Source organism: Acidipropionibacterium jensenii DSM 20535 (assembly GCF_000425285.1).
In the GTDB taxonomy this organism is placed as follows: domain Bacteria; phylum Actinomycetota; class Actinomycetes; order Propionibacteriales; family Propionibacteriaceae; genus Acidipropionibacterium; species Acidipropionibacterium jensenii.
On sequence record NZ_AUDD01000013.1, the window covers coordinates 1 to 57153 of the forward strand.

At 68.4% G+C, this 57153-nt stretch carries 47 protein-coding genes, 2 tRNA genes, 1 other RNA gene, 1 pseudogene and 2 riboswitches; of the genes and pseudogenes, 23 read left to right on the forward strand and 28 right to left on the reverse strand.

All coding sequences use genetic code 11. From position 1 onward, the window contains the following. Positions 1 to 131 precede the first annotated feature (131 nt). A complete protein-coding gene (locus H590_RS0109210) occupies positions 132 to 938 on the forward strand; it encodes a hypothetical protein (RefSeq protein ID WP_028703325.1) in 807 nt (268 codons plus the stop codon). Between the two features lie 678 nt (positions 939 to 1616). Here the strand turns inward: H590_RS0109210 and H590_RS0109215 are convergent. Further along, complete coding sequence (locus H590_RS0109215) at positions 1617 to 3077, reverse strand: APC family permease (RefSeq protein WP_232020999.1); 1461 nt, start codon at positions 3075 to 3077, stop codon at positions 1617 to 1619. Continuing rightward, positions 3077 to 3778 carry an endonuclease III domain-containing protein gene (locus H590_RS0109220; protein WP_051238399.1) on the reverse strand — a complete coding sequence of 234 codons (702 nt, stop codon included), beginning with the start codon at positions 3776 to 3778 and terminating at the stop codon, positions 3077 to 3079. The genes H590_RS0109215 and H590_RS0109220 overlap by 1 nt, the downstream gene beginning before the upstream one ends. 314 nt (positions 3779 to 4092) lie before the next feature. Here H590_RS0109220 and H590_RS15890 point away from each other — a divergent pair, with 314 nt between their 5' ends. Beyond that, positions 4093 to 4995 (forward strand): hypothetical protein, encoded by a 903-nt coding sequence (locus H590_RS15890; RefSeq protein ID WP_051238401.1) that lies wholly within the window; start codon positions 4093 to 4095, stop codon positions 4993 to 4995. 106 nt (positions 4996 to 5101) lie between these two features. On the opposite strand, the gene H590_RS0109230 is transcribed toward H590_RS15890, so the two are convergent. Together H590_RS0109230 and H590_RS0109235 are read right to left on the reverse strand one after the other, a co-directional pair. Then, a tRNA-Ser gene (locus tag H590_RS0109230) sits at positions 5102 to 5189 on the reverse strand. A gap of 37 nt (positions 5190 to 5226) precedes the next feature. Further along, positions 5227 to 5589 carry an RNA-binding S4 domain-containing protein gene (locus H590_RS0109235; protein WP_028703328.1) on the reverse strand — a complete coding sequence of 121 codons (363 nt, stop codon included), beginning with the start codon at positions 5587 to 5589 and terminating at the stop codon, positions 5227 to 5229. A gap of 124 nt (positions 5590 to 5713) precedes the next feature. Between H590_RS0109235 and ffs the strand changes: the two genes are divergently transcribed. The 6 genes from ffs (at position 5714) to H590_RS0109260 (ending at position 10973) form a co-directional block, all read left to right on the forward strand. After that, positions 5714 to 5810: signal recognition particle sRNA small type (gene ffs, locus H590_RS17640), an RNA gene on the forward strand. Between the two features lie 100 nt (positions 5811 to 5910). Beyond that, positions 5911 to 6264, forward strand: a complete 354-nt coding sequence (locus H590_RS0109240; RefSeq protein WP_028703329.1) for a hypothetical protein — start codon at positions 5911 to 5913, stop codon at positions 6262 to 6264. Positions 6265 to 6340: 76 nt separating this feature from the next. Further along, positions 6341 to 9391, forward strand: a complete 3051-nt coding sequence (locus H590_RS0109245) for a DNA polymerase III subunit gamma and tau (protein WP_084149419.1) — start codon at positions 6341 to 6343, stop codon at positions 9389 to 9391. Between the two features lie 89 nt (positions 9392 to 9480). After that, positions 9481 to 9810 (forward strand): YbaB/EbfC family nucleoid-associated protein, encoded by a 330-nt coding sequence (locus tag H590_RS0109250; RefSeq protein ID WP_028703331.1) that lies wholly within the window; start codon positions 9481 to 9483, stop codon positions 9808 to 9810. 93 nt (positions 9811 to 9903) lie between these two features. Beyond that, a complete protein-coding gene (recR, locus tag H590_RS0109255) occupies positions 9904 to 10527 on the forward strand; it encodes a recombination mediator RecR (protein WP_028703332.1) in 624 nt (207 codons plus the stop codon). Positions 10528 to 10655: 128 nt separating this feature from the next. After that, on the forward strand, positions 10656 to 10973 hold the full coding sequence (locus H590_RS0109260; RefSeq protein WP_028703333.1) for a thiamine-binding protein: 318 nt from the start codon (positions 10656 to 10658) through the stop codon (positions 10971 to 10973). A gap of 99 nt (positions 10974 to 11072) precedes the next feature. On the opposite strand, the gene H590_RS15895 is transcribed toward H590_RS0109260, so the two are convergent. After that, positions 11073 to 12389: an MFS transporter gene (locus H590_RS15895; protein WP_051238405.1), complete on the reverse strand. Its 1317-nt coding sequence runs from the start codon at positions 12387 to 12389 to the stop codon at positions 11073 to 11075. 250 nt (positions 12390 to 12639) lie between these two features. Between H590_RS15895 and H590_RS0109270 the strand changes: the two genes are divergently transcribed. Further along, positions 12640 to 14091, forward strand: a complete 1452-nt coding sequence (locus H590_RS0109270; RefSeq protein WP_028703334.1) for an alpha-L-fucosidase — start codon at positions 12640 to 12642, stop codon at positions 14089 to 14091. 81 nt (positions 14092 to 14172) lie between these two features. On the opposite strand, the gene H590_RS15900 is transcribed toward H590_RS0109270, so the two are convergent. Then, the gene (locus H590_RS15900; RefSeq protein WP_414973653.1) at positions 14173 to 15612 is read right to left on the reverse strand and encodes a threonine/serine exporter family protein; all 1440 of its coding nucleotides are present in this window, start codon (positions 15610 to 15612) and stop codon (positions 14173 to 14175) included. Between the two features lie 300 nt (positions 15613 to 15912). On the opposite strand from H590_RS15900, the gene H590_RS0109280 reads away from it, so the two are divergent. The 3 genes from H590_RS0109280 (at position 15913) to ileS (ending at position 21221) form a co-directional block, all read left to right on the forward strand. Then, the gene (locus H590_RS0109280) at positions 15913 to 16719 is read left to right on the forward strand and encodes an HAD-IIB family hydrolase (protein ID WP_028703335.1); all 807 of its coding nucleotides are present in this window, start codon (positions 15913 to 15915) and stop codon (positions 16717 to 16719) included. Then, on the forward strand, positions 16719 to 17549 hold the full coding sequence (locus tag H590_RS0109285; RefSeq protein ID WP_028703336.1) for an HAD family hydrolase: 831 nt from the start codon (positions 16719 to 16721) through the stop codon (positions 17547 to 17549). Before H590_RS0109280 ends, H590_RS0109285 begins: the two co-directional genes overlap by 1 nt. Positions 17550 to 18014: 465 nt before the next feature. After that, positions 18015 to 21221, forward strand: coding sequence for an isoleucine--tRNA ligase (gene ileS / locus H590_RS15905; protein WP_414973652.1), 3207 nt, complete (start codon positions 18015 to 18017; stop codon positions 21219 to 21221). A gap of 196 nt (positions 21222 to 21417) precedes the next feature. Here ileS and H590_RS0109295 read toward each other — a convergent pair whose 3' ends face one another. Both H590_RS0109295 and H590_RS18370 read right to left on the reverse strand, forming a co-directional pair. After that, positions 21418 to 21702 carry a hypothetical protein gene (locus H590_RS0109295; protein WP_028703337.1) on the reverse strand — a complete coding sequence of 95 codons (285 nt, stop codon included), beginning with the start codon at positions 21700 to 21702 and terminating at the stop codon, positions 21418 to 21420. Positions 21703 to 22080: 378 nt separating this feature from the next. Continuing rightward, entirely contained in the window at positions 22081 to 22434 is a 354-nt protein-coding gene (locus H590_RS18370) for a hypothetical protein (RefSeq protein WP_126412657.1), read from the reverse strand. A 944-nt stretch (positions 22435 to 23378) separates the two neighbouring features. Here H590_RS18370 and H590_RS17950 point away from each other — a divergent pair. Continuing rightward, positions 23379 to 23717: a transcriptional regulator gene (locus H590_RS17950; protein WP_084149411.1), complete on the forward strand. Its 339-nt coding sequence runs from the start codon at positions 23379 to 23381 to the stop codon at positions 23715 to 23717. A 328-nt stretch (positions 23718 to 24045) separates the two neighbouring features. Here the strand turns inward: H590_RS17950 and H590_RS18660 are convergent, their stop codons facing one another. Then, positions 24046 to 24480: a DUF1707 SHOCT-like domain-containing protein gene (locus tag H590_RS18660; RefSeq protein ID WP_051232740.1), complete on the reverse strand. Its 435-nt coding sequence runs from the start codon at positions 24478 to 24480 to the stop codon at positions 24046 to 24048. Between the two features lie 124 nt (positions 24481 to 24604). Here H590_RS18660 and H590_RS0109305 point away from each other — a divergent pair, with 124 nt between their 5' ends. Together H590_RS0109305 and murJ are read left to right on the forward strand one after the other, a co-directional pair. Then, a complete protein-coding gene (locus H590_RS0109305; RefSeq protein ID WP_028703338.1) occupies positions 24605 to 25879 on the forward strand; it encodes an aspartate kinase in 1275 nt (424 codons plus the stop codon). Between the two features lie 98 nt (positions 25880 to 25977). Further along, positions 25978 to 28239 carry a murein biosynthesis integral membrane protein MurJ gene (murJ, locus tag H590_RS15915; protein WP_331855828.1) on the forward strand — a complete coding sequence of 754 codons (2262 nt, stop codon included), beginning with the start codon at positions 25978 to 25980 and terminating at the stop codon, positions 28237 to 28239. A gap of 343 nt (positions 28240 to 28582) precedes the next feature. Here murJ and H590_RS0109315 read toward each other — a convergent pair whose 3' ends face one another. The 3 genes from H590_RS0109315 to H590_RS0109325 all read right to left on the reverse strand — a co-directional run bounded on the left by H590_RS0109315 (position 28583) and on the right by H590_RS0109325 (position 32668). Further along, positions 28583 to 30205 carry a polysaccharide deacetylase family protein gene (locus tag H590_RS0109315; protein WP_051238409.1) on the reverse strand — a complete coding sequence of 541 codons (1623 nt, stop codon included), beginning with the start codon at positions 30203 to 30205 and terminating at the stop codon, positions 28583 to 28585. A gap of 30 nt (positions 30206 to 30235) precedes the next feature. Next, on the reverse strand, positions 30236 to 31258 hold the full coding sequence (locus tag H590_RS15920; protein ID WP_036981835.1) for a TerC family protein: 1023 nt from the start codon (positions 31256 to 31258) through the stop codon (positions 30236 to 30238). Between the two features lie 132 nt (positions 31259 to 31390). After that, a complete protein-coding gene (locus H590_RS0109325) occupies positions 31391 to 32668 on the reverse strand; it encodes an MFS transporter (RefSeq protein ID WP_232020998.1) in 1278 nt (425 codons plus the stop codon). 83 nt (positions 32669 to 32751) lie between these two features. Between H590_RS0109325 and H590_RS15925 the strand changes: the two genes are divergently transcribed. Continuing rightward, positions 32752 to 33630: a LysR family transcriptional regulator gene (locus H590_RS15925; RefSeq protein WP_051238411.1), complete on the forward strand. Its 879-nt coding sequence runs from the start codon at positions 32752 to 32754 to the stop codon at positions 33628 to 33630. 171 nt (positions 33631 to 33801) lie between these two features. Here H590_RS15925 and H590_RS0109335 read toward each other — a convergent pair whose 3' ends face one another. From H590_RS0109335 to eno, 4 genes and pseudogenes are all read right to left on the reverse strand, one after another. Continuing rightward, complete coding sequence (locus tag H590_RS0109335; protein WP_028703341.1) at positions 33802 to 34293, reverse strand: universal stress protein; 492 nt, start codon at positions 34291 to 34293, stop codon at positions 33802 to 33804. A 107-nt stretch (positions 34294 to 34400) separates the two neighbouring features. Beyond that, positions 34401 to 35642 (reverse strand): annotated as a pseudogene (locus H590_RS0109340) (SLC13 family permease); the annotation flags it as partial. 29 nt (positions 35643 to 35671) lie between these two features. Then, a complete protein-coding gene (locus tag H590_RS0109345; RefSeq protein WP_028703343.1) occupies positions 35672 to 36505 on the reverse strand; it encodes an IS5 family transposase in 834 nt (277 codons plus the stop codon). Between the two features lie 234 nt (positions 36506 to 36739). Beyond that, a complete protein-coding gene (eno, locus tag H590_RS0109350; RefSeq protein ID WP_028703344.1) occupies positions 36740 to 38008 on the reverse strand; it encodes a phosphopyruvate hydratase in 1269 nt (422 codons plus the stop codon). A gap of 44 nt (positions 38009 to 38052) precedes the next feature. Further along, positions 38053 to 38124: riboswitch (Fluoride riboswitch) on the reverse strand. A gap of 654 nt (positions 38125 to 38778) precedes the next feature. Between eno and H590_RS0109355 the strand changes: the two genes are divergently transcribed. The 3 genes from H590_RS0109355 to H590_RS0109365 are packed head-to-tail and all read left to right on the forward strand — an operon-like array spanning position 38779 to position 40264. Continuing rightward, positions 38779 to 39339, forward strand: coding sequence for a universal stress protein (locus H590_RS0109355; protein ID WP_028703345.1), 561 nt, complete (start codon positions 38779 to 38781; stop codon positions 39337 to 39339). Continuing rightward, positions 39336 to 39908: a fluoride efflux transporter FluC gene (locus H590_RS15930; RefSeq protein WP_084149423.1), complete on the forward strand. Its 573-nt coding sequence runs from the start codon at positions 39336 to 39338 to the stop codon at positions 39906 to 39908. Before H590_RS0109355 ends, H590_RS15930 begins: the two co-directional genes overlap by 4 nt. Further along, positions 39905 to 40264, forward strand: a complete 360-nt coding sequence (locus tag H590_RS0109365) for a fluoride efflux transporter FluC (RefSeq protein ID WP_028703346.1) — start codon at positions 39905 to 39907, stop codon at positions 40262 to 40264. The genes H590_RS15930 and H590_RS0109365 overlap by 4 nt, the downstream gene beginning before the upstream one ends. A 52-nt stretch (positions 40265 to 40316) precedes the next feature. Here the strand turns inward: H590_RS0109365 and H590_RS0109370 are convergent, their stop codons facing one another. Both H590_RS0109370 and H590_RS0109375 read right to left on the reverse strand, forming a co-directional pair. Continuing rightward, the gene (locus tag H590_RS0109370) at positions 40317 to 41177 is read right to left on the reverse strand and encodes an aldo/keto reductase (RefSeq protein WP_028703347.1); all 861 of its coding nucleotides are present in this window, start codon (positions 41175 to 41177) and stop codon (positions 40317 to 40319) included. 160 nt (positions 41178 to 41337) lie between these two features. Beyond that, positions 41338 to 41420 (reverse strand) — tRNA-Leu (locus H590_RS0109375). A 209-nt stretch (positions 41421 to 41629) separates the two neighbouring features. Here H590_RS0109375 and H590_RS0109380 point away from each other — a divergent pair. Continuing rightward, positions 41630 to 42382, forward strand: coding sequence for a hypothetical protein (locus H590_RS0109380; protein ID WP_028703348.1), 753 nt, complete (start codon positions 41630 to 41632; stop codon positions 42380 to 42382). Here the strand turns inward: H590_RS0109380 and H590_RS0109385 are convergent. The 3 genes from H590_RS0109385 to H590_RS0109395 form a co-directional block, all read right to left on the reverse strand. Continuing rightward, entirely contained in the window at positions 42372 to 43727 is a 1356-nt protein-coding gene (locus H590_RS0109385; RefSeq protein ID WP_084149413.1) for a cutinase family protein, read from the reverse strand. The genes H590_RS0109380 and H590_RS0109385 overlap by 11 nt on opposite strands. 64 nt (positions 43728 to 43791) lie before the next feature. After that, a complete protein-coding gene (locus H590_RS0109390) occupies positions 43792 to 44253 on the reverse strand; it encodes a YbhB/YbcL family Raf kinase inhibitor-like protein (RefSeq protein ID WP_028703350.1) in 462 nt (153 codons plus the stop codon). A 162-nt stretch (positions 44254 to 44415) separates the two neighbouring features. After that, complete coding sequence (locus H590_RS0109395) at positions 44416 to 47010, reverse strand: DEAD/DEAH box helicase (RefSeq protein ID WP_028703351.1); 2595 nt, start codon at positions 47008 to 47010, stop codon at positions 44416 to 44418. Positions 47011 to 47202: 192 nt separating this feature from the next. On the opposite strand from H590_RS0109395, the gene H590_RS0109400 reads away from it, so the two are divergent. Beyond that, positions 47203 to 47868, forward strand: coding sequence for a beta/alpha barrel domain-containing protein (locus tag H590_RS0109400; protein ID WP_028703352.1), 666 nt, complete (start codon positions 47203 to 47205; stop codon positions 47866 to 47868). 25 nt (positions 47869 to 47893) lie between these two features. On the opposite strand, the gene H590_RS0109405 is transcribed toward H590_RS0109400, so the two are convergent. Beyond that, positions 47894 to 48817 carry a carboxypeptidase-like regulatory domain-containing protein gene (locus H590_RS0109405; protein ID WP_126412654.1) on the reverse strand — a complete coding sequence of 308 codons (924 nt, stop codon included), beginning with the start codon at positions 48815 to 48817 and terminating at the stop codon, positions 47894 to 47896. 114 nt (positions 48818 to 48931) lie between these two features. On the opposite strand from H590_RS0109405, the gene pgi reads away from it, so the two are divergent. Beyond that, positions 48932 to 50614 (forward strand): glucose-6-phosphate isomerase, encoded by a 1683-nt coding sequence (pgi, locus tag H590_RS0109410; RefSeq protein ID WP_028703354.1) that lies wholly within the window; start codon positions 48932 to 48934, stop codon positions 50612 to 50614. 93 nt (positions 50615 to 50707) lie between these two features. Here pgi and H590_RS0109415 read toward each other — a convergent pair whose 3' ends face one another. The 6 genes from H590_RS0109415 to H590_RS17355 form a co-directional block, all read right to left on the reverse strand. Continuing rightward, positions 50708 to 51535: an ABC transporter ATP-binding protein gene (locus H590_RS0109415; RefSeq protein WP_071161736.1), complete on the reverse strand. Its 828-nt coding sequence runs from the start codon at positions 51533 to 51535 to the stop codon at positions 50708 to 50710. Next, positions 51532 to 52356 (reverse strand): ABC transporter ATP-binding protein, encoded by an 825-nt coding sequence (locus H590_RS15935; RefSeq protein ID WP_051238412.1) that lies wholly within the window; start codon positions 52354 to 52356, stop codon positions 51532 to 51534. Before H590_RS15935 ends, H590_RS0109415 begins: the two co-directional genes overlap by 4 nt. Further along, positions 52349 to 53215 (reverse strand): nickel transporter permease, encoded by an 867-nt coding sequence (gene nikC / locus H590_RS0109425; RefSeq protein WP_051238414.1) that lies wholly within the window; start codon positions 53213 to 53215, stop codon positions 52349 to 52351. The genes H590_RS15935 and nikC overlap by 8 nt, the downstream gene beginning before the upstream one ends. After that, a complete protein-coding gene (locus H590_RS15940) occupies positions 53212 to 54114 on the reverse strand; it encodes an ABC transporter permease (RefSeq protein ID WP_051238415.1) in 903 nt (300 codons plus the stop codon). The genes nikC and H590_RS15940 overlap by 4 nt, the downstream gene beginning before the upstream one ends. A 68-nt stretch (positions 54115 to 54182) precedes the next feature. Then, positions 54183 to 54935: an ABC transporter substrate-binding protein gene (locus tag H590_RS17350; RefSeq protein ID WP_051238418.1), complete on the reverse strand. Its 753-nt coding sequence runs from the start codon at positions 54933 to 54935 to the stop codon at positions 54183 to 54185. A gap of 29 nt (positions 54936 to 54964) precedes the next feature. Continuing rightward, a complete protein-coding gene (locus H590_RS17355) occupies positions 54965 to 55666 on the reverse strand; it encodes an ABC transporter substrate-binding protein (protein WP_051238421.1) in 702 nt (233 codons plus the stop codon). Between the two features lie 174 nt (positions 55667 to 55840). Continuing rightward, positions 55841 to 56038: riboswitch (cobalamin riboswitch) on the reverse strand. A gap of 154 nt (positions 56039 to 56192) precedes the next feature. On the opposite strand from H590_RS17355, the gene H590_RS0109440 reads away from it, so the two are divergent. Next, positions 56193 to 56858, forward strand: coding sequence for a SanA/YdcF family protein (locus tag H590_RS0109440; protein WP_051238422.1), 666 nt, complete (start codon positions 56193 to 56195; stop codon positions 56856 to 56858). Positions 56859 to 57153 lie beyond the last annotated feature (295 nt).

A 57153-nucleotide genomic window follows, 5' to 3' on the forward strand; every position in this document is an offset into this window, starting at 1 on the left:
GACTCTATACAAGCCCTATCCTGCCAAGTCAGGAGCACTTTCGCCTACCCGGCGACCACACCTCCGGCACTCACCGATGAAACGCCGAGGTTAACAGGGGCGAGGCGATCCGGCCTCTGCCCGGGATTCTCATGTCCACCCGGGTTCAGTCCGACCCGGATGCCTGGATCTACGCGAACTCGTTGTGGCGGCCCTCCTCGGTGATCACCGGTCGCGCAGCCCTGCGCCTCCATGGGTTGCCCGGCTTGGCGGTGCCCGCCGTGGACGTGCTGCTGCCCTACAGCTTCCCGGACCGGGGCCTTCTTCGCTTCCACTGCTCCCCGCCGCCGGGCTCACTGATCCATCACGTTCAGGGTGGACTTGTCAGTACTCCTGCGGCGGCCGCGCTGTTTCTCGGCATCCGCGAGGACTGGGACCCGATCTGCGCTGCCCTGTTCAAGGGCATCACTCGCCCCGAGGACATCCAGGCCGCGCGCGACTTCCTGATCCGGCACCGCGGAGGTCCGGAGATGGATCGGACTCTCCGCTACATCAGTCAGATGCCCTGGTCGGTGCCTGAGCTCGAGCTGCACGAGCTTCTGCGCCAAGTCGGAATCACCGGCTGGCGGGGAAACATGCCTGTACTCCTGCACCCGACCGAGAATGGTCAGGCGCGCGCCCGGCGGTGTCATCCCGATGCCGGCTTCGAGGCCGAGAAGCTGGCGGTGGAGGTCAACAGCGAGCAGTACCACAGCGACTCGGAGTCATTCACCGCGAACACCCTGCGCGCCCGATGGTTCGCGGCTGAGGGCTGGACCCAGATGCCGGTGACTCCGAACCAGCTGAGGAGCCGGCCCAATGACTTCCTCGCCGATCTGTGTTCCCGCCTGCACAGAAGACACCGGCCGCCGGGCATTCCGCGGGTCCGGTACCGGCCGAGGCCGCCTTTCTGGTTCTGATGGCCGCCGACCGGTGAACATTTCACTCGCGGAACTGGTGGAATCCGCGCCCGGGGCCGCGGTCACCGGGCTAGGCGAGTGATGTGTTCGCCGAGCTCCAGTTTCGGGTTCCGACGAGGGAAGAGAGCCAGGTGAAGAGTCATGGGGAACCTGATGAGCCCCGACCAGCGCTTGCTTCGGGTATCGCTGAAGTGTCGACATGGGGGAGCAGGGGGCCGCCGCGGGGCTGATGGGTGCTGTCGGGTGCATCTTTCACTCGCGGAACTGGTGAGATCCGCTCCCGGGGTCGCGTTCTCCGGGTTCGGCGAGTGATGTGTTCACCGACAAGGAGAGTTCGGCGCTTGCTTCGGGTATCGGTGAAGTGTCGACATGGGGGAGCAGGGGGCCGCCGCGGGGCTGATGGGTGCCATCGGGTGAACATTTCACTCGCGGAACTGGAGGAATCCGCTTCAGGGGTCACTATCACCGGGTTTGGCGAGTGATGTGTTCACCGGGTTTCCGTCTCGGGTTCGAGGGGAACCCCAGGTACTGAGTCGTGGGGAACCTGGTGGGGCCGCTGTGCGGTCGATGTGCGGCGGTGGAGAGTCGGCAGGGTGCCCGGGGAGAGCGCGCTGTCACTCAGCGGCGAGTAGGTGGAGTCGCGCCCTCACTCAGCGGCGAGTAGGTGGAGTCGCGCCCTCACTCAGCGGGGGAGTGCTTCGCCCGGCGCTCCCGGCTCACCAGCACGATGGCTCCGGCGATCAACCAGAGCCCACCGACGACAAGGGCCGGGTGTGCGGCCTGGCTCAGCACGATGAGGATCACCGCACCACCCACCACGGGAATCACGGTGTGGCGGACTCGCTGCTCGGTGCGCCGACCCCGGACGTAGTAGCCGATCACCGTGGCGTGGAGGAAGAGGAAGCCGACCATCGCCCCCACCGTGACCATCGAGGAGAGCAGTCCCAGACCATCGGCCCGCACGGCCGAGGCGACCGCGATCACCAGGGTCGCCGCCCCCGAGACGAGCACCGCATTGCGCGGGGTGCCGGTGCGGGGGTCGACCCTGGAGAGCCCCTTCGGGAGGCTTCCCGCCCGCGCCATCCCGTACATCAGGCGGCTCACCGCAGCCTGGGCCACCATCGCCGAGAACACCGGCCCGATGGTCTTGACAAGGGTCACGGCGGTTCCCATCCAGGTGCCGATCTGGGAGTCCAGCATCTGGTAGAAGGCGGTGCCCTGGTCGTCGGGATGGGCGGCCAGATACTCCGGGGTCCGAGGCGACAGCAGGGCGCCCAGATAGGTCTGGATGACGAACAGCGCCCCCGCCAGGGTCAGGCAGAACATCAGCGCACGGGCCACCCCGCGGCTGGAACCGGTGGTCTCCTCGGCGAAGCCGGCGATGGCATCGAATCCCAGGAAGGACAGCACCGCCACCGACACGGCGCCCAGTACCCCGGCCAGGTGGAATCCACCCGATCCGACCAGCGGGGAGAGCCAACCGCGCTGGGGCCCGTGCGTGACCAGCACCACCACGGCGGCCACCACGAAGACCGCCAGCAGGGCGATCTCCACCGCCAGGATGACGAAACTCACGGTGGCCGTCGTCCTCACCCCGGCCAGATTCAGCAGGGTCATCAGGAGGATCCCGCAGCCGGTGAACACCCACACCGGCACCGCGCCGAAGAGCTGGTGGGCGGCGATCCCCAGGATCAAAGACATCAGCGCCGGCATGAACAGGTAGTCCAGGCCGAGCATCCAGCCGGCGATGAACCCCGGTCGGCGCCCGAGTCCGGCACTGGCATAGGCGAAGACCGATCCCGCCTGGGGAACCGCCTGCGACATCCGCGCATAGGACCACGCGGTGAACGCCACCGCCACCGTCGCGAGCAGATAGGCCAGCGCGATGGCGCCATGGCTCCGGGCGTCCAGGACGCCGAAGGTGCCCATCGTGGAGGTCGGTCCGATGAACAGCAGACCGTAGACGACGAGGTCGCGCAGGCTTAGGCTCCGGTGCAGACCGGGGGCCGCACCCTCCACCCGGCCCGAACGAGCCTCCGCGGAGCGCTCACCATCGACAGGGCGGGACGCCGGGTCCATCCGACCCGCGGACCGACCCTCGGCTCCCCGGTCGTGGCTCGAGTTGTTGTCTGGCAGCATCAGGACCGTTCCTCCAGTGCCACCCGACACCCGGCCAGCGGGCCCTCGGCCCACGCGGCATCACTGGTGCAGTGGCGTTTTCCGTAGTCGTCGATGAGTCCGTGGAACTCCTGCCAGCCGGCAAGATCCAGGCTCATCCGAGTGGTGACCAGCCGGGCGACGGCGTCATAGCTGCGCGGCAGCGCGACGCCGAGTCGCCCCAGCAGGCGTCGTGCGTAGGCATCGGCGACGAAGACGCCGCGACCCAGCAGGTAGAGCATGAGGACGTCGGCGGTCTCGGGGCCGATCCCGCGAAGGGACCGCAGCTCGGCGCGCAGCCTCTCGGTCGGCACCTCCGGACGCACCGGGGCGGTGGTCAGCAGCTCGCTGGTCGGGACCGGGGAGCCGTCCCGCAGGAGGTCGACGTCGACGGCGTCGACCCACCACCGGCACAGCTCGCGCAGTGCCCTCTCCTTGCCGGTCTGGAATCCGCTGGAGCGGATCAGCGCGGTGAGTTCGGGGGTCGTGGTGGCCAGCAGCGCGGCGGGGGAGCGGACTCCGGCGCCGCGGATCGCCTCCAGTGATCCCTCGACATTGCGCCAGTTGGTGTTCTGCACCAGGACGCAGCCGAGAAGAATCTCGAAAGGGGACTGGACCGTCCACCATGTGGTGCGGGGCCCGAGGTGGTCACGAAGGGCCGCGGGCAGGTCGGCAAGCCTCATGGTCTCCCGTCCTGCCTCCGCTGCGGGCTGCAGCGACGCTGAAATCAAGGTGTTCCCGTCCAAGCCTCGGGCCTATCGCCGAATCGCGCGGTCTTGGAGAGCTCCCCGGAGCATTGCCCTGTAATGTGCCCGGGAGGCGACCACGTGCAGCGCAAGGGTAGTGCACGGCCGCGTGGCGAGGTCGATGCTGGTCGCGCAGTGCATGGACGTGGGGACGTGGAGAGCGGGTGCCAGCCCACGCCGTGAGAGGTAATCGGAACTCTCGGTTCACCGCTGATTCAGAACATGTCTCTGGCGGTCGGTAGTATTCGGCCATGTCTCACAGCCATGAAATCGAAGATTCTGCGCTGACCTTCTCTCGGATCCTGAACACCGCCGCGAGATTGCCCGGGGTAAGGATCGATCGTGCCAGGTATCTGCGGTCATCCCTGAGAAGGTACTGCACCGAGGACCAGATTGAGCAGGCGATTTCCGAGAGTTCGGCAGTTGCCGGTGTTCCTCCCAAAGTTGTCAAGGCGATGGCGAAGACGTCGATCACCTATGAGACCACCAAGGTCACGGGGCTCTCTGCCGCCGCGGGTATCCCAGGCGGCTTTGCGCTGCTCGGTACCGTCCCCGCTGACCTGGCACAGTACACGAGTCACATGCTTCGCATCGCCCAGAAGCTTGCCTACATCTACAGTTGGCCCGATCTCTTCGCGGTTGGCGATGGCGATATGGACGAAGCCACCGAGGGGATTCTCACTCTGTTCATCGGGGTGATGGTCGGCGTGCAGATGGCGCAGGGTGGTGTGAACAAAGTTGCCTCCATGATGGCCGCGCAGGTGCTGAAGAAGCTTCCGGAGAAGGCCCTCACCAAAGGGGCGGTCTATCCGATAGTGAAAAGTGTCGCCAAGGTCCTCGGGGTCCAGATGACTAAGAAAGTGTTTGCCAGTGGCGTTGCGAAGGCCATCCCCGTCGCGGGAGCCGTGCTCTCGGGAGGTTTGACGCTTGGTACCTTCCTGCCGATGTCCAAGAGGCTGCAGAAGCATCTCGCCGGTCCGGGCCCGACCAAGCCAGGATCTCACCATGAGACGGTCGCGGAGGACGAGGACTTGGACGTCGTCGACGCGGAGCTGGTTTATGTGAGCGACGCGGACGAGCTCGCCGAACATGAGGCCAGCGCGTCGTCCCCGGTTGAGACCGGCCACACGGCAGGTCAAGTGGACGCATCCTAGGCCGACGAGCGGCCAAGCAATGCCTTCCGCGCGCTTCGTCGCCGCATCTGGCAGAAGGGTACAAACCGTGGTGGTGACTCCCGCCTGACGAGGGCAAGAACAACAGTGGCGGAGGATACGAGATTCGAACTCGTGAGGGCGTGAACCCAACCCGCTTTCCAAGCGAGCGCCATAGGCCTCTAGGCGAATCCTCCGCGGAAGACGGTACCGGCTATCCGGTCTGGCGCCAAATCACCTGTTCTCGCGGCCCCGCAGCGCCTCGATGTCCCGGCGGTCCTTCTTGGTCGGTCGCCCGGCCCCGCGGTCGCGTCGGGCCACCGGTGCCGACAGGTACTCCGGGCGGGGCAGTGAGAGGTCCCGGTAGGCCTTCACCGCCAGTGGTGCGCCGACCCGCCGGGAGATCGGGTCGACCACCTCGAGGACCCGGTCCCAACCCGGGGTGTGGATGGTCACCCGGTCCCCGGGCTTGACGGTCTTGGCCGGCTTGACCGGGTCGTCATTGAGCCGGATGTGGCCGCCCTTGACCGCCGTGGTGGCCATCGACCGCGTCTTGAAGGCCCGCACCGACCACAGCCACACGTCAATCCTGGTCATGGCGCCTCCTCACGCTGGGATGCCGCCGATTCTGCCACTCGGTGCCCTCGCCACGAGGGGTCGGGACGACGCAGCCGGTGCGCTCCCGGAGTTGGCCGGCCGGACGGCGTCCCCTACACTGGCTTCAGGTTCCCCGTGCGGCGGCACCTGACCGAACTCCCCCAGGACCGAGAGGTAGCAAGGGTAGGTTGGCTCTACCGGGTGCGCGGGGAGCCCCTTTTTGTTGTCCGGGCTCAGCCGGCCGGGTCAGGTGACCCGGGTCGGCCTGCCGCGAGGGATCGTCGCCCGCGGGTCCGGGCAGGCCAGATTTCAGGAGGTCTGATGCCGGAAGCCCGCATCATCACCACGAACCGTGCCGGAATCATCTGGAGTGGCATCACCTGGTGCAGTCTGCTGCTGGTGATCCCCGCGGGGATTGCCGGAATGATGATGCAGACCCTGCTGCCGGCCAACCTCGGATACCCCCAGATCGACGCCACAGGGGTGCCGCGTTGGCTCTCGCTGACCGTTCTGGCCACCGAGATCGCCGTCTTCGCGGTCCCCGCGATCGTGTGCACCCTGTGCAACCGCAAGGCCACCCGAATGGGTCATCCCGTCAACGGCGCCGTCGCCGCAGGCTGGGGGGTCTTCGGCCTGGTCGCGGTGATCGGCGTCCTGCTCTGGTTCTTCGGCTGAGCGCATCGGCGACGCCGTCACGAAGTTGTCGGTGCCGTCAACTAGGGTTCGGTGCGTGGATGAGGACTACGACCCGATGGCCGGCGACCCGGAATCGGACGAAGGTGACGACGCCTTCGTCCAGGACGGTCCTGACCTCTTCGGGGAGCAGCCCGCGCCGAGCGCCGAGGACGCCGGGGACGATCCGAGAGATGAGGACGCCCTCGAGGAGCCCACGCCGGCCGATGACGTCGATGAGGCCGACGACGGCGGGGAGCGGTCCGACGACGACCAGGAGGGCGGTCTGCTGACCGGCCCGGAGACCCCCGAGGAGCCCGACGGGCTGGAGTCCGAGGAGGACCAGGAGGTTCCCTCAGCCCCGGTGGCGGTCGAGCAGATCGAGGCGGCGGTCGATCTCACCCAGAAGGATCCGGGCGAGCCCCCGCTGGCCCTCTACCGGCGGTACCGTCCCGAGACCTTCGACGAGGTGATCGGCCAGGAGCACGTCACCGAGCCGCTCAAGCGGGCGATCATCAACAACCGGGTCAACCACGCCTACCTGTTCTCCGGCCCCCGCGGTTGCGGCAAGACCACCAGTGCGCGGATCCTCGCCCGGGCCCTCAACTGCGAGAAGGGCCCGACCCCGAACCCCTGCGGCGTCTGCCAGTCCTGCCGCGATCTGGCCCGGGGCGGCCCCGGCTCGATCGACGTCATCGAGATCGACGCGGCCTCCCACGGCGGCGTCGACGACGCCCGCGACCTGCGCGAACGGGCCTTCTTCGCCCCGGTCGCCTCGCGGTACAAGATCTACATCATCGACGAGGCCCACATGGTCACCACGCAGGGCTTCAACGCCCTGCTGAAGCTTGTCGAGGAGCCCCCGCCGCACGTCAAGTTCATCTTCGCGACAACCGAGCCCGAGAAGGTCATCGGCACCATCCGGTCGCGGACCCACCACTACCCCTTCCGGCTCGTGCCCCCGAAGATCCTCATCGGATACCTCGAGACGATCTGCGCCAAGGAGGGCATCCACGTCGACCGCGCCGTGCTGCCGCTGGTGGTGCGGGCCGGAGGCGGATCGGTGCGCGACTCGCTGTCGGTGCTCGATCAGCTGCTGGGTGGCGCCGAGCCCGAGGGGGTCACCTATCAGCGGGCGGCGGCCCTGCTCGGATACACCCCCGACGCCCTGCTCGACGAGATCGTCGACGCCTTCGCCGCCGGGGACTCCCACGAGGTCTTCGCCACCATCGACAAGGTGATCGAGATCGGCCAGGACCCGCGGCGGTTCACCGAGGATCTGCTGCGCCGGATCCGGGACCTGGTGATCCTCTCGGCGGTGCCCGACGCGTGCAGCACCGGGCTCATCGACGCCTCCCCGGAGCAGGCCACCCGGCTGAGTCATCAGGCCGCCGGAATGGGTGCCGGGGAGCTCACCCGGGCCGCCGAGGTGCTGGCCACCGGACTCACCCAGATGAGGGGGACGACGGCCCCGCGGCTGCACCTGGAGTTGATGTGCGCGCGGGTGCTGCTGCCGGCCTCCGACGCCGGGGAACGCGGCTACAACGCTCGCCTCGAGCGCCTGGAGCGTCGTGTCGGGATCGCCGAACTGGTGGCCCCCGACCCCTCCGGTGAGGTGCCGGAGTCTGTCCCGTCCCGGCCAGAGGTCTCCGGGTCTGTTCCCGAGTACTCCCAGTCTGGTTCCGGACAGTCCGGGTCCGGACGCTCCGAGGTGGCCCCCGACCACACCCGACAGGGCGCTCCGGTCGCCCCGGCGCAGACTGCTCCCCAGGACGCGCCCTCCGGGCCGCCGGCTCAGGAGATGGCGCCGCACATGCCACCCCAGGGCCCAGATGCGGTGCAGGCCGGACAACAGCCCGCGCAGACCCCACAGCCGCGCACCCAGCAGCGCCCGGGTGCCGCGGGTCGGCGTCGTCCCCGGCCCAGCGAGCGCAACTACTCCTCGGCCGGCGGGTCGCAGCCGCCGTCGCAGCGACCCTCGAGCGCGGCGCCCGGCGGTCCACAGGTTCCGGCCGGTGGCGCCGAGCCGCCCGTGGAGCCCGGTGCGTCGTCGACGGGTGCCGGCCGGTTCGGATCGGCTCAGGGCTCCCCGGCGCAGGGGGGTCAGCAGGGACCGTCAGGACAGCAGGGGACTTCGAGGCAGCAGGGGCCTTCAGGGCCGCAGGGAGCGGGCGATTCTGGTCCCGGACGGTCAGGGTCCGGTCAGTCGGATCCGGCCCGGGTCGACATATCGATGGTGCGACGCGAGTGGCCCAGGGTGCTCGAGGTTGTGAAGTCGCGCGGCCGGATGATCTGGATGGTGCTGTCCCAGTACGCCCAGGTGCTCGAGGTGCACGGCCGCGAGGTGACCATCGGGTTCGCCAACCCGGGGGCGCGCGACATGTTCGTCTCGGGTCCGCACGCTCAGGTCATCCACGACGCCGTGATGGAGGTGCTGGGTGCCGATCTGAGTGTCGTCCCGGTGCTCACCGACGCCCCCTCGGGCCCGGTCGGCTCGCAGCAGCCGAACCAGGATCCTGGATACTCACCGGGCCGCGAACCCTCCCAGGATCGGCCACCGGACCCTACTGAGCCCGGTCGGGACGGGGCGGTCCGGCCGGGCGGGGATGAGCCCGACGGTCGACGCCGGCCCGATGGACCTGCCGGGTTCGATGGACCTGGCCAGGTCGATGAGGTTACCCAGTCCGGGTACGCCGCCGGGTCCGGCGACGTCCCGCCGGCCGCTGGACAGCCGGACCGATCGGTCCGCTCCGACGGTGGTGCCCCGGTCGAGGGTGCCGACGGTCCCGGGGTCACCGCGCGAGGCGGTGACGTGCGGTCCGGCGGCGTCCAGAACGATGCCGAGTCCGGCAGTGTCCAGAACGATGCCGAGTCCGGCAGTGTCCAGAACGATGCCCGGCCCGACGGCGTCTCAGAGGCGGCGGTGGCGATGACCCACCGCTGGTCGGAACGCGCCAAGGAGAGCATTCGCGCCACCTCGCGACCGGCCGCCGAGCCCGAGCCCGAGGACGAGGAGGTTCCTCCCGAGGACTGGGACTCCGAGGTGGTCGACACCCCGCAGGTCTCCGCCGCCGACCTGATCCGCTCCGAGCTGGGCGGTGTCGTCATCACCACCGGACTCCCGCAGTGACCGCGTTGCCCCGGTGAGTGGATCGGGTAGGTTCGAAGCACATCAGTGACTATCTCCCGGGTGACTCCTGGGCATGACAGGGGATCAACATGACCAGTCCCGCCGGCGGATTCGACATGAGCAACATCGACATGAATGGCCTCCTCGCACAGGCCCAGGCGATGCAGGCCCAGCTCGCCCAGGCCCAGCAGGAGCTGGCCGAGTCGACCTTCTCCGGTGCTGCCGGGGGCGGCCTGGTCAACGCCGTGGTGACCGGCTCCGGTGAGCTGACCTCCCTGGAGATCAAGCCCGAGGCGGTCGACCCCGAGGACACCGAGACCCTGGCCGACCTCATCGTCGCCGCGGTGCGCGACGCCACCGCCAAGGCGACCGCCAAGCAGGCCTCGATGATGCCGCAGATCCCCGGCCTGGGAATGTGACGCCGGGCCGCGATTCGACGAATCCAGGACTGTCGGAGGGCCGCCGTAGCATAGGAGGGTGGTCGTGATTGTTCGGCCGCGGAAGGAGACCCGATGTACGACGGTCCGCTGCAAGACCTCATCGACGCCCTGTCCCGGCTCCCCGGGATCGGACCGAAGGGGGCACAGCGCATCGCCTTCCACATCCTCGACGCCCCCACCGAGGAGGTCGACGCCCTCGCCGACACCTTGAAGGAGGTCAAGGAGAAGGCGAAGTTCTGCCAGGTGTGCTTCAACGTCTCCGCCGACGACACCTGCCGGTACTGCCGCGACCCGCGCCGCGACCAGTCGGTGATCTGCATCGTCGAGGAGTCCAAGGACGTCATCGCCGTCGAACGGACCCGCGAGTTCCGCGGCCTCTACCACGTGTTGGGCGGTGCGATCTCCCCGCTGGACGGCAAGGGGCCGGCCGATCTCCACATCCGTGAGCTGTGCACCCGGCTGGCCGACAGCACGGTCACCGAGGTGATTCTGGCCACCAACCCGAACCTGGAGGGGGAGGCGACGGCCTCCTACCTGTCACGACTGATCGCACCGATGGGGGTGCGGGTCTCGCGGCTGGCGTCTGGCCTGCCGGTCGGTGGAGATCTCGAGTACGCCGACGAGGTGACCCTGGGCCGGGCCTTCGAGGGCCGCCGTTACGTCTCCTCGGATCCTGCTCAGGCGCGCACCGCCTGATCCAGCATTCTCGGACCGGCTTCTTGAGATCGGCCGGGCGAGACCAGCAGCCTGAGATCGGCCGGGCCTGGAGCCGCTCACAGCCGAGGCCCGACGAGGCCCGACGGGGGCCTCCTAGACTCGGAACCATGATTGCAGCATTCTGTCTGGTTCCCAGCGGCGGCCGTTCTTCCCGTGAGGACGGTGGAGTCGCCGAGGCGGTGGCCGCCGCCGTCACGGTGGTGCGCGAGTCCGGGCTTCCCCATCACACCAGCTCCATGTTCACCGAGATCGAGGGATCCTGGGACGAGTGCATGGCGGTGGTCAAGAAGGCCACCGAGGCCGTCTCCGAGTTCGGGACCCGGGTGGAACTGGTGCTCAAGGCCGACATCCGACCGGGACGCACCGGGGAGATGACCGCCAAGCTGGAGCGTCTCGAGGCCGAGATCTCCAAGGCGGCCAAGTAACTCCACCGTACCGAGCCGGACCTTGGTCGCGGTGCCTCCCGACTCGGGCCGGAGCTGAAGGGTCCCGGGTTTCGGGCCAGAAACGACCCGGTCTCCGACCTACTCGGTCACGACCCGGGAATCCTCCTCGCGACCTGGTCCGGAACCGACTCTGGTGACCCGGAACAGCGGCGCCAGGATGAGGATCACCAGCGCCCCGGCGGGCAGGCAGATCATCGCCCAGCGCAGCGAGACGGCGTCTCCCAGCGCCCCGATGCCCACCGGGAAGGCCATGAACCCGAGCCTCATCACCCAGGTGGTGACGGTCAGGCCGATCCCGCCGGTGACCCCGGGAAGGCTGTTCGCCACGTCCATCGCCAGCGGAATGGTGGTCGCGATGCCCCAGCCGGCGGCGGTGAACCCCAGGATCGCGGTGACCGGGGTCGGCCAGGCGATCGAGACGGTCATCCCGACCAGGCAGATCGCGGCACCCTGGCCGATGGTGACGGCCTGACCGAAGCGGTCGACCAGCCCGTCGCCGACCAGCCGGCCCACGGTCTCGGCGACCATCAGACCGACGAAGGCCATCCCGGCGATGAACGGCGTCGTCACGAAGGCGGCGTCCATGTAGAGCGGCGCCCAGGTCGACCCGCCGGCCTCGACCCCGCCGGCGATCGCGCCGACCACCCCCAGGGCGATGACCTTCGCCCAGATCCGTCTCGGCACCCGCGACGGGGCAGCCGACCGGGCAGTCGACGTGGCTGCCGACGGTCCCGTCCCGACGGACTCCGAGGAGGGCAACGATCCGGGACCCGACGTCGTCCCCCCGGACTCCGCGTCGAGACCGGAGACCATCACGCCGGCATCCCTGCCGGGGAGCATGAGGGACCAGCCGAACCAGCACACCAGCGCCAAGGCGCCGACGGTGGCAACCGCCTGACCGACGATGTCGACCCGCCACTGGGCCATCGCCGACCCGATGAGTCCACCCAGCACGGCGCCGATCGACCACCAGCCGTGGAAGGTGTTGATGATCGACCGGCGGTAGAGACGCTGCACCCGCAGGGCCTGGAAGTTCATCGCGGTGTCGGTGACGGCGTCCAGGGCACTCATCAGGATCATCGCCACGAAGACCCAGGCGATGTGCGGCGCCCAGGCCACGATCACCAGGCACAGGGTCCCGGCCAGCTGCGGCCAGATGGCGACATTGCGCGAGCCGAACCGCCTCATCAGACGCGCCGCCGCCAGACCCAGGGCCAGCCCGCCCAACGGCCCAAGACCCACCGCCAGTCCCCACATGGTCTGGGAGACGTCCAGGCTCGCCTTGATCTGGGGGTACCGGGGGACCAGCGAGGCGAACGTCATCCCGTTGACGAGAAAGATCAGCAGCGTGCCGATGCGGGCGCGCACGGCCTCGGCGGGCGGCGTGATGGTCACGACCGTCCAGCAGACATCACCCCGGCGCGGGCGTCAACCCCGACCGCGCACGAACTGCGGGGCTCTCCACCTCGAGTCCTCCGGAGGCCGTCGGATCGGGAAGAATCGACGAGCAACCAGATGCGGGCGGACATCCAGGGCATCAAGGACGTCCAGAGGAGGGGTCGAGGTGCAGATGACAGACGCCGGGGCGGCAGACAGAGGACGTCGATCACCTCGACCACCCCGACCACCGTCCCGTCTTGACGAGATGTGCGCGGTACGCCCCAGCCCCCGACAGCTCGCCTGGCAGCAGCTCGACTTCTACGGCTTCCTCCACTTCGGCATGAACACCATGACCGACCGCGAGTGGGGGACCGGCCACGAGGACCCGACGAGATTCGACCCCGACCGACTGGACGCCGACCAGTGGATGGACTCGCTGGCATCGGCCGGGATGAGCGGGGTGATCCTCACCGCCAAGCACCACGACGGATTCTGTCTGTGGCCCAGCCGGCTGACCTCCCACACGGTCGCCTCCTCCCCCTGGCGCTCCGGACACGGCGATCTGGTCGCCGAGACCGCCGCGGCCGCCGAGCGGGCCGGACTGCGATTCGGGATCTACCTGTCCCCCTGGGACCGGACCGAGGCGAGCTACGGGTCGGGACGACGCTACGACGACTTCTACCTCGGCCAGCTCACCGAACTGCTCACCGGGTACGGCGAGATCTTCGAGGTGTGGCTCGACGGCGCCTGCGGCGAGGGTCCCGACGGCCGCACCCAGCGCTACGACTGGGACCGCTACTACGCGACGGTGCGCGCCCTGCAGCCCGGCGCGGTGATCGCGGTCTGCGGCCCCGACGTCCGCTGGTGCGGCAACGAGGCCGGACACACCCGCCCCGACGAGTGGAGTGTCGTGCCCGGCGGGCTGCGCGACGCCGAGCGCGTCGCCGCCCGCTCCCAGACCGCCGACGACGCCGACTTCGCCCGACGGGTGCGCAGCGACGCCGACGACCTGGGATCCAGGGCCGCCCTGGCCCGGCTCGACGCCGCCGGCCGCCACGACGAGCTGGTCTGGTACCCCTCCGAGGTCGACACCTCGATCCGCCCCGGCTGGTTCCACCACCCCGACCAGGACGACCAGGTCCTCGACGCCGACATCCTGTTCGGCCTGCACCGCTCGGCGACCGGCGGCAACGCCACCCTGCTGCTCAATGTGCCCCCGGACCGCCACGGCCTGATCGCAGCACCCGACCGAACCGCGCTGGCCGGACTGGGGGACCGGCTCGCCGACCAGCGTCGACGCACGATCCGCGGCCTGCGTCGCTGCTCCAGCGGAGGTTTCCAGCCCGACCCGGCCGACGGCGTCCCGATCTGGAGACCGGACCCCGCCGATCCACGACCCACCGTCACGATCGGGCTCGACGGCCCCCGCCGAGGGCCATGTGGGCCGGGTGGGCCAGGAGGGTCTGGCGGACAGCGGGGACAACGGGTCGAGGCGGTGGTGCTGCGCGAGCGGATCGCCGAGGGCCAGCGGATCGAGCATGTGGTGGTCAACGGGATTCGGGGAGAGTCCAGGACGGTGCTGGGGGAGTGCGGGACGGTCGGCAACCGGCGGATCCTCGCCGTGCCGCCGACCGTCGTGGACGCCGTCGAGATCGCCATCACCGCCTCCCGCACCACACCGGCGATCAGTGAGGCGGCGGTGATACTGGCGCCGTGAGGGGATGGGCGCCCACCGGTCCAGCACCGGTCCAGCACCGGTCAAGGACCGACGCCGGGCCGGCCCCGGGCCGGACAGGGTTCAGGAGGCCGACTCCTTGGCACGATCAGCCGAGGAGTCGCGACCGGCGACCTCGGGGCGGGTCTCCTCGGGGCGGGCCTGCCGGAGACGGCGTCGCGCCGTCCGCGGCACCCAGTCCCGGGGAACCGCCTCGCCGCGCAGCCATGAGGCCAGCACCGCATGGCGGGTCCGGTGGTCCTTGGGGATCGTGAACGGCCTGGCCGCCAGGGCGCCGAGGCTCGATCCGGCCGCCAGCGCCATCCCGATCAGCAGGGACTGGGCCAGCACCCCCGCCCCGGACCCGGGGGCCGGGATGCCCAACTGGCCGGCCATCAGCAGGTACAGGCCCCGGTAGGCCATCATTCCGGGCATCAGCGGGACGACGGAGATCGTCACCAGGGCCACCTGCGGCACCCGCCACCGGTCGGCCGCTGCCGCCGAGACCAGGCCGATGAGGAAGGCGCCCAACCCCGAGGCGATCACCATCGAGTCGGTGACCACCATCCCGGCCAGATAGCTCCCCCAGCCCAGCGCTCCCAGCAGCCCGCAGACCATCAGGGTCCGCGGTCCCGAGTGGGTGGTCGCGCCGTAGGCGACCGAGGCCACCACCGAGGCGACGATCTGCACCCACCATCCGCTGGTCCAGTCGAGGGTCGGGGAGATGTGACTGGGCACGCCCAGCTTCAGACCCACCCACAGCGTCGTCATCACCCCGAAGATGATCCCGCCGGTCTGCATGAGGACCTCGAGGAAGCGGCCCGAACTGGTGACGTAGTACCCGTCCAGGGCATCCTGGGCGGCCGCCACCGCACCGGTCCCGGCCAGCAGGGAGATCATCCCGGCGGCCACCACCAGCGAGGGCGACAGGTCCAGCTGCATCCCGGTGACCGACTTCAGCATCATCATCCCCAGCGCCACCGCGGTCGGGATCGCCCCTCCCATGGCCTGCACGAAGAAGCTCGACATCCGGCGTCGCGACAGCCCCTGGACCGCGATGTCGACCAGACAGGTGGCCAGGAAGGCGATCAGCATGTCCCACACCGAGGCGCCGTAGAGGGCGGCCATCGCGGCCCCCATCACCCCCATGTTCGCGGTGACGAACCACTTGCGGTACAGCCGCGGGGCAGTCACCAGATCGTCGAGACGCTGCCTGGCCTCGGCCAGATCGATCCGACGCTGGCTCACCTCGCCGACCAGGATCTGCAGCCGTCCCAGCCGCTGGTAGTCGGGGGTGCAGGCCCCGACCACCCGCAGGGCGGTGATCGGGTCGTCATCGAGGCTGCGGTGCTGGGTGACGATCACCGAGGTGTTGGTGATGTCGACGTGGATCCGGATCCCGTAGCTGTCGGCGATCCGCAGCGCCATCGCGATCGACTCGGCCGAGGAGGCCCCCACCGAGATCGCCACCACGGTGACCCGCATGATGAGGTCGAAGACCCGGCGCGCCTGGGCGGCCGCCATGTCGTCGTCCCGGGTCGCTGCGAGATCCTCGGGAAGCGCCAGCGGAGTGGCCCCGCGCAGGTAGCGCTCCAGCGGCACCCGCCAGAGGCTGTGGCTGCGCGACGGTCCGCTCCGGTGTCCGTTGCGGTGGGACGTCGTCCCGCCCTGGTGAGTCACCACCGCAGTCATCTCCTCCGCAGCTCACCGGGCCGCCTGAGGGCGGTCCGGACACACTTCAGCACAGCCGTGGCCGCAGTCTCAAACCGGGCGGCCCGACCGCCCCGCGAGGTGCCCGCCGACACCGGCCGATAGGCTTGTCCGGTGCTGATTGCCACCGATCTCGACGGAACGCTGGTCCGACACGACAACTCCATCTCGCCGCGCTGCCGAGCCGCGATCCGGGCGGCGGAGGAGGCCGGGATCCCGGTGGTACCCACCACCGGACGCCAGATCGGCGGCCTCGAGACCGTCCTGGACGCCTTCTCCCGCTACGCCGTCGTCAGCAACGGAGCGCTGGCCTTCGACCTGGCCCACGACATGAGAGTGCTGTTCTCCCTCATGACGCCGGCCGCCACGGTCCGCGCCTTCGTCGAGACCGTCCTGGAGGACCTGCCCCGCGCTCAGTTCGCCTCGGTCCGACAGGACGGGCGGGTCTTCGCGGTCACCGAGCGCTATGTCGAGGAGATGGGCGACGACGAGCTCGTCAAGGACTCCGCGGAGTTCCTCCCGGTCGATCTGGAGGACATCTGCTCCCACGACTGCCTCAAACTGATGGTTCGCACCGACGAGATGGATCAGGACCAGTTCGTCGCCCACACCCTCGCCCTCCAGGTTCCCGGCGCGCACACCTCGAACTCCGGATTCCCGATGGTCGAGATGTGCGCGGCCGGCCACGACAAGGCCGCCGGGCTGGACCGGCTGTGCCACCAGCTGGGCATGACCCGCGCCGATGTGGTGGCCCTGGGTGACGGCGGCAACGACGCCGAGATGCTGGCCTGGGCCGGCCGCTCCTTCGCGATGGCCGACGGCCAGCAGCTCGCCAAGGACGCCGCCACCGACATCGCCCCGCCACTGGCCGAGGACGGCTTCGCCCAGGTCGTCGAGTCCCTGGTGGAGCAGGCCGCCTGATGCTCATCGCGACCGATCTCGACGGCACCCTGCTGTCCCCCGACGGCTCCATCAGCCCCCGCACCCGGAGCGCGGTGGCCGCCGCCGAGAAGGCCGGCGTCCCGGTCGTCCCGGTCACCGCCCGGCAGCTCTACGGACTGACCGACCTGCGCGACGGCCTGGGTCGCTGGGCGCTGTGCAGCAACGGCGCGATCTGCTGGGACCTGCACGCCGGGACCGTGCTGTTCAGCCTGCCGATGACCGGCGAGGTGGCCCGCCGGTTCGCCACCAGGCTGGCCGCGGCCGCCCCCGGAACCGTCTTCGCGGCCATCCAGGACGACGGCAACTTCTTCGCCTCCCAGGCCGGCTACCCGGAACTGTGCACCTTCTCCGACCACCACCGCGACCCCGCCGGGATGCCGAGGATGAGCCTGGCGGAGGTGACCGCGACGGACTGCCTCAAACTGGTCGCCCGCCATCCCAGCCTGTCGGTGGCCCAGCTGGGCGCCGTCGCCGCATCGGTCGCCGACCCCCACCAGGTCCACATCACCAGCTCCGGGGCGGGAATGCTGGAGGTCAGCGCCGCCGGGGTCACCAAGGACACCGGCGTCTCGATGCTCGCCGAGCGGTTCGGGATGACCCGCTCCGACGTGGTGGCCTTCGGCGACGGGGACAACGACGTCGAACTGCTGAGCTGGGCGCCGCGGTCCTGGGCGGTCGCCAATGCGGTGCCCGCCGCCCTGGCCGCCGCCGACCGGGTGGCGCCCTCCAATGCCGAGGACGGGGTGGCCCAGGTCATCGAGTCCCTGCTCGCCCGGGAGCCCGGCAGGGTCGGGGAGGCCCGCCCGTAGCCCGAGATGGTCCTCGTCATCCTCGACGAATGACATATGATCGCTGCGTCGCACGGCGCAGATGGGGTCATCACCCCGGAGTCGCCGGAAGAACGGATGAGCGGCGCCCCGGGAGATCTCCCGGACGGTGCGCCCATCCCACTAGAACCGGCAGCGACTCAAGGAAGTGGCACCTCCGCCCGTCCCGTCGTGGTTCGCACCGCTGCGGGGTCCGGGAGGACACGGTGCAAAGAGGGTGGTACCGCGGGTACCCCGGACTCTCCGGGAGCTCGTCCCTCGTCGAGATCGACCACGACGAAGGACGCGACCATCGCGATGAGTGACCACACCAGCCCCCAGCAGAGCGCAGGCTCCCGCAGCGCGGGCACCTCCCGGCCTGCCGCGGCGGGGACCGCCGCCTCAGAGCCCGCCACTCCACACAGCACCACCTACAAGGCCGTTCCGCCGCAGGTCGACCTGCCGGCGATGGAGCACCAGATCATCGACCTGTGGGACCGCAACCACACCTTCGAGAAGTCCCTGGAGCACACCAAGGACGGCGAACCGTGGAACTTCTTCGAGGGCCCGCCCACCGCCAACGGCCAGCCCGGCACCCACCACATCGAGGCCCGCGTCTTCAAGGACGTCTTCCCCCGCTTCAAGTCGATGCAGGGCTACCACGTCGACCGCAAGGCCGGCTGGGACTGCCACGGACTGCCGGTCGAGCTGGCCGTCGAGCGCGAGCTCGGCTTCTCCGGCAAGCCCGACATCGAGAAGTACGGCGTGGAGCCCTTCAACGCCAAGTGCCGCGAGTCGGTCTCCCGCCACGTCGACGCCTTCACCGAGCTCACCCGCCGGATGGGCTACTGGGTGAACATGGACGAGGCCTACTGGACGATGAACCCCCAGTACGTCGAGTCGGTCTGGTGGGGCCTCAAGCAGATCTTCGACAAGGGTCTGCTCGGTGAGGACCACCGGGTCGCCCCCTACTGCCCGCGCTGCGGCACCACGCTGTCCGACCACGAGCTCGCTCAGGGCTACCAGGACGACCGCGACCCCTCGATCTACGTCCAGTTCCCGCTCACCTCCGGTCCGCTGGCCGGCCAGGCGAAGCTGCTGGTGTGGACGACGACGCCGTGGACCCTGGTCTCCAACACCGCGGTCGCGGTGCGCCCCGACGTCACCTATGTGGTGGCCCGTCGCAAGCCCGTCGACGCCAAGGAGTCCGGTGCCGACGTCGCCACCGACGAGGTGGCCGCCGATCTCGGCAAGGTCGAGCCCGGCACCGACCTGGTCATCGCCGAACCGCTGTTCGACGCCGTCCTGGGTGACGAGTGGACCCGCACCGGACAGTCCTTCACCGGTGCGCAGATGGAGTTCTGGACCTACCAGCGCCCCTACGACTGGGTGAAGTGGCCGGCCACCGACCACCGCACCACCGACGGACGCACCACCCCCGCCGACGCGAACTTCGTCATCCTCGCCGACTACGTCACCACCGAGGACGGCACCGGCTTGGTCCACCAGGCACCGGCCTTCGGCGCCGACGACCTGGTCACCTGCCGGGCCTACGGGCTGCCGATGGTCAACCCGATCCGCCCCGACGGCACCTTCGAGGCCGACATCCCGATGGTCGGCGGGATGTTCTTCAAGACCGCCGACAAGCCGCTGTGCGAGGACCTCGAGAGGCGCGGCATCCTGTGGCGTCTGGAGATGCACTGGCACTCCTACCCGCACTGCTGGCGCTGTGACACCCCGCTCATCTACTACGCCCAGCCCTCCTGGTACATCCGCACCACCCGGATGAAGCAGCAGCTGATCGCCCAGAACGAGGCCACCACCTGGTACCCCGAGACGATCAAGCACGGCCGCTACGGCGACTGGCTGGAGAACAACATCGACTGGGCCGTCTCGCGCACCCGCTACTGGGGCACCCCGCTGCCGCTGTGGCGCAACGACGACGACCGCGACGACGTCATCTGCATCGGATCCCTGGCCGAGCTGTCGGAGTACGCCGGACGCGACCTCACCGGGCTGGACCCGCACCGCCCGTTCATCGACGAGATCACCTTCGAGCGCAACGGGCACACCTACCACCGGGTCTCCGAGGTGGCCGACGCCTGGCTGGACTCCGGCTCGATGCCCTTCGCCCAGTGGGGCTACCCGCACGTGCCCGGCTCCAAGGAGAAGTTCCTGGCCCACTTCCCGGCCGACTTCATCTGCGAGGCGATCGACCAGACCCGCGGCTGGTTCTACACCCTGATGGCGGTGGGCACCCTGGTCTTCGACCAGTCGCCGTACCGCAACGTGCTGTGCCTGGGCCACATTCTGGCGGCCGACGGCCGCAAGATGAGCAAGCACCTGGGCAACATCCTGCTGCCCATCCCGCTGATGGACAAGCACGGCGCCGACGGGGTGCGCTGGTTCATGGCCGCCGACGGGTCGCCGTGGAGCGCACGACGGGTCGGCGACGACACCATTCAGGAGACGGTCCGCAAGGTCCTTCTCACCTACTGGAACACCGTCTCATTCCATGCCCTGTACGCGCGGGCCAACAACTGGTCCCCCGCGGGAGCGGCCGCCCCCGCCGTTGACAAGCGCCATGTCCTCGACCGATGGCTGGTCTCGTCGACGAATGTGCTGGTGCGCGACGTCACCGAGGCGCTCAACGACTTCGACACCCAGCGCGCCGGTGCCCTCCTCCAGGAGTTCATCGACGAGCTGTCGAACTGGTACGTGCGCCGGTCCCGTCGTCGCTTCTGGGACGGCGACCCGAGCGCCCTGTGGACCCTCCACGAGACCCTCAACGTGCTCACCCGGCTGATGGCCCCGATCACCCCGTTCATTACCGAGCGCGTCTGGCAGGACCTCTTCGTGGCCACCGATCCGGACGCCCCGGAGTCGGTGCACCTCAGCAGCTGGCCGACCGTCGACGAGTCGGTCATCGACGAGAGCCTCGACGAGTCGATGGACCTGGCCCGCCGGGTCGTCGAGCTGGGTCGTGGCGCCCGCGCCGAGGCCAAGGTGAAGCTGCGTCAGCCGCTCAGTCGGGCGCTGATCTCCGGATCCCATCTGGCCCGGCTCGACGAGTCCCTGCAGGCCGAGATCCGTGCCGAGCTCAACGTGGTCCGGCTGGAGTCCTTCGGCTCCTCCGGCGATCTGGTCGACCACACCGCCAAGGGCAACTTCCGGTCCCTGGGCAAGCGGTTCGGCAAGGTCACCCCGAAGGTCGCTGCGGCGATCGCGGCGGTCGACGCCGGGAAGCTGGCGGCCGACCTGGCCGCCGACGGCCAGGTGACCCTCGACGTCCCCCAGGCCGAAGGCGGCAGCGCGGTCATCGGGCCCGACGACGTCATCATCTCCGAGCGTCCCCGCGAGGGCTGGAGCGTGGTGAACGAGCAGGGCGAGACGGTGGCCCTGGATCTGGAGATCACCCCGGAGCTGGCCCGCGCCGGTCTGGCCCGTGAGGCCGTCCGGTTCATCCAGGACACCCGCAAGCACGTCGGCCTGGAGGTCTCCGACCGGATCTCGCTGAGCTGGCACGCCGGCGAGAAGCTGGCCGAGGCGATCCGCGACCATGCCGGTGAGATCGCCGACGAGGTGCTGGCCACCTCGATGGAGGAGGCCGAGGCCGGTCAGGACTGGGCGACCGAGTCCGATCTGGGGCTGTCGATCAAGGTCGTCAAGGCCTGAGGGCCGGGACCCGGCGACCTGCGTGCCGTGCAACCGGGATTCCCGGTCCGTGATCCGCGGACCGGGGGTCCCGGTTGGAGTCCCGAAGGGTCTTGGCAGCTACGAGTCGCGGTGCACAGGCGGTTCGGATGGACGTAGGCGTCAGGCAATCTGCACCAACCCCGGCTCCTGTGAATGGCCAGTGCCCAGGTCTTACTCATCTGGACTCTTCCGGGACAGTTGCCAGTTCCTCGGCGTCATGATGGTGGACGCCGAGCCGATCGAGCACACTCTCTATGGCCCGCGCCACCGCCGGGTGGCGGTACGAGCCTCGCTGTGTTCCTCCAAGCAACATCGCCATATCCGCGTAGATGTGCTTGGGGAACTGGTTGCCTGATGCGGTGATCGAGGCGCACAGCTGAGCGATGGGGAAGTTGACGGCGTGGGCCCCCAGGTCGATCGAGTAGACCACCGGCAGGAAGCTTCTCCAGATGGCTTCCATGCCGAACAGCCCGTGTGGCCAGGCAGTCTCGACGATCTATGTGGCGCCTTCGAAGGTCGCGGCAACGGACTTCCCAACCAGTACGACTTTGCCCGCGGGCAAGGCTGCGCTGAATCGGAGCCCACACGTGATGGCGACGATCAGCAATCGGACTTCGCCAGCGTCGACCGGCGGGGTGAGGCTACCAATATCGCCACTACCGTCCTACTCCTCACACTCCAAACTCAATGCACCGCAGGAAGGAGAACCGAATTTTCATTTTCCCGGGCCCTGGAGCGCTGCCGTTATTCCGGGATTTATACTATGAGCTGGGGCGCTTGCCGGGTTGACCGCCCGGCAAGCGCCCTCACCCATCGAAACCAGTGTTGGAGAACTCTGTCAGTACTTGCTCCGGCATGTCCAGAGGGCTGCGATCATGGAAGCGATCCCAGATGGACCAATGCCGGCAATCGCTCCCTCAACGCATCCGATCTCGATGGTTGCAGCACAACCCGCGACCGCACCAGCAATTGCGCCACTGATTCCAGCGTCTGTCATGCAGTTGTACCATGCCTTGTGAGGCGCCCTCGCTCTTCTGGCATCGATATTTGAACTGTCAGACGTGCTCTGAACCTGGTTCTCAGAAATCGTCAACGTCGCTTCGCGCGAGTTCACTAGTTTCCACGACAGCGAGGTGAACACGATGCCTCGGTTGGCGGCCAAATTGCTGAGGTCGACGGTGTCGATCGTCATTCCCGAGCGGTTCTTTAGAGCGAGAGCCGAAGGATGTTGAGTGGTTGATAGGCTGTAGTCAGTACCTATTCTAAGATCGAGTTTTACTGTTCTATGACCGGAATCCAATGAATATTTGATAAGGTATGTGCCGGGAGATACTGTCTCCGTCTTTGGGGACACACGATGCGGGCCACTGTCAGTGGTTTGGGCCAGTTGTGTGGCAGTGTCAGCCGTCGCACGGTCAGCATCTGGCGACGATGTGGCGCTGGCAGATGGTAGGAATGACGTAAGTGCAACCATGGTGCCGACCAACATTGTTGTGATCGTGACTGGAATTCTCATCGGGGCTTGGCCTCCTCGTTGAAGTGGTATGAGGTGCGGGTGCGCTGCCCGGTCTCTCGTGGAACATGCTCTCGAGATGTGGACACGGTATCCTTCGGGTGACGGGGTGTCAACGAGGAGTGTAGGGTTGAAGGAAATTCAACGGTCTGGAGGTCGCTCATGCAGAGGCCAAGCTCACTGATGGCCCAGAGCTGTCTGGATCAGGCGAGAGCTGCGCAGCGAGAGGCGGCTCGGATGCCGCGGCGCCCATATGGAGCTCTGTTGGTCGGCATGTCCGTCCTGCAGGCGACGCTCCTCGTGATCATCAGCATTGCGATGTTCGGGTCGTCGTGGCGTTGGACGACAGCACTCGTGCTGTTGGCCTCGGGGATCGCGGTGTCGTTCTTGGGAGGTTGGGTCGCTTCTGCACTTCGAGAGGGCCTTCCCGAAGGTTTCGGGAGTCTTGACAGATTTAGAAGGATCTGGAATAAACGCATGGCCATAGGAACTGCTGCGGTCTCTGGAGCTGTTGCACCAAGTCTTTTGGAGCCTCACCCGGGATCCGCGAGTCCGCTTGTTTTTCTAGTTGTGGTACTTGGCATTGTATCGATCCTTCCCCAACTCTACATGGGGGTTCGGCTATGGATGAAATGACTGATCCAAATACGTTATTAAAACGCTGGGACAAAGTATTTACATCTCCGATACGGTTTACGATTACTGCGGCTATTTCGCGTCAGGATACAGTTTCATTCTCAGCACTCAGAAGGATTCTAGGGATCAGCTCCGCGCTGATGAGTAAACATGTATCGGTGCTGGAAGGCGCAGGCTACGTTGACGTCCACAAGATACAAGAGGGCCGGAAGGTCCTCACTGAACTGGAGCTCACGCCACAGGGAAGAGCGGCGTTTGACGGACAAGTGGCGCTTCTCGAAGAAATATCTGGGACTCACCAAGGGGATGGTCCGAATGAAAAATAGTATAAGCCGTGAGAGCTTGGTGGACAGAAAGGGCAATAGTTCGACCGGAATTCTGTTGGTATTTTCGGTGGCCTGTCTTGTAGTCGCTCTTTTGTGTGACTCTCCGGGGTTGGTATATCGTCGCGTTCTTTCTCTGCTTGCTTTCGCTGTTTGTATCATGGCTGTTATTTGGTCGCGAAGGCGACGTCGCTAGAAAACTGGGTTCGGCCGCGTCATTCAGGCGCAGGTGTGCCCGGGGGCATTGAGCTACCTCATGAGATCCGCGTAACCCGCATGGACGTAAGCGTTGGATATCCGCATGACACCCCGCTCGACCTGGCCCTCCGGGTCACTCACTGCCGCTCGAGTCGTCGGACCGGCCCTCCAGCCTGCGCCGATCCCGCGACCGGTGGGAGCTGTGGCCCCCGGTGAGCACCGGGACCAGGAAGACCGGGATGAGGATCACCCACCACCACTGCCAGCCGGTGGCGAAGCAGAAGATCAGTGCCGCCGGCCAGGTGAGGGCCGAGACCACTTCGAGGGGCTTGCGCCGGTTCGAGGTCTCGACCTTCGAGGGGATCGGGGTCGCCACCACGAGGCTGGAGGGGTCCTTCGGCAGATCGCCGAAGAGCTCGTCCAGGTCGGCCCGGGTGTGGGCGGCCAGGGCGGCGGCCATCCGGTCGTCGAACTCCTCGGCGGTGAGCCGTCCGGCGACGTGGTGGTCGCGCAGCGCCGCCACCGCGGCGTCACGGTCGGAGTCGCCGATGCGCAGGTTCGGATCCATGGGTTGAGGGTAGTTCAGCCCGGTCCTCCCTGCGGCGGGTACATTCTGCTTCGACCAGTGGCCGGTGCACCGAGCACCGCAGGACGCCGGATAGACTGCGGTGTCCGCACCAATGGGAGGATTGATGACGCGCGTCGTCCAGAAGTTTGGCGGGTCCTCGGTGGCCGACGCCGAGTCGATCAAACGTGTTGCCCGCCGGATCGCCGCGACCAGACGGGCCGGCAACGAGGTGGTCATCGTCATCTCGGCGATGGGCGACTCGACAGATGACCTGATGGACCTGGCCCTCAAGGTCTCCCCCCAGCCGGCCCCTCGCGAGCTCGACATGCTCCTCACCACCGGTGAGCGCCAGTCGGCGGCCCTGCTGGCGATGGCGCTGTCGGATCTCGGCGTGCCGGCCCGCAGCTACACCGGCTCCCAGGCCGGGGTCATCACGACCGCAGCGCACGGCAATGCGCGCATCATCGACATCACCCCGGGCCGGGTGGAGAAGTCGCTGAGCGCCGGCAACGTCGTCATCGTGTGCGGCTTCCAGGGGGTCTCCCAGACCACCAAGGACGTCACCACCCTGGGACGCGGCGCCTCCGACACCACCGCGGTCGCCCTGGCGAGCGCCCTCAACGCCCAGTACTGCGAGATCTACTCCGACGTCGACGGGGTGTTCACCGCCGATCCGCGGATCGTCCCCGAGGCGCGACGGATCCCGGAGATCAGTTACGAGGAGATGCTGGAGATGGCCGCCTGCGGCGCCAAGATCCTGCACCTGCGCTGCGTCGAGTACGCCCGCCGCGAGGACGTCCCGGTGCACGTCCGCTCCTCCTTCTCCGACAATCCGGGCACCTGGGTCAAGGACCTCGCCGACATCAAGAAGGGACCAGCCATGGAAGAGGCCATCATCTCCGGGGTCGCCCACGACCGCTCGGAGGCGAAGATCACCATCGCCGGGATTCCCGACGCCATCGGCCGTGCGGCGCAGATCTTCGGGATCATCGCCGACGCCGGCATCAACATCGACATGATCGTCCAGAACGCCTCCCGGGTGATGGACGGCCGGACCGACCTGTCCTTCACCCTGCCGATGTCCGACGGCCGCACCGCCGTCGAGGCGCTGCGGGCGGCGAGGAACTCCCTCGGCTACGAGCAGCTGCTCTACGACGACCAGGTCGGCAAGGTCTCGGTGATCGGTGTCGGGATGCGCTCCCACCCCGGCGTCACCAGCACCTTCTTCCGCGCCCTGGCCGATGCTGGGATCAACCTCCAGATGATCTCGACCTCCGAGATCCGGATCTCGGTGGTCGTCGCCGCCGAGGAGGTCGACGAGGCGGTCCGGGTGGCCCACACCGCCTTCGGTCTGGACTCCGAGGGAGAGGCCGTCGTCTACGCAGGGACGGGACGCTGAGCGCCCGACGCGGGTCGAACGGCGAGCCGCCCGATCCGACCTCCCGCGCGCCTCGACGCTCCGGTAGGAGCCGACAGGAGGGACGGGAGGACGACGCCGTGGAGGACTCGCTCCCCGGCGGTCCGACCGGATCCACCGGCTCCCGCAGAGGCTCTGCCGGGGGATCCATCGGCGGCTCCTTCGGCAGACCCGCCGCGGGGACCGAAGCCGACGTCTACGACCTGCTGAGAGTCCCGGAGAAGAGGCCGGCACCGGCCCCCACCTTCGACGTCTACGACTCGATCGACCCCGACGCCACGATGCTCGGGGCCAATATCGCCTCGCGGATCCAGGAGCTGGAGAGGCTCGAGCTGGACCGCCGCATCGACCAGCAGGCCAGACGCCGCGCCTCCGGCCGGGAGGGGACCGCGGGTCCCGGATCCGCGTCCTCTGGCACTGACGCCTCCCACACCGGCACCTCCCACACCGGGACTGGCCGTACGGGTACTGACCTGGCCGGTGGGTGGGGGACGGGTGCCGGCCCGGACGACGTCCGGGACCTCAGCGGGTCCGACCTCACCGGACCGGCGACCCCCGGAGCCCCCGCCCCGGCGGAGTCCCCCGAGGAGCGACCGGCAGCCGCCCACCGCTCCTCCGGGCTGCCGTCCGAGCTGCCCGACCTGGAACCCGGCCAGACCCCTCCGATCACCACCCCCGGGCCCGGCCTGGAGGTCGCCGAGGCGGAGGCCGACCGAGCCCGGGCCAGCCTGGCCGAGGCCGAGGCCAAGGAGTCGGCGTCCCTGAGACGGGCCAGCGCCGTGATGGCCGCCGGCACCCTCGTCTCGCGGATCCTCGGGCTGGTCCGCAGCTCCCTGCTCACCACCGCGATGCTCGGGACGTCGCTGGCCCTGGACACCTTCCAGGCGGCCAACACGCTGCCCAATGTCATCTTCAACCTGCTGTCGGCCGGCGTCCTCAACGCGATCCTCATCCCGCAGATCGTCAAGGCGATGAAGCGCAGCGACGGCGGCCGGGAGTTCGTCGACCGGCTGCTGACGGTCTCCTTCGTCGCGGTGATCGCGGTGACCCTGCTCGCCACCGTCGGGTCGCCGTGGCTGCTGGACCTGTACTTCTCGGGCTCGGCCCCGGCGCGCGAACTCACCACCTTCTTCGGGTTCATCTGCATGCCGCAGATCCTGTTCTACGGCCTCTACGCGATCCTGGGCCAGGTCCTCAACGCCCGGGGGCAGTACGCCGCCTTCATGTGGAGTCCGGTGCTGGCCAACATCATCCAGATCAGCGGTCTGGTGTGGTTCCTGGTGCAGTTCGGCGCCCACGGCGACCCGGCGAGCTGGACCCCGCAGATGATCTGGGTGGTGGCCGGCACCGCCACTCTGGGCATCGCCGTCCAGGGGCTGTTCCTCATCATCCCGCTGTGGCGCGGCGGGTTCCGCTGGCGTCCCCGGTGGGGGATCCGCGGCTACGGCCTGGGGGCGGCCGCCCGGCTCACGGTGTGGACCTTCTCGGCCCTGCTCATCGCCCAGCTGGTCGGGATCGCCACCAAGAAGATGCTGTCCTACGTGCGGGTGCATCACCCCGAGGTCTCCTCGATCAGCGCCTACGACAACGCCTTCCTCATCTTCATGCTGCCCCACGGGCTCATCACGGTGTCGATTCTCACCGCCCTGTTCCCGAGGATGAGTGCGGCCAATGCCGACGGCGACACCGCCGGCATGCGCTCCCTGGTGCGCCGGGGACTCACCGCCCCCGCAGTCGTCGTCGTCCCATGCTCGATCGCCATGGCGGTGCTCGCGGCTCCCGGCGTCCAGACCATCTGGTCCCTCCAGCCCGACCAGGTGATGCCGCTGGCCGGGGCGGTGGCCATCATGGGGATCGGCCTGCTGCCCTTCGGGATCTCCACCCTCCAGCAGCGCTACTGCTTCGCCCGCGAGGACGGCCGGCAGAACCTTGTGATGCAGTCCATCCTGTCCGGCTCCCAGCTGATCCTGGCCAGCCTCGTGCTGGTCCTGCCGGCCTCCTCGGCGCTGTGGACGGTGGCCGCGGCGCAGACCATCAGCAACACGATCGTCTCCATCGTGTGGATCCTGCGGGCCTCCCGCGAGGTGAGCGGGCTGGGGATGCGCAGCGTCTCGACGCTGTGGCTGCGGCTGCTGGCAGCCTCCGTGATCTCCGGCGTGCCGACCGCCGCGGTGGTCTGGGCGGCGGGAATGCTCGGTCAGGGACGCCTGTTCAGCCTGCTCACCCTGGCCGCCGGCGGGATCGTCTTCGTCGGGGTGTTCGTGGTGGTCGCCCGGCTGATGAGGATCGGCGAGATCTCCGAGCTGATCGACCCGGTGGTGCGCAGGATCCGCAGGCGGTGACCATTGCGGTCCGCGGGCGACCATCTCCGGGATCCCGCAGACGGTGGTCCTCGCGGTCCGCGGACGATGATCCGCAGGATTCCGCAGACAGCGACCCTCGGGATCCAGCACGAGACCGCCGGGATCTTTGGAGAAGTGCTCCGCAGCTCGTGGAGAGGCGGGGGAAAGTAGTGCGGGAGGCCTCGGCGCGAAGCTCGAGACCTCCCGCGGTCCACCACAGCCGGGGGAGGGCGCGGTGGACCCCATCACGGGATCTGGGGGAGTTCCCGTGGTACCACACAGACTATGCGGCCCCAACCGCGGGGTCAACCCATGTCAACCCGGCGCTGACACCGTGTCGGAATCAGCCCTTGCAGAGGTAGCCGTCCTGCACCAGGGAAGTGCCGCGGCAGTAGGAGTGGGCCGTCTTGAACCCGCCGGTGTTGAGGGTCAGCTCCGAGACCGTCACCAGGGTGTAGCCCTGCTTGGTGAGGGTGTTCACGATCGTCGGGACGGCGGCCACCGTGAAGTCGTGGATGTCGTGCATCAGGATGATCGGCTCGGTGTAGATCGGCACATCCTTGAACACCTTCTGCTCGGTCGCCGAGGTGCTCTTGGTCTTCCAGTCCTCGGTGTCGACACTCCAGTTGACGATCGCCATGTTGAGGGATCCCGCGACGGCGTCGACGTCGGCATTGTGGTCGCCGTAGGGAGGCCTCAGCAGCAGCGGGGCACGGCCGATGAGCTTCTTGATCCGAGCGTTGTTGCCGCTGAGCTCACGCGTGACGGCGCCGGAGCTCAGCGTCGACAGGTCGGGGTGGGTGACGGTGTGGTTGCCGATCTCGAACCCGGAGCCGGCCACCAGCTTGGTGAACTTCGGATAGGTGTCGACGGAGTTGCCCATCTGGAAGAAGGTGGCCCCGCCCTTGACCTTGTTGAGGTCGGCGACGACCTTGTCCGTCTCGGCTCCCGGGCCGTCGTCGAAGGTCAGTGCGACGGCCTTGTGGACGATGCAGTCGATGCCGATGGCGGTGGTCGGGTGCGGGATCTTCTTCGGGGCCGGTGAAGCGGATGCCGATCCCGAGGGGGATGCCGAGGCCGAGGAGCCGGCCTGGTCCGAGCCCGCGGTCGAGTCTCCCGGCAGCGGGTGAAGATTGGGGGAGTCAGCCGGCTTGGGGCGGTCCTTCGGCGGCTTGTACCAGACGACCGTGGTGGACGGCGTCCCCGAGAAGACGCTGGGATGGTGCGAGGCGCCCTCCGCCTTGCTGCCGTAGTCCGACAGCACGGGGGAGACGGCGCTCTTGTCGAGGACCACCTGGACCAGATCGGCGCCGACCGTGCCCGGGGGGAAGGAGACGACGAATCCGCCATTGTCCGCGAAGCCCATCGCCGGGCCGGTGCCGTAGGGGGCGGCGGTGTCCTGGAGGGACTTCAGGGCCTTGGCCCTGTCGAGCCCCTGGGCGGCGGCGCGGTCACCGACGGCCTTGGCGAAGGCGTCCCAGCCGGGCCAGGAGATGAGCACCGAGGGGGAGAAGGTCTGCGACATCGTCGCGTCGTACCACAGCGCGGTCGGGGTGGTGGTGGTCTTCCCGTTGACGGTGACCGCGGCGCGCAGCTCGATGCCGATGACGTCAGTGGAGGAACCCATGTAGGAACTGGTGATGGTGACCGCCGAGGCGTTGTTCCAGCCCGCCTGGCGCAGGGTCCGCTCCCGGACCACCTCGATGGCCTGACTGAGGTTGCGCGCCAGGGGGATCTGAGGAACCGAGGCGCTCACGGTGCGCGGCTCGCTCACCGTGAGCACGGTGGGCGTCGAGCCCTTCACCAGGGACTCGCTCGCCGAGGTCAACTTGGCGGCCGCGGCGGCCTTGGAGGCGCTGCTGTTGGCGGCGGACAGGCCGTCGGAGTCAGCGCCACTGCACGCCGCCACCGAGAGTGTCGCGATCGCACCAGCCGCGGTGCCACAGAAATTGCGTCGGGAAACCATCACGACCCTCAGATTACGTTCTTTCACAACTCATTTCGAGTGAGGCGCGACGGAGTTGACAGCAGTCTCCTTCTGCTCGGTCTCTGAGCTGCGCTTCGCCCGACGGCTGGCCAGCAGGGATGTGATCACCGTCACGGTGAGGACGCCGAGGATCACCAGCAGGGAGACGTTCGTGGTGATCTGCGGGACGTGGAGCGGGTGGCCGCCGTTGATGAAGGGCAGCTTGTTCTCGTGGAGGGCGTGCAGGATGAGCTTGACCCCGATGAAGCCCAGGATCACGGCGAGTCCGTAGGACAGGTGGACCAGCCTGTCGAGCAGCCCGTCGAGCAGGAAGTAGAGCTGCCGCAGCCCCAGCAGGGAGAAGGCGGTGGCGGTGAAGACGATGTAGGCGTTCTGGGTGAGCCCGAAGATGGCGGGGATCGAGTCGACCGCGAACAGGACGTCGGTGCCGGCGATGGCGACCATCACGAGCATCATCGGGGTCATCGCACGGCGTCCCTGATGGATGGTGGTCATCCGGTCGCCGTCGTAGTGGTCGGTGGTGTGGATGAACCGCCGGGCGAACCGGACCATGACATTGTCGCCGGCCTCGGTCTCGCCGTCACCGTGACCGCGCAGCATGCTCGCGGCGGTGACCATCAGGATGGCGCCGAAGAGGTAGAAGACCCAGGAGAAGGAGTTCACCAGCGCGGCGCCGGCCAGGATCAGCCCGGTCCGGGCGATCAAGGAGAACACCACCCCGAACATCAGCACCTTCTGCTGGTTGGCGGAGGGCACCGCGAAGCTGGTCATGATGACCAGGAAGAGGAAGAGGTTGTCGACGCTGAGGGCCTTCTCGGTGACGTAGCCGGCGAAGTACTCCTTGCCCAGTTCGGGCCCGGCCACGAACCACACTCCGACGCCGAAGGCCAGGGCCACCCCCACGAAGATCCCCGACCAGATCGCCGCCTCCTTGAGGCTGGGCGTGTGCGCCTTGCGGACGTGCGTCATGAAGTCGATGACGAGCAGGGCGATCAGTCCGGCGACTGTCAGGGTCCAGACGAGGGGGCTCATGGGGCTCCTAGAAGGGCAGATCGAGGGTGTCTCCGGTGAGTCCCAGGGGATCTGGGCCCACAACTACGAGATGGGACGCGCCACCCTGGCGATCGGTTCCGTGTGGTCGTGGAGGTCAGAGTGGCGTCGCGCTCAGGCCGTGGCGAGGCGTCGTGCCGAACGGGCGACGATGCCGGCGAGAGCGCAACCCACCAGGACCAGCCCGAGCAGCCACATCATGAGCGCTGTCCACCCTGCGGCGTGGAAGACGTGCCCCGACAGGTAGCCGAGGATGGAGGATCCCAGGTAGTAGCAGGTGAGGTACATCCCGGAGGCCTCGCCGCGGCTGGTCGGTGCCAGTGCACCGACCCACCCGGAGGCGACCGCGTGCACCGTGAAGAAGCCGTAGGTGAAGGCCGCCACTCCCGGAAGCATCATCCACAGACTTCCGGATGCGGCCACCGGCAGGCCGACCACGCACAGCACGGTGCCCACCAGGATCGCCACGCCGCGACCGCGCTGGGCCGCCATCCGCCCGCCCCGCGCCGAGGCGAGGGTGCCGAAGAGGTAGAGCAGGAAGACCAGGCCGGCCAGCGATGGCGGCATCCCGAAGCGGCCGGTGAGTCGGTAGCCGAGGAAGTTGTAGAGGGAGACGAAGACTCCCATGAAGATGAACCCGACGCCGAACAGTCCGGCCAGCCGGGGGTCGCGCCACTGGCGCACCATGGTGGCGATCTCCGAGCGCAGGTGGAGGGCCTTGGGCCTGAAGCGGCGTTCCTTCGGAAGGATGACGGCCAGCACGATGCTGAAGGTCAGAGCCAGCGCCATGTCGACGTTCAGGGCGGTGCGCCATCCCGCGAACTGGAGTACTCCCGAGGGCAGCAGTCGCCCGATGAGACCGCCGACCGAGTTGCCGGCGACATAGAGTCCCATCGCCCTGGGCAGGTCCTTGGGGTGGATCTCCTGGGCCAACCAGGCCATCGCGGTCGCGGGGACACCCGACAGCAGCAGCCCCTGGAGGCCGCGGCCGGCCACCAGCCATCCGAGACTGGGGGCGAAGGCCAGCAGCTGGCCGACGATCGTGGCGGCCAGGGCGGAGAAGACGATGACCCGACCGCGGCCCAGTCGTTCCGAGAGGATCGATGCCGGCAGGATCGCCAGGGCCAGGATGCCGGTGGTGGCGGAGACGGTGAGTGCGGACTGGGCCGGGGAGGCGTGCAGGTCGGTGGAGAGCTCGGGCATCAGGGCCTGGGTGCAGTACATCGCGTTGAAGGAGGCCAGGCCGGCGAAGAGCAGGGCCAGCGAGGCTCGGTGGTAGGAGGGCTGGCCGTGGCGCAGCCCCTCGACGAGTGGCTGGTCGCCGGTGCGGGGGACTCCTGACAGGGAATCCTCCGATGAACGGCGAGAGGGGACAGCGGCCGGGAACGTCACCCATCTACTGTCGGTCCGCACCTGCACGAATGGAAATGCATTTGAACGCCGCTTCTGATGCATATGGCGGATAAGCTGACGATGTGCTGTCCGACGACCTGTCCTGGTTCCTGGAGCTCGCCGAGACCGAGCACGTGGGGGATGCCGCAGCTGTGCTGGGAGTTCCGCAGTCGACCCTGTCACGGCGTCTTGGCCGCCTGGAGCACCGGATCGGGACGACCCTGTTCGACCGTCACGGCCGCTCGCTGGCCCTCAACTCGCGCGGTCAGGTGCTGAGGCGGCGGATCCGGGCGGCTGTCACCCAGCTGGACCTTGGGGAGTCCGAGGTGCGTCGGCTGCTGGACCCCGAGACCGGGCTGGTGCGCTTCGACTTCATGCACTCCCTGGGCACCTGGCTGGCGCCCCTCGTGATCCACCGGTTCGTGCGGGACCACCCGCGCGCCGAGATCCGGCTCCATCAGGGGATCGGCACTGAACTGCTCGAGAGGGTGATCGCCGACGAGTCCGATGTCGCGCTGTGCTCCCCGCAACCGACCGGGGAGGGGCTGGCTTGGCGGGAGGTGCTGCGCCAGCCGCTGGCCCTGTGCGTCCCCGTCGATCACCCGCTGGCCGGCCGTACCGCGGTCCGGCTCTCGGAGGCCGCCGGGGAGAGATTCATCTCGACCCCGACCGGTCTGAACTCCCGGGATCTGCTGGAGAGAGTGGCCCGGGACGAGGGACTGGACATTCCGGTGACCTACGAGTCCGATGAGCTGTCGACCATCGTGGGTCTGGTGGTGGCCGGGGTCGGGGTGGCGCTGTTGCCGTCGGGGGATCCGCACCTCCAGTTGGCGGGGACGGTCTTCGTGCCGCTGCTCACCGAGCGGACCAGGGAGGTCGGATTGGTCTGGCGGGCCGACCAGGATGTCCGTTCCACCCCCGGACTCCTGCTGGCCACCGCCCGCCATGCTCTGGCCGGTTGACGCCTCGGCTGCGGCGTTGCTGGGACCTCGGTTGTGGCGCTGTTTCCGGGGAGGTGGAGGTTTCACTCGCGGAACGGGCCCTGGGGTGCTGGGAGCGACGGGGTGGCCACTTCCGCGAGTGAAGTGTTCACTCCAGGCAGCATTGCGCGAGCCGTTCAGCCCAGGGGTCACCTACTGGGGAGGCGGTGGGATCGTGGAGATCCCTGGTGTCTGCGAGGACCAGATGAGTTCAACGGTGCACGGCGCGTGGTCCAGGACGAATCGGGCGGCCCGTCCCAGGCTCCGCGGGCCCAGCCGGGTACGGTCCCCGTCGCGAGCCATCACGAGCCAGTCGGCATCCTCCACTGCGCGGGTGATCGCCCGTTCGGCAACTCCGGTGACGATCATCGTGCCGGACTCAATGGTGTCGCCGTCAGGTCCCGTCCTCAGCCGGGCGCTCGCCCTGGTCAGCAGATCCTCCGCCTGCTGGCGAGCCATTCGCGCGAAGTCGCGTGGAGGGCGGCGGCGTCCCCTCCCCATCAGTGCTCTCTCGACGCCCGGCGGCACAACCTCCGAGTCGTCGGCGGCAGCCAGCAGGGTGATCTGGTCGGCACGGTGATGATCGCGCAGGGCATCGATGACGGCGGGCCAGGTGCCGGGGCCGATCCAGGCGGTAACTCTCATCGTCAGCTCGCTCCCATGAGTGTGGCTGCGGCCCACAATGCCACAGTGCATCCCACCAGGCAGGCGGGCACGGTGATGAGGCCGAGCCGGGTGAACTCGGCAGTCTCGGCCCGGTGATCGTGGGCGATGACGATGCGGCGCCACAGCAGTGTGGCGAGGGAACCCACGTAGGTGAGGTTCGGACCGACATTGACGCCGATGAGGACGGCGAGCACCGCGGTCGGACCCGATCCGGAGACCAGCGGGAGCATCACCAGGACGGCCGGCAGGTTGTTGACGAGGTTGGCCAGCAGGGCAGCGAGCAGACAGATGATGAGCAGGCTCACCAGACCGTCCCCGCTGGGGATCACGGTGCGCATCTCGGCGGCCACACCGTGATCGACGACGGTGGCCACGATGATGCTCAGGCTCATCACGAACAACAGGAACCAGGGGTTGGCGGCCCACCCGAGTTCTTTGACCTCCGCGAGTCTCTCCCCGGGTTTCGGCGAGTTCTTCACCAGCCTCTTTCCGGCGATGATCAGGACTCCCACCAGGGCTGCCCAGAAGGGCTCGGCGCCGAGAGTCGACAGCACCACGAAGCCGGTCAGGGTGAGCGCGAGAACGACGAGGGAGAACACCGGAACCGCAGTCTCCCGGTCCTGAGTGTCCTGCTCGCGAGGACCGCTGTCGGGGCGATCGTCCTCCTCCTGGTCGTGTGCATCCTGCTCATCGAGCCCGGCGCTGACTGACAGGTCGGTGGCGAAGTAACGGCGGTGTGCGATGTACTCGATGAGTATTGCCACCAGCCAGGGGCCCACCATCAGTGCGGCGAACCGGGGGAAGGTCAGTCCCGCCGCTGAGAGAGCCAGCAGATTCGTGAGGTTCGAGACGGGGAGCAGCAGAGAGGCAGAGTTGGCCAGATGGGCGGTGCCGTAGACGTAGGGCCTCGGCCGCGCTCCGACCCGCGAGGCGGTGGTGAAGATCACCGGGGTGAGCAGCACGATGGTGGCGTCCAGGCTGAGCAGAGCAGTGGTCACAGATGCGGTCACGAAGACCAGCGCCAGCAGCTTGACCGGGCTGCCCTGGGCTCCCTTGGCCATCATCCGTCCGGCGAGGTCGAACATCTCCTCGCGCTGACACAGGTGGGACAGCATCAGGACACCGGCCAGAAAGAGGATGGTGGGCAGCATGTGACTGACCTGGGACCAGGCCTCCGTCCAGCTGATGGCCCCCAACAGGCAGAGCAGGAGTGCACCCGGGACAGCCGGCACTGCCTCAGGGAGATCCTTCGGGCGTACGACCGCGAACACCAGAACGATCGCGAGGATGACCGCCGCGGTGGCCTCAGCGGGCCAGGAGTTCAGCACCCCGACACCTTAGAGGTTCCGCCGGTAGGTCATGGTTTGCGGGTGGGTCGGGTGTTCCAGCGGTGGGTGGTCCAGGCTCGGTGGATGAGCTGGCGGACGATGATGACCGAGTTCGCCAGGCGCATGAACGCATCAATGACGCGGATGCGTTTCTCGGTGCAGATCTGGAGTTTGCGGAAGCCTCTGGTGTGCCAGGAGTTCGTGCGTTCCACCATCCAGCGTTTCCCGGCTTGGAGGGGCTCGCCCTTCTTGCTGATGACATAGTCGCACCCCAGGGTGTTCAAGAGGTCGCGGGTCTTCTTCGAGTCGTAACCGGCGTCGAGGTGGACAGTGATCCGTTGGGGCAGGTCAAACCCGAAGCGGGCCAACTGCTGGAGTGTTTCTTCCAGGAGTGGTGAGTCAGGCCGGTTGGCCCCTGCGATGACGAACCCGATGGGCAGGCCTTGGCCTTCGATCATCAGGGAGCGTTTCGTGCCCTGTTTGCCCCGATCAACGGGGCTCCGTCCTGCGGCTTCACCCCCGCACGGTGCTTTCACGATGCACCCGTCCACGGTGAGGTCCTCCAGTTGGAGGCCGAGCATCTTGTCTGCCGCCTTCAGGCACAGGTCCTCGAGGTCTTGGAAGATTCCGGCCTGAATCCACTCATCTCTGCGCCGCCGGATCGTGGTGGCTGAACAGGTCTCATCCGCGATCCCCTCATAGGGGATGCCCCACTTGAGGACCTGGATGAGCTTGTCGAAGACGATGCGCGCATCCACCCGGGGGCGGTGGCATCCCAGGGGGTGAGTGTCCACCACGGGTGGAATCAGGGAGTGCAACTGGTCCCAGATGGGTTCGATGATGGAAGATGGAAGAGCGGGCATGAGGAACCCCCTGGCAGCACTGATTTCTTGGTCGAAACCGTGTGTAGCAGGCCTCATGCCCGCACCCCCACAACGACACGCTCCCCACCTATCGGCGGAACCTCTTATGCGCAGTTGGACTGGATCACCCATGACGAGACGGTGAGAAGCTCGCTCGTGGAGGTGATTGACCGGGCGTTCGCATGTCGCCCCTACCCACCCCCGAGGAGCGAACCTCTCACCTTCACCAGCTGGTCAGTACCCCAGACCGTAGGGAAGTTCGGGATGCTCGGCGGAGATCTCCATCAGCCTGTTGTACTTCGCCACTCGCTCACCGCGCGCCGGGGCGCCTGCCTTGAGGTGACCACAGCCGGTCGCCACCGCCAAATCGGCGATAAAGGTGTCCGGGGTCTCGCCGGAACGGTGCGACATGAACTGCCGGTAGTTCGCCGCCGCGCAGGTACGCTGGGCATCCAGGGTTTCCGAGACGCTACCGATCTGGTTGAGTTTAATGAGTGAAGCGTTGGCCACGCCCTTCTGAATACCCCGAGAGATGATCGCTGGATTGGTGCAGAAGATGTCGTCACCGACCAACTCAATCCGGTCGCCAAGCCGTTGGGTGAGGCGCTGCCAACCATCCCAGTCATTCTCGGCCAAGCCGTCCTCCAGAAGCCATATGGGGTAGTCGTCGACCATCTTTTCGTAGCGCGCGATCATCTGGTCAGAACTGAAACGCTTCTCCGCGACGAGATAGTAGCCCTCGCTGGTCCGGAACTCCGAGGAAGCGGGGTCCATCGCAATCGCAACCCCCTCGCGCCTAGGTGTGTATCCAGCCGCCTCGATTGCTGTTACGAGAGCATCCAGCACCTCCTCGGGCTGGGTGATGTCGGGCGCGAAGCCGCCTTCGTCTCCAAGACCGACCGGGTGTCCCGCGGCGGCCAGTTGCTTCTTGAGCACCGCATAGATCTCCGAACCTGCTTGCACCGCCTTGGCGATGGTCGGCATTCCAACGGGGCAGATCATGAACTCCTGGAAGTCCAGCCGATTGGCGGCGTGCACTCCTCCGTTGAGGACGTTGAAGCAAGGAACCGGGAGACGTGGGATCTGGGACCCGATCGTCGGCAGGACTTCAAAGAGCTCCTTGCCCTGGGATACGGCTAGGGCTCTGGTGAAGGCCATCGAGACGCCGAGGATGGCGTTCGCGCCGAGCTCTGCCTTGTTCTCGGTGCCATCCAGGTCGATGAGCGTCCGGTCAAGCTCCCCTATGGTCCCGAAGGACTTGCCGATGACTGCATTCGCAATGGGACCGGTGATATTCCGAACCGCCTTGAGGACGCCCATTCCGGAGAAGCGGGTCTGGTCGCCGTCACGCAGTTCGACGGCTTCGCGGGTACCGGTGGAAGCTCCCGACGGAACCTGCGCCTCGGCGCGGGTGCGGCCGTCCAAGGTCAGCTTCACCTTGAGCGTTGGGCGACTACGAGAATCGAGAATCTCTAGAGCGTTGAGACTAGTGATGGTGGGCACTGCTACTCCTCAAGCAAATGTGCACGCGGTTCCCACACGTGCAGTGACGTGCAGGGACCATCAGCCATTTGGCGGTTCGGGAGAGCTCCCGGGCGGGTTCCATCGCCCTGCTGCCAACAGTAGCAGTGGCGACAGGGATATCCCCGCTGGGAGGCACAACGGACAGTGGCCTGCGGCGGGCCCCAAGCGCCGCATCCGCGCACCCGATGCATCGGAGGGACGGGGGCGAATCGGCCGCGGATGTGGAGGTTTCGCTCGCGGAACGGGTGGTGTGGTCATGAGGGGCTCCGTCGGTGGAACTCTCACTCGCGGAACGGGTCTTGGGGGCGCTGGGAGCGACGGAGAGGCCACTTCCGTGAGTGAAATGCTCACCTGGGGGTTCGGCACCCAGCACTTTGGCTGCATCTGACGGTGGCGACGCGCGCTGGCGCCGGCGCAAACCCCGGGGACATCGCGGGGAGGGCGCTGCATCTGTCTCCGGGGAGCCCGCTGAGGGCCCTGCACCTGTCACCAAGGGGCCCACGGAGACGCGATTCCGCGGTCTCACCCCTCGGCGGTCCCCGGTGCAACCCGTCTAAGGTGTTGCCGGGGTCATCTCGAGGCGGGTCAACCGCCGCACGACCCCGAGGGCGATGGACCCCACCCGTGACCGAGCGACGAGATGTCGGCCACGAACCGCCATGTGCTGATGGGCCCTGTCTCATGGGAGGACTGTGTCCGCGCAGTCTTCAGGAGGCGGGCGCCCGGCCCGCCGGATGGTGAGGTGGCAGATGGCAGACTCAGACATCGGCCCGGTGCCGCAGCCCGGCCTGGACAGAATGGTCGACTTCAGATCGGGGCCCGTCCTGGCCGCAGTGGTCCCCGACCAGAACCCGCTCGTCGTGGTGACTGCAGCGCGATTGGTCGCCGCGGTAGGCCAGTCGGTCGTTCAGTTGGCCTATGTCGACACCAGCCGGTACACCGTCGAGGAGTTGCCCGACGGATCGGTGCACCACGCCCCGCTGAGCCCCGACGCCGATGTCGAGGACTGGCACAGGGTGCGCGCCGAACTCGAGACCCAGATCGGCGAGGTGCTGGCTGGGTCCGGGACCTCCTGGAAGCTGTGGTACCTGGCGGGCCGACCCGACCGGTCCCTCACCCATCTGGCGCGAGTCCTGGACGCCTCCGTGATCGTCATCGGAACCCGCCACTCCCGGGGCGGACACCGTTTCGGCGAACTCCTGGAGGGGTCGGTGGCCGGCCATCTGGCCCACCACCAGCACCGGCCGGTGCTCACCGTGCCGGTCGAGACGATCGACTGGAAGGATTGGCGCACACCGTGGAGGCGATGACATCGGGAGCACCCGACACGCCGGACGACGGGGACGATCGCCCGGACCGCCGGGAAGAGACCACGGCGGGCATCAGGCACCGACCTCCGACCGGCGCCGGGGGAGCGGGTCAACTGCAACGGCGTGTCACCCCCACCTGGGCGCTGGCCGTGCTGGTCGGGGCGGGCGGCTGCCTCGGGACACTCCTGCGGGCGGTGCTGGAGAGCGCCGCGGCCGCCCCGCACGGCGACCTCCCGGTGACCACCCTGGCCATCAACCTGGTCGGCTCGGTGGTGCTGGGTGCACTGCTCGAGGGGCTGGCGCGCACCGGGGACGACGTCGGAGCCCGCAAGGCGGTGAGGCTGGGGGTGGGCACCGGAGTGATCGGCGGGTTCACCACCTACTCGACCTTCGCGGTGGAGGCCGACCGGTTGATCGGCGGCGGTTCGCCGCTGCTCGGTCTGGGCTATGCGGTCGGGTCGGTGGTCGCCGGGGTGCTGTGCGCCATCGGGGGGATCGTGCTGGCGCGCTGGTTCGTGTCCCGGTCGGCCGGTCGGCGTGACCGCGCCAGGACGGGGGAGAGCCGATGATCTGGTTGTTCGTCTCTCTGGCCGGTGGGCTGGGATCTGCCGCCCGGTTCATCGTCGACTCGTGGGTCGCCCGTCACAACCGTTTCAACACGCCGCTGGGCACCATCGTCATCAATGTGACCGCCTGCTTCATCCTCGGCCTGGCCACCGGGATGGGGATCGACCACACCATGACGCGGTCCTGGACGTCGGTGATCGGCACCGGGTTCTGCGGCGGCTACTCGACCTTCAGCACCGCCTCGGTGGAGGGGGCGCGGCTCATCCTGGTGGGCCGACCGTGGGTCGGGCTGGTGCATGCCGGCGGGATGCTGGTGCTCTGCCTGCTGGCGGCGGGACTGGGGATGACGCTGGGCTGAGGCCGCAGTCGAGCGGCGCTCAGCCCAGCGTCTCGAACTGGCTGGACGACACTCAGCCCAGGACCGCCAGCTCCTCCTCGGTGAGCTCCAGGTCGGTGGCCCTGAGGGAGTCCAGGATGGTCGCGCTGCGGTGCGATCCGGGAATCGGGATGACGTGCGGTCCCTTCGTCAGCTCCCAGGCCAGAATCACCTGGGCGCGGCTGACGGAGCGGGCATCGGCGATCTTCTGGAAGGGTTCGAAGAGCGCCTGGTCGAGGGCCGCCCGGTACCCGCCCAGCGGGCTCCACGCCACGAATGCCAGGCCGAGCTCCCCGGTGACCTCGATCTCGGGCTCCGAGCTGCGGAAGCCGGGGGAGAACTGGTTCTGCACCGCGACCAGCCGGTCCCCGAGGATCCGGTGGGCCAGACGAATCTGGTCGGGATTGGCGTTGGAGATGCCGACCACCGAGGCCACCTCCTCGTCGATGAGGTCGGCCAGCGCGCCGATCACCTTCTCGTAGGGGACGTCGGGGCTGGGACGGTGGGAGTACAGCAGATCGATGGTGTCGACCCCCAGCGCGCGGGCCGACTCGTGGGCGCGCTCCTTGAGATGGTCGGGATCGTCATCGATCCCCCAGGTGGGCCTGCCGTCGGTGAAGTTGCGGAAGTGACCGACCTTGGTCGCGATGGTGACCCGCGACTGGTCCCCCGACCAGGTGCGCAGCGCCTCGGCGGCCAGCTCCTCGCCGTACTGCGGGGTGTCGCCGGAGGGATAGTAGGCCCAGGCGGTGTCGATGTGGGTGACGCCGGCGTCCAGGACGTCGTGAATCACGGAGATCGCGGTCGCCCGGTCGGGGCGTCCCTCGATCGCCAGCGGCATGTTGCCGTAGGAGATGGCGCTGGCCTGGTAGGGGCCGAGCTTGCGGTACTTCATCGGATCCTCCCGAGTGCGAGGTGAGAAGGGGAAAGCGTCAATCCCGACCCTATCCACGAGTGGTCGTCCGACGGCTGCCGACCCGGGTCCCCAACGTTGCCAGAAACGGCGAATGGCTCGTGACCAGATCTTCATCCGGTCACGAGCCATTCGCATCGTGTGCGCGAGAGAGGAGTTGAACCTCCACGTCCCAAGGGACACTGGCACCTGAAGCCAGCGCGTCTGCCATTCCGCCACTCGCGCATGGACCCGCCGTGCGAACCCAACCCGGAAAACATAGCACGGCTTCGGCAGATGAGGAAAATTGCAGGTCGCGGTGGAGGACCCGGCGACCCCAGCGCACGAACGGTGATCACAGCGCACGAATGGCGGTGACAACGGCGATCGGAGGTGACAACGGCGGCGACAGCGCACGAACCGCGGTGACAACGGCGGTTGCGTACAGTGACTGCGTGTTCGAACTTCTGGCCGCCGCACTGGCCCTGGGCATTGCCGGCTTCGACCCGCTGGGTTCGGTGGTGCTGGTCGCGGCCCTGGGCCTGGGCGCCCGGCGAGCCGGGGTCATCGCGCTGGGTGGGGTCTCGGTGGGCACCTCCCTGCTGCTGGCCCTGGCGGGAACCTTCGGGCTGACCGAGCTCGCCCGGCGGATGGGCATCCACCCCCCGCACATCCCCCACCCGGTGTGGCTGGTGGCGATCGCCGCGGTCGGACTGGCCCTGGTGATCTGGGGGATCGTCTACCTGCGTCAACGCTCAACGCCCCCCGGCAGCGGAGACGACGGCGTCGACGGTGACGGCGGTGAACCCGAGCAGGCCACCGATCAGCGGGCCGGCGGACGGGCCCGTCCCCGGTCCTCCAGCGCGCGCGCTCTGGCGCTGAGCGGCCTGCTGGTCGGACTGTCCTCGCTGGCCGATCCGGCCTTCTGGGCGATGGTGGTCCACGCCGCACGCTGGACGCGCCGGTCCTGGACGATCACCGAGGCGCTGATCTGGGTGGTGTGCAGCCACAGCCTGCTGATCACCCTGGTGGTGGTCTATCTGGTGGTCGGTGCGACACGGGTCGAACATCTCGTCGGCGAGGTCACCGGCTCCCACGCCACCGCGGTGCGACGGCTCGTCGGCATCGCGGCGGTCGGGTTCGGCGTCGTCCTGCTGATCGACGTCGCGGTGGCGATGACCACCGGGTCGTGGTGGTTCAGTCTGTGAGGTCCCGCTCGACCGGCACCCGTCGGCGTCCCGACCTCCGGACCCCGACCAGCACCCCGCCGGCGATGCCCAGCGCCAGGCCGACCAGTCCGGCGCCGATCGCCACCAGCACCTGGGGACGCCCCCACGATCCTGACTGCACCCCGATCGTCTGACCCCGCGGCACCGGCCGACCCTTGGATGCGGCCGCACCGACCGCATTCGCCCGCGCGGCGACGGCGTCCAGGGTGGCCCTGAGCACCTGCGGGGTGTAGCGCCGGTGCACCACCAGACCCGACTGCAGTTCGGAGTCGAGGGTGGACTGCATGGTGAGGATTCGCGCCATCGCCGGCGCCGCGTCGCACACCGGGTCCCCGGCCAGGCAGATCGAGAAGGTCCCCGGATATGCCGTCGCCGGTATCAGAGCCTGATGGTCGGCGATGTCGGTGCGCGCCGCCGACATGTCGAAGGATCCCTTGTGGACGTCGATCGTGGTCTGGATGAGAGTCCTCACCTGGGCGCCGCGGTTCTCGCCGGCGGTGCCGACCTGTCCCCTGAGGTAGTACAGCAGGGCCGCCAGCCCGATCGAGTTGAGCGGGGCCGTCCCGGAGAGCTCCTGGACGTTCTGGCCCGGATGATGGTCGGGATTGCCGGCCAGGATCGCCCCGGCCAACCGGGTGCTGACGTCGGTGCGGGCCAGCGCCTCGGTGATCGCCTGGGCACCCTGGGAGAATCCGGCGAGCACCACCCACTCCCGGGGGCAGCGCTTCGACTGGCTGGTGAGCAGGGCCGACAGCCGCGTCGCACCGGTGGCGGCGGAGTCGAAGTACTCGGTCGAGGGCATCGTCTGGTCGAACAGCAGGGAGCTCATCGAGGCGTTCCGCAGGGTCAGCGGGTCGGACGCCTGGTAGTCGAGCCAGACCTGACGGACCGTCCCGCGCCCTTGCCATCGACTCGCCAGGGCGTCGCGGATGCCGGTGATGGTGGTCCCGTAGGGGGCCTTCTCACCGGAGCCGCGCACCCCCACGAACATCAGTGAGGCGCAGGGCTGGCTGGACGCCCTGGCCGAGGACACCGGCACCCCTCGCCACCCCTTGCCGGACGCCGCGCCGGCCCCGACCGCAGAGGGCCGGGCTGAAGAGGATCCAGATGGGGATGCCCCGGTCGAGGACGCAGGGGCCGGCCCGGCCGGGGAGTCCTGGGCGACCGAGCTGCCCGAACCGCCCGAGCTGTCCGAGCCACTCGAGTCGCCGGGGTCGGCGGCGGCCGCCGGGGCGGCGAGCAGACTCAGTGCCAGCACCAGACTGATGAGTCGAGCCGGCTTCCCGAGGTGGTGGTGCAGCAGGGAGTGCAGTCGGGAAGCCATGGCCCCAGTCAACCAGTCGTCGCCAGCGCTACCCGTGTCGGTCCCAGAGGAGCGGTGGGAGTCCTCAGTCGACGATGAAGGTGCCCGTGATGCTCGTCGAGTCCAGCTCGCTGGTGCGGATGGCGAACCGGACCTGCACATTGGCGGCGTCGTCGGGTGCCGCTAGCCGTGCGGTCGGCAGGGCGTGGACGGTGTGGATGTAGCGGTGCGCCGGACCGGGCGGCGGGAAGGGGCCGGAGTAGCCGTCCTCCTGGGCGTCATTGACCCACTGGCGCGCACCCGACGGCAGCGGACCGCCCTCGGGAATCTCGGTGACGTCGGCCGGGATGTCGGCGAGGATCCAGTGCCAGAATCCCGACCCGGTCGGTGCATCGGGGTCGTAGATGGTGATGGCGTAGGACCTGGTGCCCTCCGGTCCCGGTGTCCAGGACAGCTGGGGGATGACATTGCTGCCGCCCACATTGGGGTGCGCGTAGGTCAGACCGATCGGCTCGCCGTCGGTGATGGAGGTGCTGGTGAGTTCCATGTCGACTCGTCCTTCCTCGTGGAGTGGGTCCCATCCTGCCGCCTGGACCCGCGGTTCGCTCGGACAACCGGCTCATCGGGCGCTGCGGCTCCGGCGGTTCGGCCCGGACCGGCCCGCTCCGGGGAGATCCGCACCGGATCAATCAGGTCAGTGCTGTTTCTGTCAGTCCATCCGGGCGAAGGCCCGGGTCCGCAGGACGAGCTCGTCGGCGTCGTCGCACTCGTCGAGATCCACCGTGGCGGCGATCGACCAGTCGTGGTTGCCCTCGGGATCGTCGATGATCTGGCGCACCAGCCAGATCCGCGAACCGCCCCGGCCGGACTCCTTCTCGACCATGAACAGGGCCGGGGAACGGGCGTCGGGCCCGTCGTTGAGCTTCTCGTGCTCGTCCCAGTAGGCGCCCAGGGCGTCCTCCCAGTCGTGGACCTTCATCGGGGAGCCCTCGGGCTCCAGGGCGGCCAGTCCCTCGAAGTCGTCGTCGGCGGCCAAAATCACCTTGCGGAACATCGCATTGCGCAGCGCCACCGTGAAGGCCCGCCGGTTGGAGGTGAAGGTCCGCACCGGACGGACCTCCTCGGCCCCCTCCTCCTCGGGTGGATGGGTCAGCGCCTCCCACTCGTCGATGAGGGAGGAGTCGGTGGTGCGGATCACTTCCCCCAGCCAGGCGACGATGTCGGCCAGATCCTCGGTCTGCTCGGCCTCCGGCACCGTCTGACGCAGCGCCCGGAAGGCATCGGTGAGGTAGCGCAGCACCAGCCCCTCGGACCGTTGCACCTTGTAAAAGGCGCAGAACTCGCCGAAGGTCATCGCCCGCTCGTACATGTCGCGGACGATCGACTTGGGGGACAGGGCGTCGGCCGGCACCCACGGGTGGGAGGGCGCGAAGATCTCGAACAGGGCGTCCAGGGTCTCGGCCAGCGGCTTGGGCCACTCGACCTCCTCGAGGGCGTCCATCCGCTCCTCGTAGTCCATCCCGTCGGCCTTCATCTCGCCGATCGCCTCGCCGCGGGCCTCGTGCTGCTGGGCGAAGAGCAGGGTCATCGGGTTGTCGAGGGTGGCCTCGATCACCGAGACGACGTCCAGGGCGTGGTTCTCGGACTCCGGGTCCAGGGTCTCGATGGCCTCGGCGGCGAAGGAGCTCAACGGCTGGTTGAGGGCGAAGTCCTCCTGCAGGTCCTCGTTCATGGCGTAGCGGCGCCCGCCCGGGGTCGGCTCGTCGAGCCGGTGCACCACCCCGGAGACCAGCAGAGCGTGGCCCAGCTGGAGGGACCGACGGTAGAGACGGCGTCTCTCCCGCGGGTTGCTCGTCGCCCCGTCGATGAGGTGCTTGGCGGCGACCACGGTGTCCTCGTCGCGCGACAGCAGGTTGAGCAGCATCGCGTCGGTGATCCGCATCCGGGCGTGCAGGGTCTCGGGGGTCGAGTCGATGAGCTTGCGGAAGGTCTCCTCGTCGTAGTTGACGAACCCGTCGGGGGCCTTGTGCTTCTGGATCCGGCGGGCCTTCTTGGCGTCCCCGCCGGCCTTGGCCAAGGCCTTGGCATTGGCGACGACGTGCTCGGGAGCCTGCGCGACGACGTAGCCGACGGTGTCGAACCCGGCGCGACCGGCCCGCCCGGCGATCTGGTGGAACTCGCGGGACTTCAGCACCCGCATCCGGGAGCCGTCGAACTTGGTGAGGGCGGTGAACATCACCGTGCGGATCGGCACATTGATGCCGACCCCCAGGGTGTCGGTGCCGCAGATCACCTTGAGCCGTCCCTGCTGGGCCAGGGTCTCCACCAGACGCCGGTACTTCGGGAGCATCCCGGCGTGGTGGACGCCGATCCCCGCCGTGATGAACTTGCGGACCGTCGAGCCGAACCCCTTCGAGAACCGGAAGTCGGCGATCTCGGCGGCGATGGCGTGGCGCTCCTCGGTGCTCACCAGCTTCATCGAGGTGAGCGACTGGGCGCGCTCCAGGGCGAGCCGCTGGGAGGGATGGACGATGTAGACCGGCGCCTTCCCGTCGTCGACCAGGTTCGCGATGGTGTCGTGGTCGGACTCCATCGACCACTCGTAGAGCAGCGGGACGGGCCGGGTCACCCCGGTGATGATCTCGGTGGGCCGTCCGGTGTCGGTGGTGAGGTTCTCGGCGAGCTGGGAGACGTCGCCCAGGGTGGCGCTCATGATGATCTGCTGGGCCTGGGGCAGCTCGGTGAGGGGCACCTGCCAGGCCCAGCCGCGGTCCGGGTCGCCGATGAAGTGGAACTCGTCCATCACGACCTGGTCGACCGCGGCGTGACGGCCCTCGCGCAGGGCGATGTTCGCCAGGATCTCGGCGGTGCAGCAGATGATCGGGGCGTCGGGGTTCACCGAGGCGTCGCCGGTGACCATTCCCACCCGGGCGGCCCCGAAGATCTCGCACAGGGAGAAGAACTTCTCGCTCACCAGGGCCTTGATGGGGGCGGTGTAGTAGGAGCAGCCGCCGCCGGCCACACAGGCGAAGTGGGCCGCGGTGGCGATCAGCGACTTCCCCGACCCGGTCGGGGTGGTGACGATGACATGGGAGCCGGTGACGATGTCGAGGATCGCCTCCTCCTGGTGCTCGTACATCTCCAGGCCGTCGGCGGCGACCGCCCTCTCCAGGTGGTCGATCGCCATGTCCGGATCGATCGCCCGGGCGCCGGGGGAGTCCCAGCCGCGGGGACGCTCCCCCCGGTCGGTCTCGACAGGGGGACGGCCGTCGACCATGTCATCGAGTGCCTCGGCCAGTCGCACGATCTCTCCTCAGGGTTGCCGCACAGGGTCTGGCCCACGCTATCGGACCCGTCTGACAGGAACGTCCGGGAGGGGAGAGTGGCAGAGGAGAGAGGACCGGGGAAGAGGCGAGCAGCGGGCACGAGAGAGGGAACCGCGGAAGGCCCCGGACACCCAGGGTCGGTTTGGGCCCGCCGAGCGCGCGTCGGCATGATGGGGGCCATGAGTTCTGATCCGGCGCCGACGGTGGAGCGCCTCCCTCTCCCCGAACCGGTGCTGGCCTCGCGGATCGTGGCGGTGCTGCCCGATGTCGCGGCCGCCGACCTGTTCGCACCCGTGGAGGTGATGGTCGAGGAGGGGATCAAGGTCTTCAGCCTGCCGGCCGGGGATCTCGAGAGGTTCACCACGGTGACCTCGGTCTTCGGGGCCCGCGCCAGTTTCGCGGTGCACGGCGTCATGACGATCGACGAGATCGACCCGCTGGTGGCGGCCGGGGTGTCGATGTGTCTTCCGGTGGCTGCCGCCCCCGAGCTGCTCGCCGAGCTGCGGGCCGCGGGGATCGCCGCCGCCCCCGACGCGCTGACCCCCATCGAGGTGAGGGCGGCCTGGGCGGCCGGCGCCGACGCGGTCCAGGTGATCCCGGCCGATCTGGGCGGGGCGACCTACGGGGAGAGCCTGGCGGCGCTGGCTCCGGGAGCCGTCTGCGTGCCGCGTGGCGGTGTGGGGAGTTACGCGATGCGCAACTGGCTGATGGCCGGCGCCCCGGCGGTCTGCTTGGACGACACCCTGGTCGGCGACGCCTGCCGCGGCGGCACCCTGCCCTCCCTGCGGGAACGGTGCCGTTCCGTGCTGGCGGTCATCACCGACATCCGGGCCTGAGGGCCGGCAGCCCGGCTCTCCGGGTTCAGCTGAACAGGTCGTTGGCCCCGTCGGAACTGCCCTGGTGGGGGTCCCGGCCGTGCCGGATCCGGTGGATGAGTCGCGCCAGCGCCCGGATCACCCAGCCGATCAGCGCCAGGGCGACCAGGCCGCCCAGGACCACCAGGAAGATGCCGACCGCCCGGCGTCCACCGAAGGAGTCCAGCACTCCTGGCGGGGTCGCCGTGCCGCTGGAGGCGGGCAGTGATGCCGCTCCCGGGCTGGGGATATCCGAGGTCCCTGCACCCGCAACATCGGTCGAGGAGCTGTCGGGGACGGCCTCGGCGTCCTGACCGGCTGTCTGCGTGTCCGTCGGCTGGGGCGAGGGGGACGACGGGGTGGCGGCGCCGGCCACCACCGTGAACCGCCACTGCTGACTGGTGGCGCGGTACCGGGTGTCGCCGACCAGACTCGCCCGGATGGTCGCCGGCCCGCCCGCGGTGCCGAGGGGCACCTGGAGGGCTGCGGTGAACCGGCCCTGGCGATCGGTCGCCGAGAAGGCCCGGGGGACGTCGGAGAAGGATCCCTGGATGGCGATCGAGGCGCCGTCGACGGGTTTCCCGTCGGTGCGGGTCAGGCGTCCGGCGATGCGGATGACGGTGCCGGGGGCACCGCTGGAGGGAGTCATCGTCGCGGCCAGCCGGGCCTGAGGAAGTTCCCGGGTCGGGGCGGGTGGGTCCGCCGGCAGCGGCGCCCGGGCCACGAGACGGGCCGGGGCCCGGTGAGGGGCGGCGATGACACGAACGGGAGCTGCGGCGACGACACCGGCTGCGGCGACACGCACAGAAGCTGGGTGAACGGAGGCGGCGGCCGCGCGGTCACTGCCCAGAACAGACCCTCCCCAGGCCAACGACATCGCGACGACGGCGGCCGCCATTGCCATGGTCACCGGCCTGCTGCCTGCGCGCATCGACTCTCCGTCCTGGCCCCTGGACCCGGCCGGCCGGTCCCGGCCGCCTCCGATCACGGTTCGTGATCAGGATAGTGGGCGTGATCTGCCCGGCCATCTCCTAGTGTGGGACCCATGCAGACACCGGTTGATGTCACCACCACCCCCGCCTGGGCAACGCTGGCCCAGCTTCAGCCCACCATCATCGACGGCCCCCACGTGATGCGCCGCTGGTTCGACGCCGACCCCGGACGATCCGAGCGTTACACCTTCTCCGCCGCCGATCTCCACGTCGACCTGTCCAAGAACCTGCTCACCGACGAGGTCCGCGACGCCCTCCTCGAGCTGGCCGATGAGGTCGGCATCGCTGCACGCCGCGACGCCATGTACTCCGGTGAGCACATCAACGTCACCGAGGACCGGGCCGTTCTGCACACCGCCCTGCGGCGTCCCGCGGGCGACTCGCTGACCGTCGACGGGCAGGACGTCGTCGCCGACGTCCACGAGGTCCTCGACCGGATCTACGCCTTCGCCGAGAAGGTCCGCTCGGGCCAGTGGGTGGGAGCCACCGGCAAGCCGATCCGCACCGTCGTCAATATCGGCATCGGCGGCTCCGACCTCGGTCCGGTGATGGCCTACGAGGCCCTCAAGCCCTACGTCAAGGAGGGTCTGGAGTGCCGTTTCATCTCCAACATCGACCCCACCGACGCCGCCGTCAAGACCGCTGATCTGGATCCCGAGACCACCCTGGTGATCGTGGCGTCGAAGACCTTCGGCACCCTGGAGACCCTCACCAACGCCCGCTGCGTGCGCGCCTGGCTGCTCGACTCCCTGGTGGCCTCCGGGGCGATCGAGGACACCGATGAGGCCCGCAGCGCCGCCGTCGCCAAGCACTTCGTCGCCGTCTCCACCGCCCTCGACAAGGTCGCCGCCTTCGGCATCGACCCGGCCAACGCGTTCGGCTTCTGGAGCTGGGTCGGCGGCCGCTACTCGGTCGACTCCGCGGTCGGCACCTCCCTGGCAGTGGCCATCGGGCCCGAGGGATTCGCCGACTTCCTGGCCGGCTTCCACTCCATCGACGAGCACTTCGCCACCGCCGACCCGGCCCACAACGTCCCGCTGCTGATGGGTCTGCTCAACGTCTGGTACGTCAACTTTTGGAAGGCCGAGTCCCACGCGGTGCTGCCCTACTCGCAGTACATGCACCGCTTCCCGGCCTACCTCCAGCAGCTCACCATGGAGTCCAACGGCAAGTCGGTGCGCTGGGACGGCACCCCGGTGACCACCGCCACCGGTGAGGTCTTCTGGGGGGAGCCCGGCACCAACGGCCAGCACGCCTTCTACCAGTTGATCCACCAGGGCACCCGGCTCATCCCGGCCGACTTCCTCGCCTTCGCCAACCCGACCCATCCCACCAAGGACGGGACGGTCGACGTCCACGAGCTGTTCCTGTCGAACTTCTTCGCCCAGACCGCCGCCCTGGCCTTCGGCAAGACTGCCGAGGAGGTGCGCGCCGAGGGGACCGCCGAGGCCATCGTGCCGGCCCGGGTGTTCCCCGGCGACCGCCCGACCACCTCGATCATGGCCGCCGAGCTGTCCCCGAAGGTGCTCGGCGAACTCATCGCCCTCTACGAGCACATCACCTTCGTGGAGGGTGCGGTGTGGGGGATCGACTCCTTCGACCAGTGGGGTGTCGAGCTCGGCAAGAAGCTCGCCCTCCAGGTCGCCCCGGCGGTCTCCGGGGACGACGCGGCGCTGGTGGCCCAGGACTCCTCGACCCGGGGTCTGGTGACCTGGTACCGCCAGCACCGGCACTGAACCCCCTGTGTGCCCCTGCCGGACGTGCTGTCCGGCAGGGGGCGACCCGGGCCTGCCCGGCGCTGCCCTGGCCGGGGCTCTTCGGGATCCGACTCACCCGGTGTGGGTGCGGAACAGGTCCACCAGCTCCCGCGTGTAGGGGTCACGATCGGGCGAGAGCAGGTCCGTCGAGGCGCACTCGTCGACGAAACGGCCCGCTCTCATCACGATCATCCGGTCGGCGAGGAACCGTGCCGCTCCCAGGTCATGGGTGATGAAGAGCATCGCCACCCCCAGCTCCTCGCGCAGATCCTTCAGCAGGTTGAACAGCCGCGCCTGGATCGACACGTCGAGGCTGGCGGTGGACTCGTCGAGGATCACCACCTCGGGCTGGTCGCTGAGCGCCCGTGCGATCGAGACCCGCTGCAGCTGTCCGCCGGACAGGGATCCGGGAAGCCGGTCGAGGAGGTCCGCCTCCAGGTGCACCTGCCGCAGCAGATCCGAGGCCAGCTCACGGCGTCCCACCCCTCGCTCGGCCATCAGCCGCCGGAGGGTTGCGGGCTGGCAGTCCAGCGGTTCCAGCAGCGACCCGATGATCGGGATCCGCGAGTTGAAGGATCCGCTGGCGTCCTGGAGGACCACCTGCATCCGGCGACGCTGGTCGCGGTGGTTGCGGCCGCGCAGGGCGGTGATCTCTTGGGATCCGATCCACACCCGTCCCGAGGCCATCCGCTGGACCCCCAGCAGGCAGCGCGCCAGGGTGCTCTTGCCCGATCCGCTCTGGCCCACCAGACCCGCGCACTCTCCCCGGGCGATGCTCAGCGACACCCCGTCCACCGCGGTGAGCCCGTTCCGGTAGGTCATCGTGATGCCCTCGGCCCGCAGCGCCGGAGTCGCGGCCGACGTCGATTCCGGGGCTGTTGCAGCGGTCTCGGCACTCATGAGGCCTCCTCGGTGGAGTCGTCCGGGTCGTCGAGGACCGGCAGCCGGTCCAGATCCCGGTCGACCATCGGGACGGAGGCGAACAGGTTGCGGGTGTAGGGGTCCTGCGGATCGGCCACCACCTTCGAAGTCGGACCGGTCTCGACGATCCGGCCGCGGCGCATCACCGCGATCCGGTCGGCGCGGGCGGACACGCAGCGCAGATCATGGGTGATGAACAGCACCGCGCACCCGGTGGACCGCCTCAGATCGTCCACCCTCTCGAGGACGTCGGCCTGGGTGGCGGCGTCCAGGGCGGTGGTCGGCTCGTCGGCGATGAGCAGTTTCGGCCTGCCCATCAGGGCGGTGGCCAGCACCACCCTCTGGAGCTGACCCCCGCTGAGCTGGAAGGGATACCGCTCGGCGGTGATCAGCGGATCCAGCCCCACCCTCTCCAGGGCGTCTGTGATCCGGCCGCGGCACTGCCCCCGGCTCAACCTCTCATGGACCCTCAGGGCCTCCGTCATGTGCGCACCGATCCGGTAGTAGGGGGAGAAGGCGGCACCGTAGTTCTGGAAGACGTAGCAGATGCTGCGCCCCAGTTCCCGGCGGAGTCGTCGACGGCCGGCGGTCAGCAGATCCAGATCCCCCAGCCGCAGCGCCTCGGCGTTGCGGTGCAGGGAGCGGGGCAGCAGGTCGCCGATGGCATGGGCGGAGATGCTCTTTCCCGAGCCGCTCTCCCCGATGACCGCGAACCACTCGCCGGCGTCGACGGAGAAGGAGACGCCGTGGACGATCTCGCGGTCGGCGGTGCCGATGGTCAGTCCGGACACCTCAAGCATGGGACTCTCCTGTCTGGTCGAGGGAGTACCTCGCGCTGAGCCGGTCTCCGGCCAGGCTGGTGAGGATGACGACCAGGAAGATCGCCATTCCCGGGGCCAGCATGAGGATGGTGGTGCGGGTGAAGTAGGCCCGACCCTCGCTGAGCATCGCCCCCCACTCGGGGGAGGGCTGGGGCACGCCGAGTCCCAGGAAGGACAGCGAGGCCACCAGAAGCACGATCTTGCCGACATCCAGGGTCGCCAGGGACAGCACCGGGCCCACCACATGGGGATTGAGGTGGCGGGTGATGGTGCGGGTCCTCGATGAACCACTGACGGCCGAGACCATGAAGTAGTCCTGGGTCTTCTCCTGGATGACGATGGACCGGACCAGTCGGGTGTACCCCACCCACTTGACGACGACGACCGCCAGCACGAGGTTGAGGAAGCCCGGGCCCATCAGCCCGGTGAGGACGATGGCAACCACGTACTCGGGGAATGACATGAAGGCGTCGGACACCCTCATCGTCACCCAGTCGGTCCCCCTGCCCAGATATCCGGAGTAGAGCCCCAACGGGACTCCGACCAGCACCGAGGCGGCGAGCGCCACCAGGGCGATGCCGACCGTGGTGCGTCCCCCGGTGAGCACCCGCGACAGGACGTCGCGGCCCAGTTGGTCGGTGCCGAGCAGATGGTTGGCACTGATCGGCCGAAGGCTCTGGCCGAGATCGACCAGATAGGGGTCGTGCGGAGCCAGCCAGGGCCCCGCAAGGACCACCGCCAGCAGAATGCCGGCGGCGATCAGCAGCGGCCGGGCGGATCCGGAGCCGGTCCTGCGGGCCGATCGGGCCGATCGGGTCCGTGACAGGAGTGTTCTCATGCCCGGGCACCTCCCTTCAGGCGCACCTCGGGGCTGATGAGGCGGTAGGAGAGGTCGACGAGCAGGTTGATGGCCAGAACAGCCAGGCCGATCACCAGCACGAACCCCTGGATGACGCTGTAGTCGCGGCGGGTGACGGCCTCGACGGCCAGCTTGCCCATCCCGGGAAGACCGAAGATGGCCTCGACCACCACCGATCCCGACAGCAGACTGCCCAGGCTGACCCCCATCATCGTCACCACGGGGATGAGGCTTCCGCGCAGCACGTGGCGGGAGCGGATGATGCCGAAGGGCACTCCGCGGGACCGCGCCGAGCGGACGAACTCCTTGTTCACGGTCTCCCCGTAGCTCTGCCGGTAGATCTTGATGAACGGCGGCGCGATGGCCGCCGCCAGGCTGACCGTCGGCAGCACCAGCCCCAGACCCTGGTGCCAGCCGGAGGCGGGAAGGAGGTCGAGGTCCACGGCGAACCACTGGATCAGCAGGAGCCCGAGCCAGAAGGTCGGCATCGACGCGGCGACGTAGTTGAACATGCTGACGGCCCTGTCCGGCCACCCTCCCCGGAAGGCCGCCGAGACCGTTCCGAGCAGGATCACCAGGACGAAGGTCAGCGCCAGGGCCGAACCGGCCAGCAGCAGAGTGGCCGGCAGGGTCTGGGCGATCTCGGCGGCGACCGGCTGACCGGTCATCACCGAGGTGCCCAGGTCTCCGTGCAGCAGCCCGGTGAGGTAGTGCCAGTACCGCACCGGCAGCGGATCGGTGAGACCCATCTGCTCCCGGTAGGACTGGATCTCGGACTGGCTCAGAGCCACCGTGTCGACGCGCAGCATGGACAGCGCGGCATCTCCGGGGGCCAGGGCGACGATGAGGAAGCTGGGCAGGGTGATCACCCAGACCATCGCACCACCTCCCCGGCCTTCCGGAGGATCGCGGACAGCTGGTCAGGCACGGGCCAAGTCCTTGGTGATCATCGGGTACTCGAACTCATTGGGAGGGTGATCCAGCCGGTCACCGAGGAGTCGTAGGCCGCTGTCTCGTTCGGGGAGACCAGGTATGTGTTGTAGTACTTGTCGCGCACGGTGGCGGCGATCCTGCGGGCGATCCCGGCCCGCGGCTTCTCCCCGACCGTCGTGTTGTAGGAGCCGATGAGGGAGGTGACCGCGGGGTCGTCGAGGGAGCCGTGGTTCTGCGCTCCTCCGGGGGCCAGCGAGCCGTTGACGAAGTAGGACCCGTCTCCTCGCGTGATGGTGTTCACCGAGTAGGTGGCGACGTCCCATCTGCTCCTGTTCTGGGTGAGGTACTCGTCGATGTTGTCGGCGGTGACGATCTTGAAGGAGATGCCGACTCGGGAGGCGGCGTTCTCCAGGACCTGCGCCATCTGAGGCAGCTCCGGTCGGGCGACATAGGTGACGATGGTCATCGAGATCGGCTTGCCGGAGTCGGTGACCTTGCCCCCGGAGACGCTCAGGCCGGCGGCGGAGAAGTGGGCGAGGGCCGCGGCGGTGCCCTTCTGGCGGGTCGGGCCGGGTGCCGGTGAGATCTCGCGTTTGCCGGGGAAGGGGTTGTCGGTGGCGACCCCCTGGCCGCTCATCACCGTTCTGGTGATCGAGTCGCGGTCCATCAGGGCATCGATGCCGCGTCGGAACTCCAGGTTCTTCCACAGCCGGGCGTTGGGGCCGGCGTAGTTGTGGATGAGGTGGTAGACGCGGGTGCCGGGCACCGACTCGACGGTGAACTTGGAGTCCTTCTTCAGGGCGTCGAGGCTCTCGGTGGAGGGCCGGTAGATGAGATCGGCCTCCCCCCGGACTGCAGCGCGAGCAGGCGGGCGTTGGCGTCGTCATTGGCGGTCATCGTGACGTGGGCCAGCTTGGGTCGCCCGCCCCAGTACTGGTCGAAGCGGCTGAGCTTGGTCTCCCCTCTGATGTCGAAGGAGTCGATCTCGAAGGGCCCGGTGCCGACCGGGACCTTCACCCCCGCGGCGGTGTCGATGATGGCGGTGTTGAAGTGCACGAAGTCCGAGGGCAGTCCGGGATGGCGCTCGGTGGTGTGGATCCTCAGGGTCTGGCCCTGGGTGCTCATCGAGGCGATCGGCAGCAGCTTGGCGACGCCGGGGTTGACCTTGCGCGCGCGCTCGATGTTCTTCCTGACCTCCTCGGCGGTCAGGGTCTTGCCGTTGTGGAACTTCACCCCGTCACGGATCGTGGAGGTCCAGTTCTGGCCGTCCTTGCTGTCCCACTTGGTTGCCAGCGAGGGTTTCAGGGTGCTCGTCCTGGGGTCGAGAGCGACGAGGGTCTCGACCGCGCCGGAGTTGAGGGTGAAAGCCGCCTGGACGAGATGGGGGTCGGTGGTGTTGGCGGCGATGACGGTGACGAAGTTGAGGGAGTCCTTGGTCGCTGACTCCTCATCTCCCGGTACGGAGCAGCCGGTCATGGCGAGTGCCACGGCGACCACGGCTGCTGCGATTCTGGGGAGTTTCGTGGGGCTGGTGCCTCCTCTGGACGTCGCAGACCTGTCCGTCTGCTGGGTCGGATCCTCCGCGGCGGTGCCGGGCGGGGATCGGTTGAGGCGTGGCTCCATCGGGAGCCGGCAGCATCCAGTCCATGTTCGTCCCTCCATCGCCGTGGATTGATGAGCAGCGCGCAGGCAGTTCTCCTGGCTCCAGATCGACGGCCGTCCTCGCCTTCCCGGTGCTGGAGCACCAGTGGCGTGATGAGGACGGCCTCCCTGTCACAGTGGCGGGACCGCTCCGGTTTCTCACCGGATTCTCTGTTGGGCTCGGGGGACCGGATGATCCCCATGAGCACCTGCGCGTCATTGAGTTGTGGGCCATGAGCCTACTGGTGGCTCCCGACGGCGCGGCACCGGGGTCCGGCCGATCGACGTCGGGCCGATCTGTGTGAGGACAGGCAGGGTGGGCACAGGCAGGGCGAATGGTCGACGTCGGGCCGGGCTGTTCGTGCGCCGTAGACTTCAGGCCATGGCGACTCGGACACGTTACCGATGGCTGAAGCGCGGGGTTCTCGGTGGTGTCGGGCTGGCAGCGCTGGTGCTGGCGGGCCCCTGGGCGCTGGCCGAGGGGCTCTCGGTGGGCCGGATCCACGAGACGGGCGACGTCCCGAAGGAGGACGTCGCCATCGTCTTCGGGGCCGCGGTCCACTCCGACGGCACCCCCTCCGGATACCTGCAGGGACGCCTCGACCGGGCGGCCGATCTCTACGAGGCCGGTCGGGTCCGGGCCATCCTGGTCTCCGGCGACAACGGCACCGAGCACTACAACGAGCCCGACAACATGAAGGCCTATCTGGTCGGCACCCGGGGGATTCCCGCCGTCAAGGTGGTGACCGACTACGCCGGGTTCGACACCTATGACACCTGCGTGCGGGCCCGCAAGATCTTCGGGGTGCGCTCCGCGGTGCTGAGCACCCAGGACTACCACCTCATCCGGGCGGTGGCGACCTGCCGGATGACCGGGCTGGACGTCCAGGGGGTCGCCGACCATCCGCCGCGCAATCGGGTCTGGTGGTACGGCTGGAGCCGCGAGTTCGGCGCCCGTCTCAAGATGGTCTGGGACGTCGTCTCCCAGCGCACCCCCACCCTCGGCGACCGGGAGGACGGCGTCTCCAAGGCACTCGCCGTGCGCTGACCGCTGGCGTCGATCGCTGCGGGGTGATTGGCGCATGTCGATAGAAGTCGTGTCGATGGACGCCGTGTCGATCGAGGCGGGGCGTGGCACCACCGGGGAAATTCACACGTTGCGATGTGATTTTCACATGATCAATTGATGCACAAGAGTGCACGAGGCGCTGTCGGCGAGGCCCCGCCCGGCTCCTCGGCGTAGCGTTCACGGCGTCGTGCAGGTCATCGGGGACTTGACTGGGACAGCTCCCGAGACCGCACGGTTCGGGTCGCAGGCCCGATGATGTGCCCTGAGAGGGAGG

Coding starts and splice junctions, on each gene's coding strand:
- pgi (WP_028703354.1), top strand. CDS start 48,932: ATGCAGACACCGGTTGATGTCACCACCACCCCCGCCTGGGCAACGCTG.
- H590_RS0109370 (WP_028703347.1), bottom strand. CDS start 41,177: ATGAAGTACCGCAAGCTCGGCCCCTACCAGGCCAGCGCCATCTCCTAC.
- H590_RS0109270 (WP_028703334.1), top strand. CDS start 12,640: ATGTGCGCGGTACGCCCCAGCCCCCGACAGCTCGCCTGGCAGCAGCTC.
- H590_RS0109235 (WP_028703328.1), bottom strand. CDS start 5,589: ATGACCAGGATTGACGTGTGGCTGTGGTCGGTGCGGGCCTTCAAGACG.
- H590_RS0109240 (WP_028703329.1), top strand. CDS start 5,911: ATGCCGGAAGCCCGCATCATCACCACGAACCGTGCCGGAATCATCTGG.
- H590_RS15935 (WP_051238412.1), bottom strand. CDS start 52,356: ATGCTTGAGGTGTCCGGACTGACCATCGGCACCGCCGACCGCGAGATC.
- H590_RS18660 (WP_051232740.1), bottom strand. CDS start 24,480: ATGGATCCGAACCTGCGCATCGGCGACTCCGACCGTGACGCCGCGGTG.
- H590_RS0109405 (WP_126412654.1), bottom strand. CDS start 48,817: ATGCGCGCAGGCAGCAGGCCGGTGACCATGGCAATGGCGGCCGCCGTC.
- H590_RS0109305 (WP_028703338.1), top strand. CDS start 24,605: ATGACGCGCGTCGTCCAGAAGTTTGGCGGGTCCTCGGTGGCCGACGCC.
- H590_RS17950 (WP_084149411.1), top strand. CDS start 23,379: ATGGATGAAATGACTGATCCAAATACGTTATTAAAACGCTGGGACAAA.
- H590_RS15920 (WP_036981835.1), bottom strand. CDS start 31,258: ATGAGCCCCCTCGTCTGGACCCTGACAGTCGCCGGACTGATCGCCCTG.
- H590_RS0109345 (WP_028703343.1), bottom strand. CDS start 36,505: ATGCCCGCTCTTCCATCTTCCATCATCGAACCCATCTGGGACCAGTTG.
- H590_RS0109440 (WP_051238422.1), top strand. CDS start 56,193: ATGGCGACTCGGACACGTTACCGATGGCTGAAGCGCGGGGTTCTCGGT.
- H590_RS0109250 (WP_028703331.1), top strand. CDS start 9,481: ATGACCAGTCCCGCCGGCGGATTCGACATGAGCAACATCGACATGAAT.
- H590_RS0109385 (WP_084149413.1), bottom strand. CDS start 43,727: ATGGCTTCCCGACTGCACTCCCTGCTGCACCACCACCTCGGGAAGCCG.
- H590_RS0109355 (WP_028703345.1), top strand. CDS start 38,779: ATGGCAGACTCAGACATCGGCCCGGTGCCGCAGCCCGGCCTGGACAGA.
- H590_RS0109220 (WP_051238399.1), bottom strand. CDS start 3,778: ATGAGGCTTGCCGACCTGCCCGCGGCCCTTCGTGACCACCTCGGGCCC.
- H590_RS0109245 (WP_084149419.1), top strand. CDS start 6,341: ATGGCCGGCGACCCGGAATCGGACGAAGGTGACGACGCCTTCGTCCAG.
- H590_RS0109365 (WP_028703346.1), top strand. CDS start 39,905: ATGATCTGGTTGTTCGTCTCTCTGGCCGGTGGGCTGGGATCTGCCGCC.
- H590_RS15940 (WP_051238415.1), bottom strand. CDS start 54,114: ATGGTCTGGGTGATCACCCTGCCCAGCTTCCTCATCGTCGCCCTGGCC.
- H590_RS0109210 (WP_028703325.1), top strand. CDS start 132: ATGTCCACCCGGGTTCAGTCCGACCCGGATGCCTGGATCTACGCGAAC.
- H590_RS0109335 (WP_028703341.1), bottom strand. CDS start 34,293: ATGAGAGTTACCGCCTGGATCGGCCCCGGCACCTGGCCCGCCGTCATC.
- ileS (WP_414973652.1), top strand. CDS start 18,015: ATGGAGCACCAGATCATCGACCTGTGGGACCGCAACCACACCTTCGAG.
- H590_RS0109215 (WP_232020999.1), bottom strand. CDS start 3,077: ATGCTGCCAGACAACAACTCGAGCCACGACCGGGGAGCCGAGGGTCGG.
- H590_RS0109295 (WP_028703337.1), bottom strand. CDS start 21,702: ATGGAAGCCATCTGGAGAAGCTTCCTGCCGGTGGTCTACTCGATCGAC.
- H590_RS0109260 (WP_028703333.1), top strand. CDS start 10,656: ATGATTGCAGCATTCTGTCTGGTTCCCAGCGGCGGCCGTTCTTCCCGT.
- H590_RS0109390 (WP_028703350.1), bottom strand. CDS start 44,253: ATGGAACTCACCAGCACCTCCATCACCGACGGCGAGCCGATCGGTCTG.
- H590_RS15890 (WP_051238401.1), top strand. CDS start 4,093: ATGTCTCACAGCCATGAAATCGAAGATTCTGCGCTGACCTTCTCTCGG.
- nikC (WP_051238414.1), bottom strand. CDS start 53,215: ATGAGAACACTCCTGTCACGGACCCGATCGGCCCGATCGGCCCGCAGG.
- H590_RS18370 (WP_126412657.1), bottom strand. CDS start 22,434: ATGACGATCGACACCGTCGACCTCAGCAATTTGGCCGCCAACCGAGGC.
- H590_RS0109415 (WP_071161736.1), bottom strand. CDS start 51,535: ATGAGTGCCGAGACCGCTGCAACAGCCCCGGAATCGACGTCGGCCGCG.
- H590_RS0109285 (WP_028703336.1), top strand. CDS start 16,719: ATGCTCATCGCGACCGATCTCGACGGCACCCTGCTGTCCCCCGACGGC.
- H590_RS0109400 (WP_028703352.1), top strand. CDS start 47,203: ATGGGGGCCATGAGTTCTGATCCGGCGCCGACGGTGGAGCGCCTCCCT.
- H590_RS15900 (WP_414973653.1), bottom strand. CDS start 15,612: ATGGCGGCCGCCCAGGCGCGCCGGGTCTTCGACCTCATCATGCGGGTC.
- recR (WP_028703332.1), top strand. CDS start 9,904: ATGTACGACGGTCCGCTGCAAGACCTCATCGACGCCCTGTCCCGGCTC.
- H590_RS0109315 (WP_051238409.1), bottom strand. CDS start 30,205: ATGGTTTCCCGACGCAATTTCTGTGGCACCGCGGCTGGTGCGATCGCG.
- H590_RS15930 (WP_084149423.1), top strand. CDS start 39,336: ATGACATCGGGAGCACCCGACACGCCGGACGACGGGGACGATCGCCCG.